At 68.2% G+C, this 57,671-nt stretch carries 44 protein-coding genes and 1 pseudogene (2 of these 45 only partly in view); 31 read left to right on the forward strand and 14 right to left on the reverse strand.

Going from position 1 to position 57,671, the window contains the following annotated elements; all coding sequences use genetic code 11:
• The 3 genes in view from ACZ9GM_RS09185 to modA are tightly spaced (at most 2 nt apart) and all read right to left on the reverse strand, a layout consistent with a single transcriptional unit that may run on beyond the window.
• Nucleotides 1-338, reverse strand: partial view of a molybdopterin molybdotransferase MoeA gene (locus ACZ9GM_RS09185; protein ID WP_476037696.1) — the 5' end (the start) only. 877 nt of this gene lie to the left of the window's left edge; 338 of the gene's 1,215 nt are visible here — the first part of the coding sequence; its start codon is at nt 336-338; its stop codon lies beyond the left edge, outside the window.
• A 2-nt stretch (nt 339-340) separates the two neighbouring features.
• Nucleotides 341-1,144: a molybdate ABC transporter permease subunit gene (locus ACZ9GM_RS09190; RefSeq protein ID WP_476037697.1), complete on the reverse strand. Its 804-nt coding sequence runs from the start codon at nt 1,142-1,144 to the stop codon at nt 341-343.
• Complete coding sequence (gene modA, locus ACZ9GM_RS09195) at nt 1,131-1,982, reverse strand: molybdate ABC transporter substrate-binding protein (RefSeq protein WP_476037698.1); 852 nt, start codon at nt 1,980-1,982, stop codon at nt 1,131-1,133. The genes ACZ9GM_RS09190 and modA overlap by 14 nt, the downstream gene beginning before the upstream one ends.
• Nucleotides 1,983-2,154: 172 nt before the next feature.
• Here modA and mobA point away from each other — a divergent pair, with 172 nt between their 5' ends.
• Entirely contained in the window at nt 2,155-2,814 is a 660-nt protein-coding gene (mobA, locus tag ACZ9GM_RS09200; RefSeq protein ID WP_476037699.1) for a molybdenum cofactor guanylyltransferase, read from the forward strand.
• 34 nt (nt 2,815-2,848) lie between these two features.
• Here mobA and ACZ9GM_RS09205 read toward each other — a convergent pair whose 3' ends face one another.
• Nucleotides 2,849-3,301, reverse strand: coding sequence for a molybdopterin-binding protein (locus tag ACZ9GM_RS09205; RefSeq protein ID WP_170209753.1), 453 nt, complete (start codon nt 3,299-3,301; stop codon nt 2,849-2,851).
• A gap of 185 nt (nt 3,302-3,486) precedes the next feature.
• On the opposite strand from ACZ9GM_RS09205, the gene ACZ9GM_RS09210 reads away from it, so the two are divergent.
• The 8 genes from ACZ9GM_RS09210 (at nt 3,487) to ACZ9GM_RS09245 (ending at nt 14,140) form a co-directional block, all read left to right on the forward strand.
• The gene (locus tag ACZ9GM_RS09210; RefSeq protein ID WP_291474112.1) at nt 3,487-4,860 is read left to right on the forward strand and encodes a nitrate/nitrite transporter; all 1,374 of its coding nucleotides are present in this window, start codon (nt 3,487-3,489) and stop codon (nt 4,858-4,860) included.
• A gap of 98 nt (nt 4,861-4,958) precedes the next feature.
• Nucleotides 4,959-8,699, forward strand: coding sequence for a nitrate reductase subunit alpha (locus ACZ9GM_RS09215; protein ID WP_476037700.1), 3,741 nt, complete (start codon nt 4,959-4,961; stop codon nt 8,697-8,699).
• Complete coding sequence (narH, locus tag ACZ9GM_RS09220; protein ID WP_476037701.1) at nt 8,699-10,351, forward strand: nitrate reductase subunit beta; 1,653 nt, start codon at nt 8,699-8,701, stop codon at nt 10,349-10,351. The genes ACZ9GM_RS09215 and narH overlap by 1 nt, the downstream gene beginning before the upstream one ends.
• Before the next feature lie 80 nt (nt 10,352-10,431).
• Nucleotides 10,432-11,073 (forward strand): nitrate reductase molybdenum cofactor assembly chaperone, encoded by a 642-nt coding sequence (gene narJ, locus ACZ9GM_RS09225; RefSeq protein ID WP_291474159.1) that lies wholly within the window; start codon nt 10,432-10,434, stop codon nt 11,071-11,073.
• On the forward strand, nt 11,070-11,849 hold the full coding sequence (gene narI / locus ACZ9GM_RS09230) for a respiratory nitrate reductase subunit gamma (protein ID WP_476037702.1): 780 nt from the start codon (nt 11,070-11,072) through the stop codon (nt 11,847-11,849). The genes narJ and narI overlap by 4 nt, the downstream gene beginning before the upstream one ends.
• A gap of 201 nt (nt 11,850-12,050) precedes the next feature.
• On the forward strand, nt 12,051-13,169 hold the full coding sequence (moaA, locus tag ACZ9GM_RS09235; RefSeq protein WP_476037703.1) for a GTP 3',8-cyclase MoaA: 1,119 nt from the start codon (nt 12,051-12,053) through the stop codon (nt 13,167-13,169).
• 38 nt (nt 13,170-13,207) lie between these two features.
• Nucleotides 13,208-13,783, forward strand: coding sequence for a hypothetical protein (locus tag ACZ9GM_RS09240; protein WP_476037704.1), 576 nt, complete (start codon nt 13,208-13,210; stop codon nt 13,781-13,783).
• 75 nt (nt 13,784-13,858) lie between these two features.
• Nucleotides 13,859-14,140 carry a hypothetical protein gene (locus tag ACZ9GM_RS09245; RefSeq protein ID WP_291474118.1) on the forward strand — a complete coding sequence of 94 codons (282 nt, stop codon included), beginning with the start codon at nt 13,859-13,861 and terminating at the stop codon, nt 14,138-14,140.
• A gap of 409 nt (nt 14,141-14,549) precedes the next feature.
• Here ACZ9GM_RS09245 and ACZ9GM_RS09250 read toward each other — a convergent pair whose 3' ends face one another.
• Nucleotides 14,550-15,929 (reverse strand): MFS transporter, encoded by a 1,380-nt coding sequence (locus ACZ9GM_RS09250; RefSeq protein WP_291474119.1) that lies wholly within the window; start codon nt 15,927-15,929, stop codon nt 14,550-14,552.
• A 246-nt stretch (nt 15,930-16,175) separates the two neighbouring features.
• Here ACZ9GM_RS09250 and ACZ9GM_RS09255 point away from each other — a divergent pair.
• The 5 genes and pseudogenes from ACZ9GM_RS09255 (at nt 16,176) to ACZ9GM_RS09275 (ending at nt 26,968) form a co-directional block, all read left to right on the forward strand.
• Nucleotides 16,176-20,223, forward strand: a pseudogene (locus ACZ9GM_RS09255) (molybdopterin-dependent oxidoreductase).
• Nucleotides 20,224-21,363: 1,140 nt separating this feature from the next.
• The gene (gene nirB, locus ACZ9GM_RS09260) at nt 21,364-23,988 is read left to right on the forward strand and encodes a nitrite reductase large subunit NirB (RefSeq protein ID WP_476037705.1); all 2,625 of its coding nucleotides are present in this window, start codon (nt 21,364-21,366) and stop codon (nt 23,986-23,988) included.
• 13 nt (nt 23,989-24,001) lie between these two features.
• Entirely contained in the window at nt 24,002-24,376 is a 375-nt protein-coding gene (gene nirD / locus ACZ9GM_RS09265) for a nitrite reductase small subunit NirD (protein WP_291474122.1), read from the forward strand.
• Nucleotides 24,377-24,506: 130 nt separating this feature from the next.
• A complete protein-coding gene (cobA, locus tag ACZ9GM_RS09270) occupies nt 24,507-25,784 on the forward strand; it encodes a uroporphyrinogen-III C-methyltransferase (RefSeq protein ID WP_476037706.1) in 1,278 nt (425 codons plus the stop codon).
• Nucleotides 25,781-26,968, forward strand: coding sequence for a uroporphyrinogen-III synthase (locus ACZ9GM_RS09275; RefSeq protein ID WP_291474124.1), 1,188 nt, complete (start codon nt 25,781-25,783; stop codon nt 26,966-26,968). Before cobA ends, ACZ9GM_RS09275 begins: the two co-directional genes overlap by 4 nt.
• 343 nt (nt 26,969-27,311) lie before the next feature.
• On the opposite strand, the gene rplE is transcribed toward ACZ9GM_RS09275, so the two are convergent.
• From rplE to rplN, 3 genes are read right to left on the reverse strand one after another with little or no spacing between them, the layout of a single operon-like run.
• Nucleotides 27,312-27,881 carry a 50S ribosomal protein L5 gene (gene rplE / locus ACZ9GM_RS09280; protein ID WP_291474125.1) on the reverse strand — a complete coding sequence of 190 codons (570 nt, stop codon included), beginning with the start codon at nt 27,879-27,881 and terminating at the stop codon, nt 27,312-27,314.
• Nucleotides 27,881-28,195 (reverse strand): 50S ribosomal protein L24, encoded by a 315-nt coding sequence (gene rplX, locus ACZ9GM_RS09285; protein WP_291474126.1) that lies wholly within the window; start codon nt 28,193-28,195, stop codon nt 27,881-27,883. The genes rplE and rplX overlap by 1 nt, the downstream gene beginning before the upstream one ends.
• Nucleotides 28,196-28,198: 3 nt before the next feature.
• Nucleotides 28,199-28,573, reverse strand: a complete 375-nt coding sequence (gene rplN / locus ACZ9GM_RS09290; RefSeq protein ID WP_014010870.1) for a 50S ribosomal protein L14 — start codon at nt 28,571-28,573, stop codon at nt 28,199-28,201.
• A 616-nt stretch (nt 28,574-29,189) separates the two neighbouring features.
• On the opposite strand from rplN, the gene ACZ9GM_RS09295 reads away from it, so the two are divergent.
• The 8 genes from ACZ9GM_RS09295 (at nt 29,190) to ACZ9GM_RS09330 (ending at nt 35,868) form a co-directional block, all read left to right on the forward strand.
• A complete protein-coding gene (locus ACZ9GM_RS09295) occupies nt 29,190-29,519 on the forward strand; it encodes a hypothetical protein (RefSeq protein WP_291474127.1) in 330 nt (109 codons plus the stop codon).
• A 299-nt stretch (nt 29,520-29,818) separates the two neighbouring features.
• Nucleotides 29,819-30,193: a hypothetical protein gene (locus tag ACZ9GM_RS09300; protein WP_291474128.1), complete on the forward strand. Its 375-nt coding sequence runs from the start codon at nt 29,819-29,821 to the stop codon at nt 30,191-30,193.
• Nucleotides 30,194-30,821: 628 nt separating this feature from the next.
• The gene (locus ACZ9GM_RS09305) at nt 30,822-31,253 is read left to right on the forward strand and encodes a hypothetical protein (RefSeq protein ID WP_291474129.1); all 432 of its coding nucleotides are present in this window, start codon (nt 30,822-30,824) and stop codon (nt 31,251-31,253) included.
• A 143-nt stretch (nt 31,254-31,396) separates the two neighbouring features.
• Nucleotides 31,397-31,672 (forward strand): hypothetical protein, encoded by a 276-nt coding sequence (locus ACZ9GM_RS09310; protein WP_291474130.1) that lies wholly within the window; start codon nt 31,397-31,399, stop codon nt 31,670-31,672.
• A gap of 157 nt (nt 31,673-31,829) precedes the next feature.
• A complete protein-coding gene (locus tag ACZ9GM_RS09315; protein ID WP_476037707.1) occupies nt 31,830-32,948 on the forward strand; it encodes a FecCD family ABC transporter permease in 1,119 nt (372 codons plus the stop codon).
• Between the two features lie 68 nt (nt 32,949-33,016).
• The gene (locus ACZ9GM_RS09320) at nt 33,017-34,129 is read left to right on the forward strand and encodes a FecCD family ABC transporter permease (protein ID WP_291474161.1); all 1,113 of its coding nucleotides are present in this window, start codon (nt 33,017-33,019) and stop codon (nt 34,127-34,129) included.
• The gene (locus tag ACZ9GM_RS09325) at nt 34,126-34,962 is read left to right on the forward strand and encodes an ABC transporter ATP-binding protein (protein ID WP_291474131.1); all 837 of its coding nucleotides are present in this window, start codon (nt 34,126-34,128) and stop codon (nt 34,960-34,962) included. Before ACZ9GM_RS09320 ends, ACZ9GM_RS09325 begins: the two co-directional genes overlap by 4 nt.
• A gap of 3 nt (nt 34,963-34,965) precedes the next feature.
• A complete protein-coding gene (locus tag ACZ9GM_RS09330) occupies nt 34,966-35,868 on the forward strand; it encodes a siderophore-interacting protein (RefSeq protein WP_291474132.1) in 903 nt (300 codons plus the stop codon).
• A 176-nt stretch (nt 35,869-36,044) separates the two neighbouring features.
• Here the strand turns inward: ACZ9GM_RS09330 and ACZ9GM_RS09335 are convergent, their stop codons facing one another.
• Together ACZ9GM_RS09335 and ACZ9GM_RS09340 are read right to left on the reverse strand one after the other, a co-directional pair.
• Complete coding sequence (locus ACZ9GM_RS09335) at nt 36,045-37,289, reverse strand: MFS transporter (RefSeq protein WP_291474133.1); 1,245 nt, start codon at nt 37,287-37,289, stop codon at nt 36,045-36,047.
• 4 nt (nt 37,290-37,293) lie between these two features.
• Complete coding sequence (locus tag ACZ9GM_RS09340) at nt 37,294-38,313, reverse strand: esterase-like activity of phytase family protein (RefSeq protein WP_291474134.1); 1,020 nt, start codon at nt 38,311-38,313, stop codon at nt 37,294-37,296.
• A gap of 254 nt (nt 38,314-38,567) precedes the next feature.
• Between ACZ9GM_RS09340 and ACZ9GM_RS09345 the strand changes: the two genes are divergently transcribed.
• From ACZ9GM_RS09345 to ACZ9GM_RS09355, 3 genes are read left to right on the forward strand one after another with little or no spacing between them, the layout of a single operon-like run.
• The gene (locus tag ACZ9GM_RS09345; RefSeq protein WP_291474135.1) at nt 38,568-39,947 is read left to right on the forward strand and encodes a styrene monooxygenase/indole monooxygenase family protein; all 1,380 of its coding nucleotides are present in this window, start codon (nt 38,568-38,570) and stop codon (nt 39,945-39,947) included.
• Nucleotides 39,944-41,374, forward strand: a complete 1,431-nt coding sequence (locus ACZ9GM_RS09350; protein ID WP_291474136.1) for an LLM class flavin-dependent oxidoreductase — start codon at nt 39,944-39,946, stop codon at nt 41,372-41,374. The genes ACZ9GM_RS09345 and ACZ9GM_RS09350 overlap by 4 nt, the downstream gene beginning before the upstream one ends.
• Nucleotides 41,371-42,564, forward strand: a complete 1,194-nt coding sequence (locus ACZ9GM_RS09355; protein WP_291474137.1) for an acyl-CoA dehydrogenase family protein — start codon at nt 41,371-41,373, stop codon at nt 42,562-42,564. The genes ACZ9GM_RS09350 and ACZ9GM_RS09355 overlap by 4 nt, the downstream gene beginning before the upstream one ends.
• Nucleotides 42,565-43,144: 580 nt before the next feature.
• Here the strand turns inward: ACZ9GM_RS09355 and ACZ9GM_RS09360 are convergent.
• Nucleotides 43,145-44,191, reverse strand: coding sequence for a hypothetical protein (locus ACZ9GM_RS09360; RefSeq protein WP_291474138.1), 1,047 nt, complete (start codon nt 44,189-44,191; stop codon nt 43,145-43,147).
• Between the two features lie 283 nt (nt 44,192-44,474).
• Here ACZ9GM_RS09360 and ACZ9GM_RS09365 point away from each other — a divergent pair, with 283 nt between their 5' ends.
• Genes ACZ9GM_RS09365 through ACZ9GM_RS09375 form a run of 3 tightly spaced genes read left to right on the forward strand, consistent with a single transcriptional unit; the run spans nt 44,475 to nt 47,294 of the window.
• Nucleotides 44,475-45,044 carry a flavin reductase family protein gene (locus ACZ9GM_RS09365; protein ID WP_291474139.1) on the forward strand — a complete coding sequence of 190 codons (570 nt, stop codon included), beginning with the start codon at nt 44,475-44,477 and terminating at the stop codon, nt 45,042-45,044.
• A gap of 4 nt (nt 45,045-45,048) precedes the next feature.
• Nucleotides 45,049-46,155, forward strand: coding sequence for a dimethylsulfone monooxygenase SfnG (gene sfnG, locus ACZ9GM_RS09370; RefSeq protein ID WP_291474140.1), 1,107 nt, complete (start codon nt 45,049-45,051; stop codon nt 46,153-46,155).
• Nucleotides 46,152-47,294, forward strand: a complete 1,143-nt coding sequence (locus ACZ9GM_RS09375) for an acyl-CoA dehydrogenase family protein (protein ID WP_291474141.1) — start codon at nt 46,152-46,154, stop codon at nt 47,292-47,294. Before sfnG ends, ACZ9GM_RS09375 begins: the two co-directional genes overlap by 4 nt.
• A gap of 21 nt (nt 47,295-47,315) precedes the next feature.
• Here ACZ9GM_RS09375 and ACZ9GM_RS09380 read toward each other — a convergent pair whose 3' ends face one another.
• On the reverse strand, nt 47,316-47,948 hold the full coding sequence (locus ACZ9GM_RS09380) for a GNAT family N-acetyltransferase (protein ID WP_476037708.1): 633 nt from the start codon (nt 47,946-47,948) through the stop codon (nt 47,316-47,318).
• 120 nt (nt 47,949-48,068) lie between these two features.
• The gene (locus ACZ9GM_RS09385; protein WP_291474143.1) at nt 48,069-48,764 is read right to left on the reverse strand and encodes a GNAT family N-acetyltransferase; all 696 of its coding nucleotides are present in this window, start codon (nt 48,762-48,764) and stop codon (nt 48,069-48,071) included.
• 86 nt (nt 48,765-48,850) lie between these two features.
• Here ACZ9GM_RS09385 and ACZ9GM_RS09390 point away from each other — a divergent pair, with 86 nt between their 5' ends.
• Both ACZ9GM_RS09390 and ACZ9GM_RS09395 read left to right on the forward strand, forming a co-directional pair.
• Complete coding sequence (locus ACZ9GM_RS09390; RefSeq protein ID WP_291474144.1) at nt 48,851-50,206, forward strand: SidA/IucD/PvdA family monooxygenase; 1,356 nt, start codon at nt 48,851-48,853, stop codon at nt 50,204-50,206.
• Nucleotides 50,203-51,960, forward strand: coding sequence for an amino acid adenylation domain-containing protein (locus ACZ9GM_RS09395; protein ID WP_476037709.1), 1,758 nt, complete (start codon nt 50,203-50,205; stop codon nt 51,958-51,960). Before ACZ9GM_RS09390 ends, ACZ9GM_RS09395 begins: the two co-directional genes overlap by 4 nt.
• Here the strand turns inward: ACZ9GM_RS09395 and ACZ9GM_RS09400 are convergent.
• Nucleotides 51,957-52,208, reverse strand: a complete 252-nt coding sequence (locus ACZ9GM_RS09400; RefSeq protein WP_291474146.1) for a phosphopantetheine-binding protein — start codon at nt 52,206-52,208, stop codon at nt 51,957-51,959. The genes ACZ9GM_RS09395 and ACZ9GM_RS09400 overlap by 4 nt on opposite strands.
• A gap of 86 nt (nt 52,209-52,294) precedes the next feature.
• Here ACZ9GM_RS09400 and ACZ9GM_RS09405 point away from each other — a divergent pair, with 86 nt between their 5' ends.
• On the forward strand, nt 52,295-57,671 hold the 5' portion of the coding sequence (locus ACZ9GM_RS09405; RefSeq protein ID WP_476037710.1) for a condensation domain-containing protein. 1,334 nt of this gene lie beyond the right edge of the window; 5,377 of the gene's 6,711 nt are visible here — the first part of the coding sequence; its start codon is at nt 52,295-52,297; its stop codon lies off the right edge, out of view.

The following is a 57,671-nucleotide window of genomic DNA, read 5'->3' on the forward strand; positions in this document are numbered from 1 at the left end:
GCCACCGCCCCGGTGGGGATCTTCGCGCCCGTCATGACCGGGAGCACGGCGTCCTCAGCGTCCTCAGCGTCCTCCCCGAACGCGATCGACGCCGGGTCCACGCCGGCGGCGACGGTCTCACCCACGACGAACGTGCCGCCCGCGAGATGACGGGGAAACAGGGCGTAGCCGTCCATCTGGGAGTTGTCGAAGCGGGGCGAATCCTCGACAGCCGCCACCGCCTGCGCCAGGGGCCTGCCAACGGCGTCGGCGACCGGCAGGTCCACGACCGGTCGGTCACCGACGAGCGTGCGTACGGCGCCCTGGTGCTCTTCGGGCGTCCGGGGGCGTGCGTGCATGGTCACCGCTTCCGTCTCAGCAGAGTGGTCGTGGCGATCCCACCCACCACCAGCACATAGATGCCGAGCAGCAGGATGCAGGCACCGAGCGCCTGATCCATGTCATTGGAGCTCAGACCGAGCTCGATGAGCAGCGGGATCGTCCGGGTTTCCCCGGCGACGTTACCCGCGAAAGTGAGGGTTGCGCCGTACTCGGACAACGCACGGGCGAAACCGAGGACCGTTCCGGCGGCGATGCCGGGGCCCGCCAGCGGCACCGTGATGCGCCACAGCGTCTGCCAGCGGGAGGCGCCGTCGACCCGGGCGGCCTCCTGCACCACCGGCGGCACCCCGCGCAGCGAGGTCACCGTCGTGGAGACGAAGAAAGGCAGGGAGACGAAGACCTGCACCACGATCACGGCCGACGAGGTGAAGGCCACGCGGACGCCGAAGGAATCGTCCAGCCACTCCCCGACGAGCCCGTGGCGTCCCCAGAAGAAGACCAGGGCCAGGCCGGAGACCACCGGTGACAGCACCAGTGGGGCGTAGATGATGAGTTGGAGGGCGTCGCCCCAACGGGGATGACGCCGCATCATGTCGACCATCCACAGACTCAACGGCAGGCCGAGGACGATGCACAGCACCGTCGACACCAGCGCCGTGGTCAGGGACAGACCGAAAGCCTCGGTCGCCTCGTCGGCGGTGATCAGCTCGACCGCGCGGTCCCACGGGATATTGAGCAGCAGCGCGACCAGCGGGCCCAGCAGCAGCAGGACCGCGACGAGAGCGACCGCGATCAGCGCGGCCGGGACGCTACGCCGGCGCACCGAACCCGTACTCCGCGAGGATCTCGCGGGCCTTGTCGGTCTGCAGCCAGGCGAGGAACTCGGAGGCGGTCTCGTTCGTCTCACCGTCGGAGGTCAGGGCGGCGGGGTACCTGTTGTCCTCGATGCCGGGAATGTCCAGGACGATGACGCGACCCTGCGAGTCGGTGAGGTTCTTCTGCAGCGCCTGGGCGTCGGTGGAGTAGATGAAGCCGGCGTCGACGTCACCGGTGGAGACCTTGGTGGCCACGTCGGAGACGTTCGCCTCCTCGGTCGGGGCCTTGAGGGTGATGCCCTGGTCGTCGAGGTACTGGTGTGCGAGGGTGCCGCAGGGGACGCCGTCTGCGCACAGGGCGATGCGCAGCTTGTCGTTGGTCTTCAGGTCATTGAGGTCGGTGATCGAACCGAGGTTGCCCGGCGCGGTGGCGAGCACGAGCTTGTTGGTGGCGATGACCTGCGGGTCCGCGTCCGCGAACTCGTCGAGGTCTTCGGCGGCCTCCATGTTCGCCTCGTCGGCGCTGATGAACAGGTCGGCGTCCGCACCCTGCCCGATCTGCTGGACCAGCTTGGAGGAGCCGGCGTAGTTCCAGGTGATGCTGGTGCCCTCGTGGCCGTCGGCGGCGAAGGCCTCGGCCAGGTCGTCACCGGCGTTCTTCAGGGAGGCGGCGGCGAAGACGGTGATGTCCCCGGATGAGCTGCCGGTGTCCGCGGCGGTGGCGGTCGCCTCGCTCTCACTGTCCTTCTGCGAGTTCGAGCAGGAAGCCAGCAGCACCAGGGCCGCCAGTGCAGCGAAGAGTGCCAGCGCTGTAGTGCGCGACAGGTGCAGGGTTCGGGTCATCATCGGTCCTCTCGACGGTTCCGGTTGAGCGTCTCCCGTTGTCGCTCACGCGGCCCGGGGGGGGTTACAGTGACCTACTGTAGACCGCCTCCGGAGGCGGCACCCGATAGCTCCGATGACCTGCGGACGGAGACGCCGGAACCGGGGGAGCACCACGGCCGCCTACGCTGAAGGCATGACCGAATCCGCCCACCCTCTGGAGACCACCGACGCCGGACGTCCGCCGGTCCACGCGATCATCGTCGCCGGCGGTGCAGGGTCCCGGTTGGCGGCGTCCGCGCCGGAAGGAACCCCGTCTAAGCCCCTGCTCACGGACGATGCGGGACATCGCCTGATCGACAGGGTTCTTGACGCCTGCGCCGGCTGTCAGACGCTTATCGTCGTCGGCCCGGAGATGGAACTGCCGACCGGAGTTGTGCGCGTCCGTGAGAATCCTCCCCTGTCAGGGCCCGCGGCGGCGATCGGCGCTGGGGTGGAGGCCCTGGCCGACGCCGGCGCCGGCGAGGATGATCTGGTGCTGCTGCTCGCCGCTGATCTGACAGCACCGCACCAGGGGGTTGCCGTGCTGCTGGAGCACGCCGCCGGTAACCACGGCACCATCGGTATTGTCGGCACAGCCGGGTCCAGGTTGCAGCCCCTGTTCTGCCTGATCCGGTTCGGCCCACTTCGACGGGCGGCAGACACAGACCTCCGCAACACTTCGGTCATGCGGCTGCTGCGTCGGACGGGCCGCGGGAACCTCGACACCGTCGAACTTCCCGCGTCGACCGCCGCGGACGTGGATACCTGGCAGGACGCACTCGCCCACGGATTCGGGGACCGGAACGGACGCTGACCCGCTGATCCGGCCGCTGCACCGGGCCGGTCACTCACAGCTGTTCGGTGATGCTGCCGATCAGCGGACCGACCACCGCCACGGCGTCCGCCACCGCACCACGGGAGCCGGCGGCGTTGACAATCAGTGTGCGTCGGTCTCCGCGGTCGACGATGCCGACGATCCCGCGGCTCAGCCCTGCCGACGGAGTCGATTCCAGACCCCGCAGGAGAATCTGGGTCTCCAGACCACTGACTCTCATCCCGATGCGGGCCGCCGTGCACTCCGGCGTCACGCTGCGGGTCCTCAATCCGGTGCCACCGACAGTGAGAACCAGGTCGACCCCTGATTCGAGAGCGGTGTCCAGCGCCTGGGATACCTGTTGCGTCGTCTCCTCGACGACCGTGCACCCGAGCACCCGGACGAATTCGCCGAGGTCAGCCACTGCGCGGTCACCGGAACGGTTCGCGCGGGCACCGGAAGCGACCCGGTCGTCGACGACGATCACCGCCGCAGTACCCCCTTGCCCTGATCGATCGGAGCTACTGAACTTTTCTTTTCCTTTCTGACCTTGATTTATATGAGTAATTTGCGTGTGATCCATCTCATATCCGTTCCATTCATTTCTATTGATAGAATTCATGTCGACGCAGTTGGAGAGTATATAACAAACAATACACACAGGTGACGACTATGAACCATCAGGCCACATTGCACGGCCGATCGACCACACCCGACGAACTCGATACGTCCGGAAGAACCATCAACGGATGGAATCCCGAAGATAAGGATCATTGGGATTCCCGTATCGCATGGCGGACCCTGTCAATTTCGACATTCTCGCTCATTATGGGGTTCTCCACCTGGTATCTCGTATCCGCCATCGCGCCCCTGCTGACGCGGATCGGATTCGACCTGACCACCGGCCAGCTCTACTGGCTCACCGCCATCCCCGGACTGTCCTGCGGTCTGTTCCGGCTGGTGTTCATGTTCCTGCCGCCGATCATCGGAACCCGCAGACTCGTGACGATGTCTTCCCTGCTGTTCATCATCCCGATGCTCGGCTGGTTCTTCGCCGTCCAGGACAGCTCCACCCCTTACGGGTGGCTGCTCACCCTGGCCTTCCTCTGCGGCATCGGCGGCGGAGTATTCTCCGGGTACATGCCCTCGACCGGGTACTTCTTCCCGAAAAGCAGGTCAGGAACGGCCCTGGGACTGCAGGCGGGCATCGGCAACTTCGGCATGTCGCTGATCCAGTTCCTCGGCCCCTGGATCATGGGCTTCGGCCTTCTCGGCATCACATTCGTCACACCACAACGCACCAACGACGGCGATTTCCTCTTCGTCCACAACGCTGCCGCCGTGATGATCCCCTGGGCTGTGCTGGCCGCCGCACTGGCCTGGCACTTCCTCAAGGACGTGCCGGTCAAGGCAAGTTTCCGCCAGCAGATCGACATCTTCGGTAACCGCAACACCTGGATCCTCACCCTGGTCTACCTCATGACCTTCGGAGCATTCTCCGGCTTCGCGGCACAGTTCGGCCTGCTCATCAACGAGATCTACGGGCGCGATTCCTCTCTCGCCGACTCCTTTCCCGTCGACGACCTCCCGGGCGGAGCAACCTACGCCTTCCTCGGACCGCTGATCGGGTCCCTGGTCCGGGCTATGTGGGGTCCACTGTGTGACAAGTTCGGCGGTGCGATCTGGACGTTCGTCGGATGTGTGGGCATGACCGCGTCCACGTTGGCGGCGTCCTTCCTGCTCGAGCCCTCAGATCCCGATCAGTTCCCCTGGTTCCTGGCGGCGATGCTGTCGCTGTTCTTCTTCACCGGCCCCGCCAACGCCGGAACCTTCAAACAGATGCCCATGATCCTGCCCGCCCGCCAGGCCGGAGGAGTCATCGGCTGGACCGGTGCAGTCGGCGCTTTCGGACCGTTCGTGGTCGGCATGCTCCTGTCCGGAATCTCCTCGACCCTGGTATTCCAGGGAATGGTGGTCTATTTCGTTGTGGTCACTGTTCTCGTGTGGATGTTCTACGCCAGGCCACACGCCCCCTACCCCGGATAAAACAGAATAAATACTCGCATTCCACCTGCAGTGTATGCGATTCACACTCTCCTTGCGGATGACCACCGCGAGGAAACATCTACGACGAGGTGCATATCATGACTGTTTCCGACACCCCCGGCCCACTATTTTCCATGGGCTCCTACGTGCGCCACGGAACAACCGACCACTCCGGACGGCAGCTGTTCCTCCAGGGAGGCCGTGAAGCCGACAGTTTCTACCGCGACCGATGGTCCTTCGACAAAATCGTCCGATCCACCCACGGAGTCAACTGCACCGGATCGTGTTCCTGGAAAGTCTACGTCAAGGACGGGGTGATCACCTGGGAATCCCAGGCCGTGGACTACCCCACCACCGGCCCCGACATGCCCGAATACGAGCCCCGTGGCTGTCCGCGCGGTGCGTCCTTCTCCTGGTACACGTACTCGCCGACCAGAATCCGCTTCCCCTACGCCCGTGCCGTCCTGGTCGAGATGTACCGGGAGGCCCGTGCACGCCACGACGATCCGGTGCTCGCCTGGCGCGAGATCGTGGAAGACCCGGTGAAGCGCAGGGCCTACGTCAGCCAACGCGGCAAAGGCGGTCTGATCCGGGTACCGTACGAGGAGGCCGTGGAGATCGCCGCTGCCGCACACGTCTACACCATCCGTCGCTACGGTCCCGACCGGATCCACGGGTTCACCGTGATTCCGGCGATGTCCCAGATCTCCTACGGTGCCGGTACCCGGTTCCTGGAACTCATCGGCGGCGTCGCCCTGTCCTTCTACGACTGGTACGCCGATCTGCCGCCCGCCTCCCCCCAGACCTTCGGTGACCAGACCGATGTGCCCGAGTCCGGGGACTGGTACAACTCCAGCTACCTGATGATGTGGGGTTCGAACATCCCGGTGACCCGAACCCCGGACAGTCACTTCATGGTCGAGGCCCGGTACCGGGGAACCAAGGTCGTGGTCGTCTCACCCGACTACGCCGACAACACCAAATTCGCCGACGAGTGGCTCCGGATCTCCCCCGGCACCGACGGCGCACTGGCCTTCGCCATGGGGCACGTGATCCTCAGCGAGTTCCACGTCGGTGAGCGCACCCCGTACTTCCTCGACTACATGCGCAAATACACCGATTCGCCGTTCCTCGTCGAACTCGACGACCACGGGGACGGCACCTGCACACCCGGCAAGTTCCTCACCGCCGCCGACAGCGGTGACGATGCTCTCGCTTCCACGGAGAACGCCACCCACCGCCTGGTGGTGATGCAGCCGGACGGCAGCGTCGTCGACCCCGGCGGCACTGTCGCCGACCGCTACGGTGCCGACGGCGAGGGACGCTGGAACCTCCGTCTCGACCACGCCGACCCTGTGATGAGCATCGCCGACATCACCGACGGCACCCCGGCGTCCACCGCCGAGGTCCTCTTCCCCCGCTTCGATCTGGACGCGGAGGCTTCCGACGCCACCGGTACGGGGCCGATCGGTGCCGGCATCGTCCACCGCGGCGTGCCTGTCCGCACCGTGAACAGACGCACCGTCACCACCGTCTTCGACCTCATGCTCGCCCACTACGCCGTCCCCCGTCCCGAGCTGGACCTGCCCGGTGACTGGCCGGAGGACTTCCATGACGCCCGCATTGTGGGCACCCCGGCCTGGCAGGAGGAGCTCACCGGGGTCCCCGTCGACGCCGCTGTACGTATCGGCCGTGAGTTCGCGCGCAACGCGGTCGAATCCGGGGGACGCAGTCAGATCATCATGGGTGCCGGAGTGAACCACTACTTCCACGCCGACTCCATCTACCGCACCTTCCTCGCACTGACATCCATGTGCGGCACCCAGGGCGTCAACGGCGGAGGCTGGGCCCACTACGTGGGTCAGGAGAAACTGCGGCCGATGAACGGCTGGTCCCAGTACGCCTTCGGGCTGGACTGGTCCCGCCCGCCGCGCCAGATGATCTCCACCGGCTTCTACTACCTGGCCACCGACCAGTGGCGCTACGACAACACCCGGGCCTCGCGGCTGGCGTCCCCCCTGGCAAGTCGCGGCACCGTCGGCGACAAGCTGACGTCCGACACGCTGGTGGAGTCCATGAAGCGCGGCTGGATGCCCGCCTTCCCCCAGTTCGACCGCAATCCGCTGCTGCTGGCTGACCAGGCCGCGGAGGCCGGCAAGGACCTCAAGGACTACATCACCGGGGAGCTGGAGTCCGGACGCATGCGTTTCGCCGCCGAAGACCCCGACAACCCCGACAACTTCCCCAGGATCCTGCTGAACTGGCGGACGAACCTCATGGGATCCTCGGCGAAGGGCACCGAGTTCTTCCTGCGCCACCTGCTCGGCGTCGACTCCGACGCCAGTGCCGACGAACTCCCCGCCGGACAGCGTCCGCAGTCGATCACCTGGCGCGACACGGCACCCGGCACCGGGGAGGGCAAGCTCGACCTGATGATGACGGCGGACTTCCGCAACACGTCCACCACCCTGGTCTCCGACCTGGTGTTCCCCGCCGCGACCTGGTACGAGAAGAACGACCTGTCCACGACGGACATGCACCCGTTCATCCACTCCTTCAACGCGGCGATCAATCCGCCGTGGGAGAGCCGTACCGACTTCGAGCTCTTCCGCGATCTGTCGGCGCGGCTGTCGACACTCGCGGAGAAGTGGCTGGGCACGCAGACCGATGTCGTCACCGCACCGCTCGGCCACGATTCACCCGACGAGCTGAGCATGCCCGGTGGCGTGGTGCCGGACCAGGACGCTCCACTGGTGCCCGGCGAGTCCATGGCCAAGCTCATACCGGTGGAACGGGACTACACGAAGATCCACGAGAAGTGGATGCACCTCGGCCCGTTGACCGCCGAACTCGGCACGGGAACCCACGGCACCTCCTACGACGTCAGTACACAGGTGGAGGAGCTCGCTCTGCTCAACGGCACCGGCCACACCTCGGCCGGTGAACGACCTCAGTTGACCACCGCGGTGAAGGCTGCGGAGATGGTCCTCCATCTCTCGGGTGTCTCCAACGGTGCCGTCGCCCTCGAAGGATTCCGCAACCAGGGACGGCGGGTCGGCGTCGACATGACCGACCTGATCAAGGATCACGAGGGCACACGCACCGGCTGGGACGCGGTGAAGGAACGTCCCACCCAGGTGATCACGTCCCCGGAGTGGACCGGCATCACGAAGGACAACCAGCGGTACACCGCGTTCTCCATCAACCTGGCCTACGACAAACCGTGGCACACCCTGTCGGGACGGATGCACTACTACCTGGACCACGACTGGTTCATCGACTACGGGGAGTCCCTGCCGATCTACCGGCCTCCGTTGGACCAGCTCCACCTGCACGGCGAGACCGGCCCCGGCGAAACGGTCACGGGCGCCAACGGTGAAGCTGAGGTGACGGTGCGTTACCTGACCCCGCACAACAAGTGGTCAATCCACTCCCAGTACTACGACAACCTGCACATGCTCTCCATCTCCCGCGGCGGACAGGTCGTCTGGATGTCCGAGGTCGACGCAGAGAAGATCGGCGTGGCCGACAACGACTGGATCGAAGCCCACAACCGCAACGGCATCGTCACCGCCCGGGCGATCGTCTCCCACCGCATCCCCGCCGGCACGGTGATCATGAACCATGCACAGGAGCGCACCGCAGGCACCCCGCTCAATGAGCACACCGGACGTCGTGGCGGCACCCACAACTCCCTCACCCGCATCATGATCAACCCACTGCACGTGGCCGGCGGATACGGCCACCTGACCTACGGCTTCAACTACATCGGGCCGACCGGAAACAACCGCGACGAGGTCACCACGATCCGGCGTCGCTCTCAGGAGGTCGAGTTCTGATGCGTGTCATGGCACAGATCGCGATGGTCATGAACCTGGACAAGTGCATCGGCTGCCACACCTGCTCGGTGACCTGCAAACAGGCGTGGACCAACCGCGAAGGCACCGAGTACATGTGGTTCAACAACGTCGAGACCCGTCCCGGCGTCGGTTTCCCCCGTGGCTGGGAGGACCAGGACACCTGGCAGGGAGGGTGGAAGCTCAACCGTCGCGGCATGCTGACCCCGCGGGCCGGCGGACGCCTGACCAAGCTGGCGACGATCTTCCACAACCCACGGATGCCCGGCATCCAGGACTACTACGAACCCTGGTCCTACGGCTACGAGAAACTGCTCTCGACGCCGGCCGACCAGAAGACGCAGCCGACCGCGCACCCTTACTCCCGGCTTGACGGACGCCCCATTGACCGTCCGACATGGTCGTCGAACTGGGACGACAACCTCGGCGGAAGCCCCGCCACCATCGACTCCGACCCGGTCCTGAAAGAGATGGGGCTGAGCGTGCAGCGGGAGATCGAGGACAGTTTCATGTTCCACCTCCCCCGTATCTGCGAGCACTGCCTGAATCCGAGTTGCGTGGCGTCCTGCCCGTCCGGCGCCATGTACAAGCGCACTGAAGACGGCATCGTCCTCGTCGACCAGGACCGCTGCCGCGGCTGGCGGATGTGTGTGTCCGGCTGCCCCTACAAGAAGGTCTATTTCAACCACCGCACCGGCAAAGCCGAGAAGTGCACCCTGTGTTATCCCCGACTGGAAGTCGGACAGCCGACCGTGTGCTCCGAAACCTGCGTGGGACGACTCCGCTACCTCGGCGTGCTGCTGTATGACGCCGACCGGGTGACCGAGGCCGCCTCCACCCCCGACCCGCAGGACCTCTATGAGGCCCAGCGCTCCCTCCTGCTCGACCCGCGCGACCCGCAGGTCGTCGAGGCGGCACGCCAGGAGAACATCCCGGCGTCCTGGATCAACGCGGCACAGCAGTCTCCGATCCACGACCTCATCTTCCGCTACGACCTCGCCCTGCCCCTGCATCCGGAGTACCGGACGCTCCCGTCGGTCTGGTACGTCCCGCCACTGTCCCCGATCGTCGACAAGGTCACCGCCACCGGTAGCGATGCCGAGAACCACCGGGTGCTGCTCACCGCGGTCTCCCGGATGCGTATCCCCCTGGAGTACCTGGCGGGACTGTTCACCGCCGGAGACACCGGACCGGTGGAGAAGTCGCTGCGACGCCTGGCGGCCATGCGCAGTTACATGCGCGACGTCAACCTCGGCAAGGAGACCGACCCCGCCATCCCCGCCGCAGTCGGGATGACCGAAGAGGAGATCGTGGAGATGTACCACCTGCTTGCGATCGCCAAGTACGACGACCGCTACGTGATCCCCACCGCCTCCCCAGAGTCGCCACGCGGCATCTCCGAACTCGACCCCTTCGGCTCCACCGACCCCCGGTCGGTGGCACATGAGCTCGCCGGCGATGTCGGACCCGGACCCGGCGCACCCGATGCCTGCGGCAGTGGGTGCGGGTGCGGCGGAAGCAATGACGGCCCACCCCGGGACAACGGCAAGGTCTCGCTGCTGAGCTGGAGGGGAGAGCGTCCTGACGCGATGTTCCCTGACTCCCACGGCACTGCTCCGGGAGGTGGACGGTGAAGTCCGTGATCCCCCGGCGTCGCAAGGCCCGACGCAATTTCCAGGGCACCCTGCCCGAGGAGTTCGCCGCCGGTGTCCCCATGGACGACGCCCAGCGTCGCGTGGTGTTCATGTCCGCTGCGCTGCTCCTGGACTACCCCGATGACCGCATGCCGGATATTCTCGCCGCGGTCGGCGACTCGCTCGGTGATCTTCCGGTGGAGACAGGCGAACGGTTGTCCCGGTTCCTGCAGTACGCCACCGACCGGGCTGTGGACGGCCCGTCGGCCCTCCAGCAGGACTATGTGGCCACCTTCGACCAGCGTCGCCGGTGCTCGCTGTCCCTGAGCTACTACGCCGTCGGCGACACCCGCCAACGGGGCGCGGCGATTCTGGCGTTCTCCCGCCAGATCGAGGACCTCGGCTTCACGCTGATCCGGGAGGAGCTGCCGGACCACCTGTGTGTCCTGCTCGAATCCGCGGCGCAGTCCACGGGGGACAGCTGGCACCCGGTGACCGAGATGCTCGCCTCCCACCGGGACGGACTGGAGGTGCTCCGCGCAGCACTGTCCGACCTGGACTCACCGTATGCGGAGCTGGTGACCTGCGTGTGTTCCGCACTGCCGTCCGTGTCCGACGCCACCGCCGAAAACTACCGCCGCCTCGTCCGCAGCGGTCCCCCGTCCGAACTCGTCGGGCTGGGCACCCCGCTGCCTGCTACCGGAATGGAGCATCAGCCGTGAGTCCCTTCGAGACCTTCCTGTGGTCCGGCTTCCCCTGGCTCGCCGCCGCAGCCTTCATCATCGGGGTGGTGTGGCGCTGGCGGACCGACCAGTTCGGCTGGACCAGCCACTCCTCCCAGATCTACGAGTCGCGGATCCTGCGCCTCGCCTCCCCCCTGTTCCACTGGGGGATGATGTTCGTGATCATCGGACACCTGATGGGACTGGCCATCCCGAAATCGTGGACGACCTCGGTGGGTGTCTCCGAGACGGCCTACCACCTGATCGCCACCATTCCGGGCACCATCGCCGGGATCGCAGTGATCGTGGGGCTGGTCGGACTGATATACCGCCGCGTCGTCAACCGCACGGTGTTCCTGGCCACGTCACGCTCCGACAAGGTGATGTACCTTCTGCTCGGCGTGGCGATCCTGTCCGGATTCACCGCCACCGTATCCACCCAGGTGTTCGGCGGCCCGCACGGCTACGACTACCGGGAGACGATCTCGCCGTGGCTCCGTCAGATCATGGTCTTCCAGGCCAACCCCGATCTGATGGCCGATGTCCCGTGGGAGTTCAAGGTCCATGTGGTCTGCGGCTTCTCACTGATCGCGCTGTGGCCGTTCACCCGCCTGGTCCACGCGTTCTCTGCCCCGGTGGGGTATGTCAGTCGGCCGTACATCGTCTACCGGTCCCGCGACGCGCGGACGAAAACCGCGCCCCGGCGGGAGGTCGCCTGGGAGCAGCTGGAAGTTCCCGAGCGCGAACTCGACCAGCGGATCCAGCGGCGGAGGTGATGGATCAAGGAGTCCGAGACGGCACCACCGGGCCGCTCCCGTTGTCGCTCACGCGGCCCGGGGTTACAGTGGCCTACAGTGAACCGCCCCCGGACACGGCAGCCGTTTACCCGGTTGACCTGCGGGCGGAGACACCGAAACCGGGTCCGGAGATACCGAAGACCTGCCCGAGACACAACCCACGAGAAAGGGGTCGAGAACATGACCACCGTCCTGCCGACCCCTGTGGTGCGCCCCGCGCGGGCCTCGTCGACGCACACCTCGCCGGTGCCTGACTCTCCCTCCCCCGCCCGCGCACTCGCCGACCGCTGGGGACGCGTCGCCGACGATCTGCGCATCTCACTGATCGACAAATGCAACCTGCGCTGCACCTACTGCATGCCCGCCGAGGGCATGGTCTGGCTGCAGAAGGACAACCTGCTCACCGCCGAGGAAGCCGTCCGCATCGCCGACCTGGGGGTGCGCATCTTCGGCGTGCGCGATGTGAGGTTCACCGGCGGCGAACCCCTGGTCCGTCGCGACCTGGCGGACATTATCGCCGGCGTCCGACGCCTCCACCCGGAGATCCCGGTCTCCATCACCACCAACGGCATCGGTCTGGACAAGCGCATCGACGAGCTGGTGGACGCCGGCCTGACCCGCGTCAATGTCTCCCTGGACACCGTCGACCGCGAGGCGTTCAAGGAACTCACCCGACGCGACCGTCTCCCCCAGGTCATCAAGGGCCTGGAGGCGGCGAAGGCTGCCGGTCTGGAGCCGGTGAAGGTCAACGCAGTACTCATGCGCGGCATCAACGACACCGGTGCCGCCGACCTGCTGGAGTGGTGCGTCACCCGCGGTTACCAGCTGCGCTTCATCGAACAGATGCCGCTGGACGCCGACCACACCTGGGCGAAGGAGAACCTGGTCTCCGGTGCCGAGGTCCGGGCCCGGCTCTCCGAGCGTTTCGACCTCTCCCCTGACCCGGTGCCCCGCGGGTCCGCCCCGGCACAGTTGTGGGAGGTTCGGCCGAAGGAGGCGTCCGCGTCCTCCCCGGCACTGGGCAAGGTCGGTGTGATCGCCTCGGTGACCGAGTCCTTCTGCGCGGCGTGTTCGCGCACCCGCATCACCGCCGACGGCAAGGTGCGCAGCTGCCTGTTCTCCAACGAGGAGACGGACCTGCTCTCGGTGATCCGCTCCGGGGCATCCGACGAGGAAATCTGCGACGTGTGGGCGGGCGCGATGATGCTCAAGCCACGGGCCTACGGCTCTGACGAGGTGACGCTCAATGACCCGGAGTACGTGCAGCCCGAGCGCACGATGAGCGCCATCGGGGGTTAGTTTCCGGTGTTCAACTTCTGCCCCGGTAGGCTGAAGCGGTGACTACCCCAGACTTCACCGCCCCGGTCGAACTGCGCAGCGTCGTGAGCTCCGCCGACCGGATGCGTCGCGCCCTTCCTCTGATCATCATCACCTTCGTCGCCGCGTTCGTCGCCACCGCCGTCGTGACGACCTACCTGGTCGGGAAACTGTGGTTGGGCTGCATCCTCGGGGCGGTCCTCGGCGTCATCCTGTGCCGCATGTTCTTCGGCAACCTGAAGAACGCCTCGGACCGCGACAACCAGCGCCTGGTCCTCAGCCCGGACGGGATCCGCGCGACCGACGGCACCCTGACCACCCTGATGCGCTGGGGTGACGTGCGTGTCATCACCACCCCGAAGGGTGCGAACCGGGTGGGCATCGTCGGGGACGCCATGCTCACCCTCAACCCGGAGGGTGACCCGAAACTGGTCGAGCGGTACTCCGGGATGACGGAGGCACCGGAGGCGTTCCGTGGCGGCAGGCCGGTGCACGACAAGGACGGTGCCCTGTTCCCCGGCGACTTCGAGGCGTCCTGGCGACAGGGCGAGATCGGCTCCTGGCTGCGCCACTACCGTCCGGATCTCGGGGTGTGAGAGGTCTGGTGTGCGCGTTCCCGGTTGCAGTTCCGGGTGACCGTGGTAACACTGGAATGCATGACATCGTCTTCCATGCCAGCCCCTCTTCCGCCGTCGCTGCGCGGCATCGTGTCGGACTACATCGATGCCACGACCACAGCCGCTGCCACGACGACCGACGCTGCCCTGGTACTCGATGATGACGCGCACCTCATCTCCGCGCACCTGTCGGGTGAGTGGGACGACGATGACCGCGTGCACCGCGAGAAGGCGCACCAGACCATCGTCACTCTGCTGGACACCGCCTCCCCCGAAGACCTCTCAGCCGTGAGCACCGAGCTCGCCGGCGCCGCGGAGATCCTCATGACCCGGTAGTTCGGCGGGACGCCCGGGGGTCCCCGACGTAGACGTTCCGTGGTCGTCGTCATCTCGACCCGCTGTGACGTCCGGTGGCAGCGGCACGCTTTCTGTCTTCTACCCCTCGTCCAGAGCATCGACGGCTGTCGGGTCCCCCGTGACAGCCACTCCGACGCCCGTCTATTCTCCCCCCCCCGGCCCTCTGGCTGCGACCACCGGTACCGAGAAGAGGAAATCAGGTACCTGAATTCCGCGCCCACGTACTGGTGGCTGCATGAAGGAAGTCCGGTACCGGTAGCTGCGGAAAGGCTTCATGTCTGCGGCAGGCACAAATCGCCACTTTCGTGGCACGGAATCCCGGATTCGTGCCTGCCGCAGACATGCTGCACGGGTGGGGGCAGAGCAGACAGTGGCCCTGCCCCGTCACTCACACATTCGCGGCGGCGAAGCGGGTGCCGGGGCGCCGGTACACCGCCCAGGTCAAGAGGGCCATCAGCAGATACGCCCCCGCGAAGATCCAGAACGCGGTGTCGAAGCCACCGGTGGTGTTCTTCGACAGGTTCAGCACCTGCGGAATCGCGAAGCCACCGAAACCACCGACCGCGCCGATGTAGCCCAGGGCCGCGGCACTCTTGCGCTCATGCCCCACCGGATCATCGGACGCCACGGACAGTTCGAACACCGTCGGGATCATCCGGTACACCGACCCGTTGGCCAGCCCGGTCAGGGTGAACAGCAGCAGGAACAGCAGCAGGTAGCCGGAGAAGCTGATGCTGTCGAGCAACACCACGAGCACGCTGGTCACCACGGCCATGCACACGAACACCACGATGCTCACCCGCGCTCCACCGACACGGTCGGCGAGGCGTCCTCCATAGGGGCGCGCCAACGAACCGACCAGCGGACCGAGGAAGGCCAGGGTCAGCGTCGCCCCCACCACGGTAAAGGAGGAGAAGTCAGGGAACTGGGTCTTGATCAGGGTCGGGAACACCGAACCGAAGCCCATGAAGGAGCCGAAGGCGCCGACATAGAGGAAGGCGATGATCCACAGATGCTTCTCGCGCAGCGCCGAGAGCGAGCCCCGGATGTCATTTCGTGCCGAGGTGAGGTTGTGCATGTAGCGGCGGGCGCCCCACGCGGCCAGCAGGATCAGCGGGATCCAGATCAGGCCGGCCATCGGCAGCGCCGGGTCGAAAGCACCGAAGGCGAACACGGACACAGCCACCGGAATGACCAGCTGGGCGACGGCCACGCCGAGGTTGCCGCCGGCGGCGTTCACACCGAGTGCGGCCCCCTTCTCGGCCTTCGGGTAGAAGAAGGTGATGTTGGACATGGAGCTGGCGAAGTTGCCGCCACCGAGTCCGGCCGTCGCCGCGATGACGAACAGCACCCACACCGGCGGATTGTCGGCGAAGAGCACCAGGGTCGTTGCGACGGTGGGGATGAGCAGCAGCAGAGCCGAGATCACCGTCCAGTTGCGTCCGCCGAAGATGGGGACGGTGAAGCTGTAGGGGATGCGCATCGTCGCACCGACGAGCGGCGGCAGGGAGACCAGCCAGAACTGCTGGGAGCTGGTGATGTCGATGCCTGCCTGCGGCAGCATGATGACGGTCACCGACCACATCTGCCACACGGCGAAGCCGAGGAACTCGCAGAAGACGGACCAGATGAGGTTCTGTCGGGCGGTCGCTCGCCCGGGGCCGTTCCAGAACGCCGGATCCTCGGGGGTCCAGTTGGTGATCCAGCGTCCCTCCTTCATCTCGAGGTGGGGTTCAGGCGGGCTGTGGACGGGGGCGGTGACGGTCACGGAAGGGCTCCTCACGGTCTCGGTCAGGTAGGGACTCCCCCAGATATAGGCAGTCCGGACCACCCGGGGAAACTCGGAAACAGGAACTTCACGTGGCGGCCCCCAGGTGTCGGCGATCGCACATCGGCGCAGGTGACGGGGTGTGGCGTCCTCACAGGAGACGGAAGGACGCCGTGAGTTCCTGTTCCCAGTCGTGTAACGCGCACCAGACGAACCGGCAATACAACGGGCTTAGCGTCCCTGATCATGACCGGAACAACTGTGGACACCGTCTGCGGGTACTGTGGCGTCGGCTGCGGGCTCACCCTCACGAGCGACGACCATGGCGTCATCTCCGCGAAGGGCACCGCCGACCACCCCGCCAACCGTGGCCGCCTGTGCACCAAAGGCACGACGACCGCCGACCTGCTGAATTCCGGAGGACGCCAGACCGCGGCCCTCGTCGACGGAGAGGAGACACCGGTGGACGCCGCGGTGGCCGAGGTCGCCGCCCGCTTCACCGCCCTGCGCGAGGACCACGGGGACGACGCCGTGGCGCTGTACGTCTCCGGACAGATGTCGACCGAGGCGCAGTACCTGGCGAACAAGCTGGCCAAGGGGTATTTCCGCACGAACCTCATCGAGTCGAACTCGCGCCTGTGCATGGCGTCTGCGGCGACGGGTTACAAGCAGTCGCTCGGCGCGGACGGCCCGCCCGGTTCCTATGACGACCTCGACCACGCCGATGTCTTCCTCGTCACCGGGGCGAACATGGCCGACTGCCACCCGATCCTCTTCCTACGGATGATGGACCGGGTGAAGCAGGGGGCGAAACTCATTGTCGTGGACCCGCGGCGTACGGCGACGGCGAAAAAGGCGGACCTGTTCCTCCAGGTCAGGCCGGGCACGGACATGGCGCTGCTCAACGGACTACTGCGGCTGATCATGGACAACGGCGACACCGACGAAGATTTCATCGCCGAGTTCACCGAGGGCTGGGAGGTCATGGCCGACCATCTCGCCGACTACCCGGTCGAGACCGTCGCGGAAATCACCGGGGTAGACGCGGCCGATCTGGAGCAGGCGGCGTCCTGGATCGGTGGGACGCGGAAGCTCGTCAGCCTGTGGACGATGGGGCTGAACCAGTCGATCCACGGCACCTGGCACACCACCGCACTGTGCAACCTGCACCTGGCGACCGGCGCGATCTGCCGTCCCGGGGCGGGCCCGTTCTCGCTGACCGGCCAGCCGAATGCGATGGGTGGACGCGAGATGGGCTACATGGGCCCCGGCCTGCCCGGCCAGCGCACGGTGCTGGACGCCGACCAGCGCGCAGAGGTCGAACAGATCTGGGATCTGCCCGCCGGGACGCTGCACGACCGGTGCGGTTCCGGGACCGTGGACCTGTTCCGCGACCTGGCCGACGAGGACGGAACGGTCAAGGCACTGTGGGTGATCTGCTCGAACCCGGCGTCCTCCATGGCGAACGGGAACGCGGTCGCCGAGGCGCTGGATGCCGCGGACTGCGTCGTCGTGCAGGACGCCTACGCCGGCACCGCCACCGCCGGGCACGCCGACATCGTGCTGCCCGCCGCCCTGTGGTCCGAGGCGGACGGGGTGATGGTGAACTCCGAGCGCAACCTCACGCTCACCTCTCCTCTGCTGGACGCCCCGGGCGACGCCCTGCCGGACTGGGAACTGATCTGCCGGGTCGCACGTGCCATGGGCTTCGCCGGTTTCGACTTCGCCTCCGCGTCCGAGGTCTTCGACGAGATCCGCCGGTTCCACAATCCGAGGACGGGCTGGGACCTGCGGGGAGTCGACCATGGACGGCTGCGGCAGGGGCCGGTGCAGTGGCCGGCCGCGCCAGAGTCTGAGAGCCGGAATCCGGTGCGCTATCTCAATGACGGGGTCAGCCAGGAGCTGTTCGTCACCGACGACGGCGACATCCCCCGCCTTGCCTTCCCCACCCCGACCCGGCGCGCCCGCTTCCACGCCCGCCCGTGGCTGCCGCCCGCCGAGACTCCGGACGACGAGTTCCCGCTGGTCCTGACCACCGGGCGGTTGCCGCACCAGTGGCACACGATGACAAAGACCGGGCGGGTGAAGAAGCTGATGAAGCTCAACCCGTCGAGTTTCGTGCAGATCAATCCGGTGGACGCCGAGGGCCTCGGTGCGGCGGACGGTGATCCGGTCGAGGTCCGTTCCCGACGCGGTGCGGTGACCGCTCGCGCGCTGGTCAGTCCGGATATCGTGCCCGGCACCTGCTTCATCCCCATGCACTACGCGGACACCCCGGTCAACGAGGTGACCAGTGACGCCGTGGATCCCGAGTCCCTGCAGCCCGAGTTCAAGGCGTGTGCGGTGTCGGTGACTGCTGTTCCCGATGCGCCCGCTGTTCCCGCTGGCGGAGCCGCCGAGGAGAATACTGTGCCCCATCTGCCCGACCTGCCTGCAGTGCTCGCCGCCGCCCCGACCGCCGACTGGACGGTCGCCGAACGTGCCTGGCTCGACGGCATGGTCCACGCCCTCACTCTCGCCCCTCCGACGGACGCGGTCCCCACCGTCCCGCCCCATGCGCCGCTGGCGGAGCCGCACCGGGCGTGGGTCGACGGGGTGCTCTCCGGACTGTTCGCCCGGGTGCCGCTGGCAACGTCGCCTGCTCCCGCCGCTGCACCGGAGGCACAGCCTGACCAGCCGCCGGTGACCGTGGTCTGGGCCTCCCAGACCGGCACCGTCGAGGAGTACGTCCCCGATCTCGTGGCCGCGCTCACGGCGTCCGGCATCCCGGCGCAGGAACGGTGCGCGGACAGTGTCACCCCGGCCGAACTGACGGGCACGGTGCTGTTCGTCGTGGCGTCCACCGGTGACGGCGAGGCCCCGGACAACGCCACCGCCCTCTGGGACTCTCTTTCCGGGCAGTCTGACCTGCCGGAACTGGCTGATCTGTGTTACTCGGTCCTCGGCTTCGGAGACTCCTCCTACGCCGACTTCTGCGGCTTCGCCCGCCGTCTCGACGAGCGGCTCACCGGCCTCGGTGCACAGCAGCTCGCCCCGCGCGGTTCCTGCGAACCCGATTTCGAGGACGCCGCGGCCGCCTGGCTCGCCGCCGTCTCCGAGGAGCTGGGCGAGGAGACTGCCGAGGACGCCACTGACGCGGCCGCTGACGTGGCCGCTGACGCCGCCTCAGCACCTGCATCCCCCACCGCATCCACCTGGTCCCGTAACAACCCGCTACCCACCCGACTACTGGAATCCACCCGACTGACCAGTGGCGACCCGGTCTCCACCGGCCGCGAGGTCCGCCGCTACGCCTTCGAGCTGCCCGCCGACACACTCACCTACTCCGCCGGCGACGCCCTGGGCGTCTGGCCCCGCAACCGGCCCGCCGTCGTCGAGGAGTTCCTCGCGCGCACCGGACTCAACGCGTCCGCCGGCGACGACCTCATCGAGACCCTCACCGGGGAACTCGACATCACCGCGATCACCCCGGCGGTGCTGCGACTCATCCATGCCCAGCACCCCGGGGTCCGGTCTCGGCTCCCTCACCGACGATCCCGCGGCTCTGCGTGAATACGCCCACGGCCGGCAGTTGTGCGACGTCCTGGCGTCCTACCCGGTGACAGTGCCGGCCGAGGAGTGGGTGGAAACGCTGTCACCGCTGCGTCCGCGGCTGTACTCGATTTCCTCGTCGCCGCGGAGTGATCCGGGGCGGGTGGAGATCACCGTCTCGACTGTGGGTTTCAAGAGCACGGAAGGCCACCGGCGTCGCGGTGTGAGTTCCGGGTGGCTCGCTGACCTGGCATCCGGCGACGAGGTGCGGCTGTTCATCTCCCCGAACCGGAGCTTCGGGCCGCCCGAGCAGGCCGACGCACCGATGATCATGATCGGCCCCGGCACCGGCATCGCCCCGTTCCGTGGGTTTCTCCAGGATCGACGGCAGACCGGCGCAACCGGCGAGAACTGGTTGTTCTACGGCGAGCGGCACGAGGCGACGGACTTCCTCTACCGCGAAGAGCTCAACAGTCTGCGCAGTGACGGGACGCTGACCCGGCTGTCCACCGCCTTCTCCCGCGACACATCCGAGCGGGTGTACGTGCAGGACCGGATGCGGCGTCATGCCAGGGAGCTGTGGGAGTGGATCGGGCGCGGCGCGCACCTCTACGTCTGCGGGGACGCCGCCCGGATGGCCACCGATGTCGACCGGACGCTGCGGCAGATCGTCGCCGAGCAGGGTGCGATGGGCGAGGCGGAGGCCGGTGAGTTCGTCGCCCGGCTCTCGGCGGAGAAGCGGTACGTGCGTGACGTGTACTGAATGCGTCCTGTCGCTTGCTGATGCGCGCGGAGCGCTGCCCGGATTCCGCCTGCCCGGTCCGGTTGCTCCGATTGCGCCTATTCAGTTATTCAGTAACTCCCGGAGTGATCCGCCCGTCGCTGGACATAAAACAACCCCGGCAGTGCCGGTAACACGACCAGAGTTGCCCGAACACAAAGTGCTCGACCTCTCCGGTTCAGGCTCTTACCTGAACCATCCGAGGATGTCGGTCGCGATCCTGGTTACCCCGCCGACCACTGCGATCCACCTGTGGATCCGGCCGGCAGGGTGTTTCTTGTCGTGACAGGGCTGATCGTCCGGAGCGCCGCCGGATAGCGGATCCCTCCATGACAACCACCCGGCCCCGTCAGTGCCCCGTCAGTGCCCCGTCAGTGCCCGGTCAGTGCCCGGTCAGTGCCCGGTCAGTGCCCGGTCAGTGCCCGGTCAGTGCCCGGTCGCTGCCCTGCCACTGCCCTACCGCTGCCCTACCGCTGCAGCTACCAGAATCGATGTGGCTTGACTGTCGCTACCAGCACCGAGAGGAGGAAATCAGGTACCTGACTTCCGCGCCACGGTACTGGTGGCTGCACAGGAGAAGGCTCGGTACCGGTAGCTGCATGAGGAGCACGGCGCTGCCGGACCATTCACCCGTTCGTCGGAGCTTCACGACTGCGGCAGGCACGGATCACGACTTTTGTGGCACGGAACCCCCGGATTCGTGCCTGACGCAGATCTGCTGCACCGGCGTGGCGGGGTGAGGGCCAGACGCACCCCGAACACTGTTCCGGTCGCAGACCACCACACACCTGGTGTCCGGAAGTAGTGGCGAGGAGTCGGTCCACCTCCACGGGTGTACGGAAGTAGTGGTGAGAGGTCGTTATCAGGTACCTGACTACAGCCCCTCGCCACTACTTCCGTACATGGGGTGGACCATGGGCACAGGCGGCGGAACAGGGACGGGGAACAGAGAGACACGGCGGTACGAGCTCAGAGGGCGCCGCAGCGCCCACATTTCCTCCGGGGACGCCGTGTTTCGTGGACGTGTCCGAGTTCCACCACCGGCACCCTCACCGTGAACCGACCGTAAAACAGTGCGCTCACCAGTGTCGATGTCTTCAAGAGAGCCTTAACGTTCGCATCATGACCACAACGACTGCAGCACCCCACACCGTCATCGTCGGCTTCGGCATGGTCGGCCACCGCACCGTCACCGAGATCCTCGACCGCGACCCGTCCGCCCGTGTCACCGTGATCTCCGGCGAGAAATGCCACGCCTACGACCGCGTCGCCCTCTCCAGCTACGTCTCCTCCTGGGACCGCTCCCTCCTCGAGATGTCCGACCTGCCGGAGCACGTTGACGTCGTGCACGCGCAGGCCACCGGCATCGACCGGGACGCCCGCACCGTCACCTGTGACGACGGCGCCGGCGGACAGCCCACCGTCCGCTACGACCACCTCGTCCTCGCCACCGGCTCCTACGCCTGGGTCCCTCCGGTCCCCGGCCACGACCTGCCCGGCTGCACGGTCTACCGCACCCTCGACGACCTCGACGACATCCGACGCATCGTCGAGGACGCCCGTTCCGTCGGTCGCGAGCCCGTCGGTGCCGTCATCGGCGGTGGCCTGCTCGGCCTGGAGGCCGCCAACGCCCTCAAGCTCCTCGGCGCGAAGGCCCACATCATCGAGCGTTCCCCGCGTCTGATGCCCATCCAGGTGGACGCTGACGGTGGCGTCCTGCTGGCGGAGAAGGTCCGCGAGCTCGGCGTGGAGGTCCACGTCGACACCGGCACCGACCTCATCGCCGAATCGGCGGAGAGGGACAACCTCACCCTCACCCTCTCCTCCCCCGTCCCCGCTCCCGGCGAGCCCGCCCCGGAGAACCCGACCATCAGCGAGCTCACCGTCGATGTCGTCGTCTTCGCCACCGGCGTCCGCCCGATCGACGCCCTGGCGGACTCCGCCACCCCGGAACCGCTGCCCAAGGCACCGCGCGGCGGCATCCTCACTGACCGTCTGTGCCAGACGGAAGACCCGCACATCAGCGCCGTCGGTGAGTGCGCCGCGGTCGACGGGGTCTGCTACGGACTCGTCGCCCCCGGCTATACCACCGCGGAGATCGTCGCCGACCGCCTGACCGGCCGCAACGCCACCGCCTTCGAAGATCCGGACATGTCCACGAAGCTCAAGCTGCTCGGGGTGGACGTCGCCAGCTTCGGTGACGCCCACGCCACCACCGAGGGCGCACGTCCGCTGACCGTCAATGACCCGGTCAACGGCACCTACGGCAAGCTCGTGATGGACCGCACCGGCTCCACGCTCCTCGGTGGCGTCCTCGTCGGTGACGCCCAGGCGTACGCGATGCTGCGTCCGATGGTCGGCGAGGACCTGCCGAACCCGATGTCCTTCCTCACCCCGGCCGACGGGGACGCCCCGGGTGGGACAGCCGCCGGCGTCAGCGCTCTGCCGGACGCCGCCCAGATCTGCTCCTGCAACGCCGTGACCAAGGGCGATATCCGCGAGGCGATCACCGACGGCGCCTGCTCCGTGGCGGATCTGAAGACCTGCACCCGGGCGGGCACCAGCTGCGGTTCGTGTGTCGGACTGCTGGGTCAGCTGCTGGACGCCGAGGGCGTGGAGCAGGACAAGTCCCTGTGCGCCCACTTCCGGCAGTCCCGCGAGGAACTCTTCCAGTGCGCCGCCGCCACCCGGATCCGGGACTTCCCCCGGTTCATCCGCCGCTTCGGCACCGGCCACGGCTGCGAGATATGCAAGCCGACGATGGCGTCCATCTTCGCCACCCTCGACACCTCCCACCACGTCCTCGACGACGGACACGCCGCCCTGCAGGACTCGAACGACCGCTTCCTCGCCAACATCCAGCGCAACGGCTCCTACTCGGTCGTCCCGCGGATGCCCGGCGGCCAGGTCACCCCGGAGCAGCTCATCGTCGTCGGTGAAATCGCCCGCGACTTCGACCTCTACGTAAAGGTCACCGGCGCCCAGCGCATCGACATGTTCGGCGCCCGCGTCGACCAGCTCCCGGACATCTGGCGCAGGCTGGTGGACGCCGGCATGGAGTCCGGCCAGGCCTACGGCAAGTCACTGCGCGCGGTGAAGAGCTGCGTGGGCACCGACTGGTGCCGCTACGGCCAGCAGGACTCGGTGCGTCTCGCCGTGGACCTGGAGCTGCGCTACCGGGGTCTGCGCAGTCCGCACAAGCTGAAGATGGGCGTCTCCGGGTGTGCCCGCGAGTGCGCGGAAGCCCGTGGCAAGGACATCGGTGTCATCGCCACGGAGCACGGCTGGAACCTCTACGTCGCCGGCAACGGTGGCGCGACACCGCGGCACGCCGAACTGCTGGCCGCGGACCTCGACGAGGAGACCCTGATCAGCTACATCGACCGGTTCCTCGGTTTCTACGTCCGCACCGCCGACCGCCTGCAGCGCACCGCGGCGTGGGTGGAGGCGACCGAGGGCGGGCTCGACCACATCCGTGAGGTGGTCTGCGAGGACTCCCTCGGCATCGCCGCGGACCTGGAGGAGTTCATGGCCCGTCACGTCGAGGACTACACCGACGAATGGGCCGCCGTCCTCGAGGACCCGGAGAAGCTGCGTCGCTTCGTCTCCTTCGTCAACGCCCCCGAATCCCCCGACCCGACCATCCGGTTCGGTGAGCAGGACGGCCGCAAGGTCCCCCTGCCGTTGCCCGGCATCCGTACCGCATCCACATCGACATCCACCGCGACCCCTACCACCGCTGCCTGAGGAGGCACCCGTCATGACTGTCACCACCGCTGCCCACACCTTCACCGTCTGCCGCGCCGACCAGCTCGAAGACAACCTCGGGGCCGGCGTCCTGCTGCCCGACGGCACCCAGATCGCTCTGTTCCGCGTCCCCACCGGCGAACCCGACCGCGCCGGACGCATGCCCGACTCGACCGTTTTCGCGGTCTCCAACATCGACCCGTACTCCGGGGCAGCGGTGATCTCCCGTGGCATCGTCGGCGAGGTCGACGGCGAGCCGACTGTGGCGTCCCCGCTGCTCAAGCAGCGTTTCAGCCTGACCGACGGGCATTCCCTGGAGGACGCCGACCACCGCCTCGCGGTCTATCCGGTGGAGGCCACCGGGGACAAGATCCTCGTGCACTGCTGAATCTCACACACCCTGCATTTCGGGTGTGCGGAAAATGACCCCGCCCCGTAGTCGAGGGGACAGTGACCCGAAATCCGGTGTTCCTACGGTCATAGATGACGATCCACCCCGATGACCACGGAGGAACACCATGACTGCTCTGATGACCGGACTCGATGTCCGCGACCGACTTGTCGTTCTCGTCGGCGGCGGTGACGTGACAGCCCGCCGCGCCGCCCGGCTGCGGGACGCCGGCGCGGTGCTGCGCATCGTGGCCCCGCGACTCTCCGACAACATGGTCGGGCTGCTCGACAGTCTCGCCGAGGAGCGCGACAGCACGGGACGCGTCCCCGCAGTCACCTGGATTCCGCGCCGGTACCGCGAGTCCGACCTCGACGGCGCCTGGCTGGTCCACACCGCCACCGGCGTTGACCTGGTGGACGCCGAGGTCGCCGAGGCCGCCGACCGGCTGCGCATCTGGTGCGTGGATGCCGGTCACGCCACGGAGGGCTCCGCCCGGCTGGCCGCCCAGGCCACCGAGGATGAGGTCACCGTCGGTGTGGTCTCCACCGGTGCGCCGGACCCGCGGCGTGTGGTGAAGGTCCGTGACCGGATCCAGGAGATGCTGGACACCGGTGAGCTGCCCACCACCCCGGTGCGTTCCGGCACCGGACGCGTCGTGCTGCTCGGCGGTGGCCCCGGGCCCCGCGACCTGATGACCGTCCGCGCCCAGCGCGTCCTGCAGTCCGCGGACGTCATCGTGCACGACCGGTTGGGGCCGACGGGTTTCCCGGGCTGGATCAGCGACCGGGTGGAGATCGTCGACGTCGGCAAGGCGCCGGGGCGACATCCGGTCCCGCAGGAGGAGATCAACCGGATCATCGTCGACCGGGCGGCACGGGGTCTGACGGTCGCCCGGCTCAAGGGCGGCGACAGCTTCGTCTTCGGACGCGGCGGCGAGGAGATCCTGGCCTGCCGGGCCGCCGGTGTGCCGGTGGACGTGGTGCCCGGGGTATCGTCGGTCATCGCTGCGCCGCAATCGGCGGGGGTACCGCTGACACACCGTGGCACGGCGGATACGGTACATATCGTGAACGGTCACCGACTTCCCGGCCCCGCGACGCTGGAGGCACTCCACGACGACGCCACCACCGTGGTCGTCCTCATGGGCACCTCGATGCTGCCGTCGTTCGCGGCCGCGGCCCTGGACGCCGGCGTCACCCCGGAGCGTCCGGTGGCTGTGGTGGAGCGCGCCCACCGTGCTGACCAGCGTTGCGTCCGCGGTACGCTCGGCACCATCGGTGACGTCGCGACGGCGGAGGGAGTGCGCAATCCGGCGGTGATCGTCATCGGCGAGACCGCCCGCGAGGGCCTGCTGGACACCGCAACCGTCGACGCCGCCGGTACTGCCGACGAGGTGGCGGTATGAGCGGCGCGCGTCAGCTCTCCCACGCCCTCGACGGCTGCCACATCCTGCTCCCGGTGGACCGTCGCTCCGGTGAACTTTCCACCGCCCTGGAACGCCACGGCGCGGAGACCACCGTCGCCCCCTCGCTGACCATCACCCCGCACTTCGACGACGCCGAGCTGCTGGACGCCACCCACCGGATCATCGATGATCCGCCGGACATCGTGATCGTCACCACGGGTGTGGGTTTCCGCGGTTGGATGGACGCCACCGAACAGGACGGCTGCCAGGAGGAGCTCCTCGCGTCCCTGGGATCCGCCCAGATTCTGGTGCGTGGCCCGAAGGCCCGCGGCGCGGTCCAGGGCGTGGGGCTGGACATCGACTGGGTCGCCGAAAGCGAGACCTCCGCCGAGATCACCGAGTTTCTGCTGGCCGAGGGAGTGCGGGACGCCAAGGTGGTCATCCAGCACCACGGTGAGGGCGATCCGCTGATGGAGCAGATCCTCGAGGACGCCGGCGCCGAGGTCAGTGGTCTGGTGATCTACCGGTGGGGTCCGCCGCCGGACCCGGACCTCGTCGCCCGTACGACCGGCCTGGTCGCCGGCGGGGCGGTGGACGCGGTACTGTTCACCTCCGCCCCGGGTGCCCGCGCCTGGCTGAAGACCGCGGAACGCATCGGGACGCTGCCGGCGATCCACCAGCTCGCCGGCGAACGCACCATGTTCGGCGCGGTGGGCCCTATCACCGCAGCCCCGCTGCGTACCCGTGGTATCGACGTCATCGTCCCGGAGCGTTACCGGCTCGGTGCGCTGGTCCGTGAGACAGTGAACCAGCTGGCCGGCCCGGAGACGGCGACGGCCACGGCCTTCGGCCCGCTGCACATGCGTACCGGTGGTGCGCTGCTCGACGGCACCTTCCACGCCCTGGGACGCACCGGGTCAGATGTCCTGCGGATCCTGGCCGCCCGGCCGGGTCGGGTGAGATCCCGGGCGGAGATCGCCGAGGAACTGTCCTCCGGTGTGGTCGGCGGCAAGGCCGACGGCTGGGCCGACGGGCAGACCACCGAACGTGCCGTGGAGGTGGCGGTCGCACGGGTGCGCAGTGCCCTGGAGACCCCGGACCTGATCCAGACCGTCTACAAGCGCGGTTACCGCCTCGCCCTGGACGACGCCGACCTCGCTGCCATCCATTCGCGCGGGGCGTGAGGGTCGGCGCCGACTTTCGGTGCCTCACGCCCGCACACGGCGTCCCCCCCGCCCCCACGGGCTTCAGATCTGCGGCAGGCAAGAATTGCGGCAGCTGTGGCAGAGAAACGCGGATTTCTGAGTGCCGCAGACTTGCTGCACTTCTGTGCCCTCCCATGAGACCCGGAGCGACGCGCCGTGTGCGCCGCCTGTACCGCACACGTCTCCGGCCACTCCCCTGGTTCACCACCCCTCAACAACCCACCCGACACAAAACCGCCCACCTCGTGCACGAGGCACAGGAGCGGGCGGTGTGAAGCACCGGAGGCCGGACAATCATCCGGCCACGGCGGCAGACGCTGAATTACTCGGCGTTCTGACCGGACTTGAACGGGAAGCCGAGCTCGCGCAGCAGGGCGCGACCCTCGTCGTCGTTCGAGGCGGTGGTCACCACGGTGATGTTCATACCGCGGGGACGGTCGATGGAGTCGACGTCGATCTCGTAGAACATGGACTGCTCGGAGAGACCGAAGGTGTAGTTACCGTGGCCGTCGAACTGCTGGTCGGAGAGGCCACGGAAGTCGCGGATTCGCGGCAGGGCCACGGTCAGCAGACGGTCCAGGAACTCCCACATGCGGTCGCCACGCAGGGTGACGCGGGCGCCGATGGGCATACCCTCGCGGAGCTTGAAGTTCGAGATGGCCTTCTTGGCGGTGCGGATCTGCGGCTTCTGACCGGTGATGAGGGTCAGGTCCTTGATGGCGCCGTTGATCAGCTTGGAGTCGCGGGCAGCCTCGCCGACACCCATGTTCACGACGACCTTGGTCACGCCCGGGATGAGCATGACGTTCTCGAAGGAGAACTCGGTGTTGAGCGTGTCGCGGATCTCGGACTTGTAGCGGGCCTTGAGGCGCGGAGTGTAGTTCTCGCTCATTAGATGTCCTTCCCGTTACGGCGCGAGACGCGGATCTTCTTGCCGTCTTCGTCGAAGCGGTAGCCGACGCGGGTCGGGTTACCGTCGGAGTCGAGGACCATCACGTTGGAGACGTGGATCGGAGCCTCCTGGGTGACGATGCCCTCGGACTCGGCGCCACGCTCCGGAGCGGAGTTGACGACGTGCTTCTTGATGCGGTTGACACCCTCGACGAGGACCTTGTCGCGGGCCGGGTAGGCCTCGATGACGCGACCCTTGGCACCCTTGTCGGGGCCGGAGATGACGAGGACGTTGTCGCCCTTACGGATCTTCATGAGTTAGAGCACCTCCGGGGCGAGGGAAACGATGCGCATGAAGCGCTTGTCGCGCAGCTCGCGGGCCACCGGGCCGAAGATGCGGGTACCGCGCGGGTCGGTGTTGTCGGCGCCCTTGATGAGGACAGCTGCGTTCTCGTCGAACTTGATGTAGGAGCCGTCCGGACGACGGGTCTCCTTCTTGGTGCGGACGACGACGGCCTTGACGATGTCGCCGGCCTTCACCGCGCCACCGGGGGTGGCTTCCTTGACGGTGCCGACGACGATGTCACCGATGCCGCCGGAACGTCGGGTGGATCCGCCGAGCACGCGGATGACCAGGATTTCCCGGGCACCGGTGTTGTCGGCGACCCGCAGACGTGATTCCTGCTGGATCACTGGAGTCTCCTTGTAGACCTAGTAGTTCTGTGTGCGTGTGGATTTCCGTCCCGCACGCACCGGTCTGTGCCTGTATGCCGTCCGGTGGGCATGTCGCGTCCCGGAGGTCTCCGCCTCTTCCTGCAGTGGAAAGGGTCGGACACAACGGGCCGCGCCCGTAGGACCACAGGCAACCGCCCAAGTATGCCACCGGCGGTGGCGGAGTCCAAATATGCGGCGGGGCGGACGCTCCGGGATAACAGAGGACGCCGCCTCCCCACGAACTCCCCAGCCGCCGCCTCCGCCCGTGGTCTCCGCCTGTCGCCGTGCACAGTGGCGAACGACCACGCGCATCCAGAGGTGGTCCCCGTCACCGGGAGACATTTCTCACATCGCCGGCAACAGCATTCACCTTCGGGCAGAACACCGTCTCCACCAGGCATGCTCCGCCCGTGTGCCACTATTACTGCGGGGGCTGTCACCAAGTACCGGCCACCCCTGTTTTCACCCCTTGTGACGTATGTCACTCTGGTTTCTTCCCGTGACACGACTGTAACATCCGGGGAAACGTCGCGTTAACGTACCCTTGCCTGGGTTGCGGCGTTCCCCTCCCTTATTGACGTAAAGGACATGTCACATGACCATCAAGAAGAGCCTGCTCGCGGTTGCCACCGCTTCCGCCGTCGCCGTCGCCGGCGCCGGTGTCGCCAACGCCCAGAGCGATCCCGACACCCCCCAGCTTTCCGCTGAGGGCTCCCTCGACAACTTCGACCTGGGCGAGCAGCTCGGCGCCACCTTCGGTTCCGTCGACGGCAATGGCGAAGCGCAGCTCGGCCTGGCCATCGGTGCCCTCGGCGCCATCGTCTCGGCCGGCACCGCTGTCGCAGGCTCCATCACTCTCCTCCCGAAGATCGACGGTGCCATCAAGGACTTCCAGGAGTGGGCCAACCAGTACCTCCCCAACTGATCCCTCACGGAATCAGTCTCCGCAGCCTCACTGCGGACGCCCCGAAACCCCCGCGATACATCGCGGGGGTTCTCGCGTTTCTGTTACCGGGAGATGTCCCCTTCCGAACGTTTGTATGACGAGCTCCCGTCAGTCATGAAGAGCAGATTTCGTCGAGTTTCCCGGCGCAAAGTGACGGAGGAAATCTCGCCGCGACAGACAGGGAGGACGCGTCTAAGTTCCTTCTCGTCCGGCGGATCCACCGCCACCGGGAATAACGGCAGACGCCGCCCGGCCCAGTGACCAGAAGGATCACAGACATGACCATCAAGAAGAGCCTGCTCGCAGTCGCCACCGCTTCCACTGTCGCCGTCGCCGGAGCCGGAGTCGCCAACGCCGCCCCGGACAACGCCGGCGAGCTGCCGACCGAAGGTAACGGTTCGTCCGTCAGCTCGCTCGAAGGCGCTGACCTCGGCGGCCAGCTCGCCGCCGCCTTCGGTTCCAGCGACGACCAGGGCGTCTTCAACCTCCCGCAGGCGGTCAGCGCACTTATCGCTGTGGGCGCCACCGGTGCAGCTGTTGCCGGGGCCATTTCGGTCCTCCCGTCGATCTACTCCGCCACGAAGGACTTCCAGGCCTACGTCGACGAGTTCACCGCCGACACCCAGGCCTTCATCAACTCCTTCACGGGCTAAACCCTTCACAGCCTCCGCACCGCTAAGCCCCGACCTCACGCAGGTCGGTGCTTCTGTCTGTTCACCGTCATTCTTCTCGGCGGTTCATGACCAAGGGTCCCCGAATCCCCGGGGATCCGCTCACGTTCCGGACCCGGTATTCACCGTGACCGCTTCCCGCCTATGTGGTCGTCACCGGTTGCCCGTCGGGGATTCATGCCCACCACGAAGCCTTCCGTCATGTCCCGACAATCCCGCCAGGCCGTTCACACACCGAGACACCTCCGCACCCTGAGAAGCCGAGGTCGGGCGCGCAAACGGCCTCGCCCACGACACGCCCCACGACACACGCCCACTACACGCCCACTACACGCCCAGGCGCCCTTACCCGGCTGAGCAGAGCTTTCCTGACGGAGCCTCTCTGTTGCGCCTCTCCAGAAGATCACCACAGTCAACTGTGTGAAGTCCACCCTCGACAACCACCCCCGGTTCTCACCCGGACACTCGACAGTTCCGACCGCGACGTCACATCTTTTCCCCCAGCTTTGATCAGCCGGACCAAATAGGACTGGTTCTGTGGACAGGCAACACACGGTCGGTTACCGTGGAGCGCGGACCTCACATCCACACCTCTCCCAGGAGTTCTCCAATGACCCTCAAGAAGACCCTCTTCACCGTCGGCACCGCCACCGCCGTCGCCATCGCCGGTACCGGTGTCGCCGCCGCACAGGACGACGACACTGCCGCCAGCGCCGATCTCAGCTCCGGCTCCAGCGAAAGCACCGGCGGTGAGGACACCCCCGACTCCTCCGCCCCGACCGCCGGCTCCGCCGAGCTGTCCGCCAACCGCGACGTCTTCGGTTCCATCACCGGCGCTGACGTCCTCGGTTCCTACACCGGCGACCAGATCGACTACGAGAAGACCCTCGCCGCCCTGGCCTCCATCGCCGGTGGCGCAGCCTCCGTCGCCGCCATCGCCGGTGCCTACAACGCCGTGATCGACGCCTCCGATGCCTACCAGGGCGTCGTCAACGACACCCTCGGCTTCCTCGCCCAGCAGGGCATCACCCTGCCGAACTAAGGCAGCAGCCGCGTCCTCGTCGACGCACCCCACCCCACCGTTGAGGTCCACAGAAGAAAGCCCCGGCTCAGACCGGGGCTTTTCCGTTGGCCCCGGCGCACACCCCTGACCCTCACGAACCGCAACAGAGGTACACCATGAAGATGAAGAAGACTCTCCTCGCACTGAGCACCACCGCTGTCGTCGCGATCGGCGGTGCCGGCATCGCCGCAGCCGACGAGCCCGCCGGAGACACCCCCACCGGCTCCATCACCAACCTCCCTTCCGGGGACGCCGCCGGCAGCCTCGAGTCCTTCGCCGGCGCAGCCAAGAGCATCTCCGGCATCCTCAAGGCCGTCAACACTCTCATCACGGCCGGCGGCAATGTCGAGAACGTCGTCTCCGACACCCAGGACTTCCTGGGCGCCACCGGCAACTGACAGACCAACTGACCGCATCCGCTCCACGAGGTCCACGGATGCGGGCGCCCCGGCCACCCGGCCGGGGTTTCGTTGTATCGGCCCCTCCGTTGCACCCGAAACAACACGAACGTAAGGTTAACCTGTCCTGCAGCCGACGAAAGGTCCCGACGCACCCATGACCACCGGTACAACTACCGGGGCAGCCCACGGCAACCCACCCGGAATGCCCGGCACGAAAGCCGGACGCCGCGGTGCCCCGTCAGCCACGGCGTCCCTGCGACGCCGACGACTGATCGGGCTCATCGGACTGACCGTCCTGCTGGTGATCGGATTCGTCCTCAGCCTCGCCTTCGGCTCGCGCAACATCCCCATGGACGACCTCTGGGGACTGCTCAGGCAGGTGCCCGGAGCCATCGGCAACCACGACATCGACAACACCGACCTCCAGGTCATCGTCGAGTACCGCTGGCCCCGCACCCTCATCGGCATCATCGTCGGAGCCGCCCTCGGCGTCGCCGGTGCCCTGATCCAGGGCCACACGCGCAACCCGCTGGCCGACCCCGGCATCCTCGGTATCGCCTCCGGTGCCGCCCTCGCCGTGGTGATCTCGTTCGCGCTGTTCAACGTCTCCGGCACCTGGGCCACCTCACTCTGGGCCTTCGGTGGTGCCTGTATCGCCACCGCCGCCGTCTTCGCCCTGGCGTCCGTCTCCGGCGGCAACGTCAATCCGATGACACTCATCCTCGGTGGTGCGGCGATGAACGCCGTGCTCCAGGCGATCATCTCCGCCTTCGTGCTCACCGACTCGAACAACCTCGACCGGATGCGCTTCTGGACCGTCGGTTCCATCGCCGGCCGCGACATGTCCATCTTCTGGACCGCGCTGCCCGTGATCCTCATCGGCCTGCTGCTGGCCTTCATGACCGGGCCGACACTCAACCTGCTCAACCTCGGTGACGACGTCGCCACCGCCCTGGGGGTGAACACCGGACGCGCCCGCATTGTCGGGATGGTCATCATCGCCCTGCTCGCCGCCGCGGCCACCGCCGCCGCCGGCCCCATCAGCTTCCTCGGCCTGGTGATCCCGCACCTCGTGCGAAGCCTCACCGGCCCCGACTACCGGTGGATCCTCCCCTACTCCGCCCTCGGTGGCGCGGTCCTGCTGATCTACGCAGACATCCTCGGCCGCGTCATCACACGCCCCGGCGAACTCGAGGTCGGTATCGTCCTCGCCTTCGTCGGCGCCCCGATCTTCATCTGGATGCTGACCCGACGCAAGGTGGTGGAACTGTGAGTATCCCGAACACGACACCGGGCACCGCACAGGACACAGCACAGGACACAGCACAGGACGACCTGCGCATCGACCGCCAACGTCGGCGCGGTGTCTACCGCTACGTCTCCGGCGCCAAGGTCGCCGCCCGACCCGCGTTCCGTATCGGCCCGATCTCCACGGTGTGGCGTCCCCGCCAGTTCTTCGCCACCATCGCGATGGTCGTGGTGCTGTTCGTCCTCGCCGCCGTCTCCCTCGGTCTCGGCGACTACCCGATCAGCCCGGTGCGCGTCGCCGAGATCCTCCTGACCAACGGCGGCTCCCGCATCGAGCACCTCGTCATCTTCGACTGGCGCATGCCCAGGACGCTGACCGCCGTCCTCGTCGGCTCCGCCCTCGGCATCTCCGGTGCACTGACCCAGTCCGTGACCCGGAACCCGCTGGCCAGCCCAGACATACTGGGTATCACCACCGGCGCCTCCGCCGCGGCGGTGACCGTCATCGTCCTCGGCGGCGGCTCCACCGGCATCGTGGGGTGGCTCTCCGACGTGGGCATCCCCGTGGCGTCCCTCATCGGCGCATTCCTCACCGGTGCCGTGATATGGGTGCTCGCCTACCGCCGTGGCGTGGACCCGTTCCGCCTGGTGCTGGCCGGTATCGTCATCTCCGCGCTGCTCTCCGCGTTCATCAACTTCCTCATGACACGGGCGAACATCGACGACGCCGCGTCCGCCCAGATGTGGCTCGCCGGCTCGCTGAACTCCGCCGACTGGTCACGCGTCCGGCCCGTGCTCGTGGTCGTCGTGCTGCTCAGCCCGCTGTTCGTCTGGATCACCTTCCAGCTGTTCGCCAACGTCCTCGGCCCCGACGTGGCCAAGGGACTCGGCCAGAACGTGACGATCGTCCAGGCACTGCTGCTGGTCCTGTCCGTCATCCTCGCCGCCATGGCCGTCGCCGCGGCCGGCCCGATCGGCTTCGTCGCCTTCGTCTCCCCGCAGGTCGCCCGGTTGATCTGCGGCCGAGACACGCCACCGATCATCGCGTCCGGCCTGTTCGGTGCCATGCTGCTGCTCGCCGCCGACATCATCACCCAGTCCTGGCTGCCCGTCGAACTGCCCGTGGGCCTGCTCACCTCCGCCGTGGGTGGCCTGTTCCTCATCTACCTGCTCATCAAGACGAACCGGAAGACCACGACCTCATGACGAACCCCGCCTCCGCACACGACCACTCCATCTCCGCCACCAACCTGCGTGTCGGCTACACCCCGGACCGGGCCGTCATCTCCGACCTGTCGCTGAAGATCCCCGGCGGGCAGGTCACCACCATCATCGGCCCCAACGGCTGCGGCAAGTCCACCCTGCTGCGCGCCGTCGGACGCCTCATCCCCTCCCAGGGCGGCGACGTCCACCTCGGGAACACCGACATCGGAGGGATGAAGCGCAAGGACATCGCCAAAACCATCGGCGTCCTTCCGCAGTCGCCGATCGCCCCACCCGGGTTGATCGTCTCCGACCTGGTCTCACGGGGACGCCACCCCCACCAGTCGTGGATCCGTCAGTGGTCCTCCTCCGATGAGGAGGAGGTCAACGCCGCCCTGGAGATGACCGACGTCCTCGACCTGGCCGACCGCCCGGTGGACTCCCTGTCCGGTGGTCAGCGCCAGCGCGTGTGGATCTCCATGGTTCTCGCCCAGCACACCGAGGTGCTCTTCCTCGATGAGCCGACGACCTACCTCGACCTCGCGCACTCCATCGAGGTGCTCGATCTCGTCAACCGGCTGCGACGCGACCTCGACCGCACCGTGGTCATGGTGCTCCACGACCTCAACCTGGCGATCCGCTACTCCGACAACCTCGTCGTCATGCGCGACGGCGATCTCATCGCCACCGGCACGCCCGAGGCGATCATCACCTCCGAACTGCTCAAGGATGTCTTCGAGCTGGACGCCACCGTGATCGAGGACCCGGTGGTCGGTGGTCCACTCATCGTGCCGAACGACCCCTACGACATCAAAGGCAAGAAGGTGCAGAACTAACCCATGACCACGCTCCCCGCATCCGCTGTCACATCCACTGAACTGCTCACCCACCCGAACCGGCCTGAGAGCGGGACCGGGCGCCTGGTGCGCGTCACCGTCTCGGCGGTGTCCGAGATCGCGCCGAATCTGCGGCGGCTGACGCTGCGTGGTCCCGGGCTTGCGTCGCTGGAGCTGACCGGACCGGACGAGTACTTCGGGCTGCTCATGCCGGCGCCGGGTTCGACTGTGCCGGAGCTGGAGGCGGACGGTATGAACATCCGCGCGGCCGTCGCCGCACTGGAGGAGTCTGAGCGGCCGGAGCTGCGCTGGTACACCGTGCGGCACTTCCGGCAGGACGCCGGGGTGGACACCAGCTCCGGTGACGCCGTCGGTGAGATCGATGTCGACGTGGTGATGCATGACGACAACCCGGGCCCCGGTGCACTGTGGGTGGCTGCTGCCTCGGTCGGGGACGAGGCGGCGATCTGGCTGTGCAACGGGATCTGGATCCGGCATGCCTCGCGTCCCCTGTTCGTGGCGGACGCCTCGGCGGTGCCCGCGCTCCGGGCCGTGTTGGAGTTCACCGAGGACCACCACCCCGATGACCTGGTAAAATACCACGTCCGGGTGATCGCCCACTCCCCCGAGGAGCTGGAACCGGGGCTGGCTGAGGAGTGGACTGAACGGGTGGGGTCGCTGTCCATCCTCTATGTCGCGCCCGGGCTTGAAGCTGAGGCGATCTGTGATGCGCTGCGTCGTGAACGCGACGCCGGGCATCCCGCCGCGTCCCCCGAGTACCTGTGGGCATCCGGCGAGGCGGGGATGACGAAGGCCGTGCGCAAGATGGCCGTCGACGAGTGGGACGTGGACCGTGACTTCGCCGACTGGGTGGCCTACTGGATCGAGGGCCGGCCGCGTCCGTAGATACATCATCGCGGACACACGACCCGACTGGTTGGTCTCCGGCGCTCAGAACAACCTGTCGGGTCGTCCCTGCGTTCTTCTACGCCCTCCATACGCCAGGTCGGGCGCAGTGGGTTGATCTCGTCGTCTGATTCCACCCCTGAGAGCCCGACCCGGCGCGCCGCCCGGTGCAGAACCTAGTGCCCCGCCAGCTCCCGCCAGTGTGTCGCCGTGAGCTCGTCGTCGATGACGGTCCGCTTTCCCGCCAGCACACCGAGCACACCCATGAGCGCCGCGATGAGCGCCAGGACGATGAGGATCCCGTCCCACGACCCGACCTGCTCATGGACCACACCCAGCACGAACGGCCCGAGCCCGGCGAGGAAGTACCCCAGCGGCTGGACGAAACCGGACAGTCGTGCGGTCACCAGCGGTGTCCTCGACCGGGCCGGAATCAGGGCGATGGCCGTCGGGAAGCAGCAGCCGCCGATGCCCAGCAGCACCGCCCACAGCAGCGGCACCGTCCCCGGCGCCAGCCACAGCCCCACATAACCCAGCCCTGTCAGCACGGCGAAAACCGCCGGGACAGGACGCAGGTCCGTCACCCTCGCGATGATGCCCGGCATCAGCAGCCCACCGACGATGTTCAGCGCACCGATGACACTCAGTCCGATGGACGCGGTGGATGAGCTGACACCGTTGTCCGTGTAGATCTTCGGTAGCCAGCCCATCTGGATGTAGGCGTTCATCGCCTGCAGCCCGAAGAACAGCATGAGGAACCGCGCGGTCGGCGACCGCCAGAGGGAGGTCTCGCGCAGTCGACGGGCGGTCTCGGCATCCTCCTCTGTGGCGGAGGTCGGCCCTGCACCGGGGATGTCGAGCCCGGTCCGCGGCACCACGAACGCCCAGACCAGCACCTGCGCCACGGCGAGGATGACCCAGATGAACAGTGCCCATTTCCAGGCGTTCTCCCCGGAGAACCACATCGCCGAGAGCGGGCCGAGTGCGCCGGACGCGCCGAGCCCGGCGGAGTAGAGCGTCATGAGGACGACGGCGTGGCGTCCGCCATGGCTCTTGATCCACGCCGGCAGCAGTACGTTGCCGAGCGCGATGCCGCCGACCACACAGGCCGTGAGCACCAGGAACACCGCGACATCACCGACCCAGGGGCGGACGGCGAGGCCGAAGAGTGTCAGCAGCATCCCGCCGAACAGGGCGCGGCTCAGGCCGACGCGCGTGGCCAGCGGGACGGCGGCCAGACCCATGATGCCGAAGAAGACGCCGGGCATCGCGGTGATCGCACCGGCGAGCGAGCCGGACGCCCCGAACGCGTCGAGCACGTCATCGAGGACCGGGCCGAGCGACGCGATGCCGGTGCGCAGATTGAGCGCCGCGACGGTGACGGCGAGGAGGAGGAACAGCAGAGAGAGGTTCTTGCGCACCAGCTCAACGTACCCGGATCCGGTGGAGGACGCCGCGCTGGTCGTCGCTGAAATTGTCGTCGGTGGCGATGAGGAGTTCGTCGGTGGTGCCGGGCCGCCGGCCCGGAGCCCACGTCATCGCCTCGGTGTTGCCCACGGTGTCGTGGCCGATCAGGGCACCGAGGTCCGCGACCAGTTCCCGCTTCAGGACGCCGGTTCCGGTGCCTCCCGGACCGGGGAGCGTGGTGCGCCAGAGCATCGAGCTATTTCCGCTGCCCCCGGTGTAGCCGCGTTCGAGGACGAGGAGGTTCCCCGGGTTGCCGGGATCGGCGTTGGTCCTGGTGTCGGCGAGGATCTCAGAGATGCCGGTACCGGGCCAGTCGTAGGAGGCCGCTTCCTGCTCCCCCTCGTAGACCGTGATGACCGGGTGGGCGCGGTTGTCCGGCGCGGACTCCGTGGCGGTGATGATCTGTTGCGGGTCGCCGGTGACGGCGAGGCCTTCGAGTCCCTGATTGCGCCGGATACCGTCCTGGACCGGAAGGGTTGTTGCCGCTCGTCCCTGCCGGTCAGTGATGGTGATCGTGGAGCTGCCTTCGGCGGTCCAGATGATGCCCGCCTCCTCGCCTGTGCCGGCGAACCGGATACTCTCCGGGTCGATGGTGCCGGGTTTGTAGGGGACGCCGCGTTCATCGGTGAGCACGATCGGCTCCCCCACCTGCCCCGTGTCCGGGTTGAAGTCGTAGGCGCGCACCGGGCCGCGCTGGCCGGGGTCGTCACTGATCGCGATGCAGCGGGTGCCACTGCCGCCGTCGGCACAGTCGATACCCGAGATCCCGCCCACCGGAACATGTGCGAAGATGCCGCGGCGCGTGGCGTCCGACGCCGTGATGTCGACCGTCCCGATGTACTCGATCTGAGTGGTCAGGTCGGTGTACGCGTCCCGCGTGGCGTCCTGAAACGGGGTGTCACCGCGCAGTTCGACCAGCTGTGTCACGCCGCCGACCAGCGGCACCACCAGCAGGGACAGTGCGAGTCCCGCCGACATTGTGAGCGTCCACCCCGTCCGTCGCATATTCCACCTCCACCTCGCCGACCGCACTCAGAACTCTGTCCTCGCCTGCCTCACCCGCCCCAGACTACGGCGGCAGCACATCTGCGTCAGGCACGAATCGCCCGATCCATGCCACAGAATGCCGGATCCGCGCCTGACGCAGATCTGAAGCTCGGAGATCACCCCCCTTCCATTCAGGACGCGCCGATCCATGGCACCCACGCAGACCGAGTGGTCTACTCGTGGCCATGAGCACACAGCACACCCCAGACAACCTGTCGGTCGAAAACGCCCAGACCACCCCCGCCGGCGCACCGCGCAGTATCGCGGTCATCGGCGCCGGACTCGCCGGCGCAGGTGCCGCCCTCGTCCTGGCCCGCGCCGGATACCGCGTCGACCTCTACTCCGACCGGACCCGCGAGGCCCTGCGCGACGAGGTCCCCGCCACCGGCACCGCGATCCTCTTCGGCGCGTCCCGCACCGCCGACGCGAAGATCATCGACGACCTCTACGCCGGCAGTCCCGCAGCCCACTTCGGTGCCAGCGCCGCCGGCCTCGCCAACCCGGACAACCCGTCCGGCGTCGACAGCTTCCCCGCCCGCTACACCTACGAGGCCCAGTCGGTGGACGCCCGGCTGCGCGCCGACGACCGACTCGCCGCCTTCCTCGACCTCACCGGAGACACGGCAAGCGCCTTCCACGTCACCCGCGTCACCCCGGCCGACCTCGACCGCATCGCCGCCGAGCACGATCTCACCCTCGTCGCCACCGGCAAGGGCGGTCTGGCCGACGCCTTCACCACCGACCACGAACGCACCCCCTATCCCGGCCCGCAGCGCCGCGTCCTCACCGTCACCGCCGCCGGCCTTTCCTCCGACCACCTCTTCAGCGGCCGCGCCGAGGTCCCCGGCGTCAACAACGCCCTGCTCTCCCTGCACGGGGAAGGCGAGGTCTTCGTCGGACCCTACCTGCACAAGGACGGCATCGACGCCTGGGTCATCCTCGCCTGGGCCAAGCCCGGCACCGCCACCGAGAAGGCCTTCGCCGAGGCTACCGACGCCGAGTCGTCACTGCGCATCCTCCAGGACCTGCACCACCGCGTCCTACCCGATGTCGCCGACGACCTCGACCGGCTGCGTCCCATCGACGCCGACCCGCACTCCTGGCTCGCCGGCGCAGTCACCCCGCGGGTGCGGCGCCCCGTCGGGTACACCGACGGCGGGAATCTCGTCGCCGCACTCGGCGACACCGCCATAGCCGTCGACCCGATCGCCGGGCAGGGCGCACAGCTCGGCGACTTCCAGGTCGCCGCCCTCGTCGAGGGACTGACCGCTGCCGAGGCCTCCGGACAACCGTGGGACGCCGACCTCCTCACCGACCTCTTCGAGACCCACTGGGCCGGGCACGGTGCCGCCGGCGTGGCCGTGACCTCACTGTTCCTCGGTGACCCGCTGTACGCCGAGGTCGCCGGTGCCTTCTTCGGCAACGCCGGCACCGATCCCGCCTACGCCACCGCCCTGTTCTCCCTCTTCTCCGAACCCGCCCCCGCCCTCACGCTGCGCACCGCCGAAGATGTCGCGGCGCTGGCGGCGTCCTTCAGGAACTCCACGGCGAAGGTCACCGCATGACCCGGATCCGATTCAACGCCTTCGACATGAACTGCGTGGTCCACCAGTCGCCCGGGTTGTGGCGGCATCCCGAGGACCACTCGCGTGAGTACACGGACCTGCGCTACTGGACCGACCTGGCGCAGCTGCTGGAGACCGGCTACTTCGACGGCCTATTCCTCGCCGATGTCCTCGGCCTCTACGACCTCTACGGTGCCTCGCCGGACGCCGCCCTGCGCGCCGCCACCCAGACCCCCGTCAATGACCCCTTGCCCCTGGTCAGCGCGATGGCCGCGGTGACCGACAACCTCGGCTTCGGGCTGACCACCGGCACCGCCTTCGAGCATCCCTTCCCCTTCGCGCGCCGGATCAGCACCCTCGACCACCTCACCGACGGACGCCTCGGTTGGAACGTCGTCACCGGCTACCTGCCCTCGGCGGCGGAGAACACGCAGTCCCGCGGGCAGCTCGACACCTTCGAGCACGACGCCCGCTACGACCATGCCGACGAGTACCTCGAAGTGCTCTACAAGCTGTGGGAGGGGTCCTGGGAGGACGACGCCGTCCTCGCCGACCCGGTCTCCGGCGTCTACACGGACCCGACGAAGGTCCGTCCGGTCAACCACACGGGGACGCACTACACGGTCCCCGGCATCCACGTCTCCGAACCGTCGCCGCAGCGTACCCCGGTGATCTTCCAGGCCGGGGCGTCCTCCCGCGGCAGCACCTTCGCCGCCACCCACGCCGAGGCGGTGTTCGTCGCCGCACCGACGCAGGAGGCGCTGGCGTCCACCGTCCGTACGCTCACCGACAAGCTGGCGGACGCCGGGCGGTCGCGCGAGGACGTCGTCATCTACGCCCTGCTCACCGTCATCACCGACGCCACCGAGGACGCCGCCCGCGCCAAGGCCGCGGAGTACCGCAGCTACATCGACCACGAGGGCGCGCTGGCGCTGATGTCCGGGTGGATGGGCGTCGACTTCTCCACCTTCGACCTCGACGACCCGGTGGCCGGTATCGAGTCCAATGCGATCCAGTCCGCCGTCGCTGCCTTCCAACGCTCCGCCGGCGAGGAGGGACGCGAGTGGACCGTGCGCGAACTCGCCGAATTCGGCGGCATCGGCGGGCTGGGCCCGGTCGTCGTCGGCTCCGGCGAATCCGTCGCCGACCAACTGGAGGAGTGGGTGGAGGCCACCGGCATCGACGGCTTCAACCTCGCCTACGCCGTGACACCCGGTACGTTCCGTGACGTCATCGACCATGTCGTTCCGGTGCTCCAGGCCCGCGGCGAGTACCCGACGGCCTACGCCCCCGGCACGCTGCGCGAGAAGCTCTTCGCCGACCGCACCGGCGCCGGACCACATGTCCCCCACAACCATTCCGCCGCCCGCTACCGCCCCGCGCTCACCGCATCCCCGACATCCGTCCCGACAGGAGCCCACCCATGACCACCGTCTCCCCCACTCCGACCGATGCCGAACTCACTGCCCGGTTCCGCCCCGTCCTCGACAGCATCGCCCTGGGCGCCGCCGACCGTGACCGCAACCGAGAACTGCCCCATGAGCAGGTCCGGCTGCTGCGGGACGCCGGCTTCACCGCCCTGCGCGTCCCCGTCGAATACGGCGGTCTCGGTGCCACCGTCCGACAGACCTTCGCCCAGCTCACCGACCTCGCGGCCGCAGACTCGAACCTCACCCAGGCGCTGCGCGTCCACTTCTTCACGGTCGAGGGGTTCCTCGCCACCGGGGACGCAGAGGGGCTCCGCCGTGCCGGGGAGGGGATCATCTACGGCAACGCGATCTCGGAGAAGGGCGTCGGCGCCGTCGACCGCTACCAGACCCGACTGACGCCCGCCGATGACGGGAACTACCAGCTCAACGGCACGAAGTACTATTCCACGGGGACGCTCTACGCCGATGTCATCAGTGTCGCCGCGGATCTCGACGGCCGTCGGGTGACGGTCCTGGTGGATGCTGACGCGCCCGGCGTCCACCAGTTCGACGACTGGGACGGCTTCGGCCAGCGACTCACCGGCTCCGGGACGACCGTGTTCACCGGGGTGGCGGTGGACGCCGCGGCCGTGACCGAGGGTGGATACGGGGACGAGGGCCATGTCATCGACACCGCCTACCTGCAGTTGTTCCACCTTTCCGCCCTGGCCGGTATCGCCCGGCGAGCCGCCGATGACGCCCGCGACCGGGTGGAGACCCGGGACCGCACGTTCAGCCACGCGCCCGCGGACCTGCCCCGGGAGGATCCGTTGGTGCAGGCGGTGCTCGGGCGGGTGTACTCGGCGGCGTCGGTCGCCCGGGCGTCTGTCCTGGCGGTGGCGGACGCGGTGGCGGCGTCCTTCGACTCCCCCGGGGACATCGCACTGATCGACGCCGCGGAGTTGGCGTCGTCCGAGGCGCAGGTCGTGCTGGCGCCGCTGGTGTTGGACGCCGTGTCCGAGGCCTTCGAGACCGGTGGGGCGTCCGTGGCGTCCGAGAAGCTGGATCTTGACCGGCACTGGCGCAATGCGCGGACGCTGGCGGTGCACAACCCGCTGGTCTACAAGCAGCAGGCGGTGGGGCGCTACCACCTGACCGGCGACGGGCTCGCCTTCGCCTGGTCCGCCGGTGTGCGTACGGCTGACTGAGACTGACTGAGGCTGACGTCCCCGCGTCCCCGCGTCCTGTCGCACCATCAGCCCGGTACGCCCCAACCAGCACCCTCGCCCCACAACCTCCGTGCAGCACATCTTCGTCAGGCACGAATCCGGACATCGGTTCCACAGAATGCCGGATCCGTGCCTGACGCAGAACTGAAGCCCCTACCGGCACCGCCTCCGAATCACAGGTAGCGGCGGACGACAGTTCGTGCCGATCTGCTGACGCACGGCTGTCAACACGTCTGTCCGCTGCATACTCGGAAGCTCCGAGCCCGACCATGTTGCGGCGCACTTCGTCCAGGCCTTCTTCCGACCGACGGATGCACCAGCTCCCGCGATGCGCAGCATGGTGTAGTTCAGCGTGGCCGGAATGATCACACAGGCGCCCAGCACCACGGTGAACATAACGGTCAGCCCTCAACAGGAGGGATATCGAGCAGTTCGTGCATCCCGTCCCTCTCACTCTGCCGCTGCATCCGGTCCGGCATCAGGATTACGCGGCAGCTCATGCCGGACGCCGTCCGCTGTGACCAGCGCCGGCTGCGCCTCGACGGTGCTCCCCCACCCCTCACATACGCGAAGACGGCTTCAACAACGGATGCCAGAACCATGCCGGCCGGTCCGAGAACAGGAACTCCTTCAGCGTCCGCCGTCGACGGCTCCGGGAATGACGCCGGTTGTAGCGCACCGTATCCACGACCATCTCGACCATGTGTTCCGGGAGCCACCGCACCGTGTCGTCGGTGAAGCGCAGCAGCATCCACCCGGCGCGCACGGCGGTGTTGCCCTTCCACCGGTCCAGCTCGAACGTCCGCTCCGCCGAATCCCTGCCGCTCGGACCGTGATAGGTGAAACTGTCGATCTCGATGAGCAGATCAGCCTCCTCGATGACGAGGTCGAACCGGTACCCGGCGACGACATGGTTGACCGTCACCGTGACGTCGGCACCGTCAAGCCCTTCGAGAATCGCCTTCACTGCCTTCAGCTCCATCCCGCTCGCAGTGCCGGTGACCAGGCCGTCGAGCAGGTACGCGGCGTCCTTCCTGGCCCGGGGCGGAAGCGCCACCAGATCCTCGGCGAGCACATCATTGCCCTTCGCTCCCCGGTAGCGGGTGGTCAGGAAGGTCCGCAATCTGTCCCGGTCCCAGCCGGTGGCAAGGAGAGCGACCGCGGTCTCGATCGGCGAGGTGACGGACACCCCGCCGACAGTCACCGCACGCTCCGTCGCACCGACCGACAGGACGAGCAGTTCACCACCGTCCCGGCTGCTTTTCACGTCCACCCTTCCGGTGGCCGGCCAGACCATGCCACCGAGCCCGTAGACGTGGGCGGCGGTGGTGCCTGTGTAGGTGACGCCCCGGCGTCGCCGCTGACTCAGCACCTGCAGTCTGAGCAGGTCGTTGGGCGGTTCCGTGCTGTAGACACCAGGTATGACCCGGTGAATCGTCCCCTCGTCGACTGCCGCGGCGATCTGGGCCGAGGACCTGCCCTGCCTGCGCAGCCGGGCAGTGGTCCAGAGTTCCGGCTTCTTCTGCTGCTGCGGATCGGTGCGGTCATCCCTCCGCGCGTCTGCCTGCACGTCTTTCCCGGTACGCTCCTGTGGCTCATGTGCCATGTGTTCCCCCGTTGTCAGGTGCACGACCCCCTGTCGCGCTGCCGTCATAGTAGGTCAGCGGAATCATGTGCACTGCGGAACCACCGGAACTCCCCGCACACATCGTGCAGCACATCTGCGTCAGGCACGGATTCCGGATTCCGTGCCACAGAATGCCGGATGCATGCCTGACGCAGATCTGAAGCCCGGCGCGGGGAGGACGCAGCGGACGGCCCGAACCCTTCCATTCAGGGGTTCCGGTAATCATGGCGTCCGATCCAGACCGAGTGGTCTACTCGTGGACATGACAGCACCGACCTCCGCAGCACCGACAGCAACCACCGCCGATCGCGCTAACTCAACCACCGCCAACCACACCACCGAGCGCACCACCACACCGCTCTCCCCCACCGAGCTCCGCTCCGCGTGGGCGTCCATCCCGACCCCGATCACCACCCTCGCCGCTGTCGTCGACGGCAGGCCCATCGGCCTCATCGTCGGCTCCTACGTCGGCCTCTCCCTCGAACCCGCCCTCGTCGCCGTCAGCGTCCAGAAGACCTCCCGTTCCTGGCCGCTGCTGCGCGCCGCCGACCACCTCGGTATCTCCGTCCTCACCGCCGACCACGCCCCGCTCGTCCGCCAGCTCGCCGGCCCGATCGACGAGCGCTTCGACGGCATCTCCTGGGACAACGACCGGGGCAGCGTCCTTCTGGAGGACGCCGCGGTCCACCTCACCGGCCACATCGTCAACGAATTCGACACCGGCGACCACGTCACCGCGGTTCTCGAGGTCGACCGTGTCGCCCAGCACGCCCCGTCCGCCGCTCCGTTGGTTTTCCACGGTTCGCAGGTCACGACCGTCGGGGAGCTGTAGAACCATGTCCACCGCACAGATCACCGACAACCTGCAGTTCGCCTACTGGGTGCCGAACGTCTCCGGCGGCCTCGTCGTATCCGACATCGGGCAGACCACCGACTGGGGCATCGACTACAACCGCCGCCTGGCACAGACCGCCGAGCAGGTCGGCTTCGACTACGCCCTGTCGCAGGTCCGCTACCTCGGGTCCTACGGTGCCGAGTCGCAGCACGAGTCCGTCAGTTTCTCCCTCGCACTGCTCGAGGCCACCGAGAAACTCAAGGTCATCGCCGCCGTCCACCCCGGCTTCTGGCAGCCCGCCGTCCTCGCCAACCTCGCCACGACCGCCAGTGAGCTCTACGACGGACGCTTCGCCCTCAACGTCGTCTCCGGCTGGCTGAAAGACGAGTTCCGGAAGTTCGGCGAGCCCTGGCTGGAGCATGACGAACGCTACCGCCGCTCCGGCGAGTTCCTGCAGGTCCTCCGCGCGATCTTCGCCGGCGACCACGCCGAGTTCAACGGTGACTTCTACCGCCTGCACGACTACTCCATCAGCCCGCACCCGACCGTCGCCCCCGAGCTGTTCCAGGGCGGCAACTCGTCGGCCGCACAGTTCAACGGCGGACATTTCGCCGACTGGTACTTCCTCAACGGCGCCCCGGTCGACGAGCTGAAGCTCCAGATCGACCAGGTCCGCCGCCATGCCGAGGACGCCGGACGCGAGGTGAAGATCGGGGTCAACGGCTTCGTCATCCTCGAGGACACCGAACAGCAGGCCCACGACAAGCTCCGCGACATCATCGCGCAGGCCGACCAGGGCGCGGTCGAAGGCTTCGCCGCCTCGGTCAAGCAGGCCGGTCAGTCCACCGCCGACGGCAAGGGCATGTGGGCCAATTCCTCCCTGGAGGACCTCGTGCAGTACAACGACGGCTTCCGCACCGGGCTCATCGGCACCGCCGACCAGATCAGCGACCGGATCGACGAGCTGCGGAACATCGGCGCGGACCTGGTTCTCACCGGACATCTCAACTTCCAGGAGGAGGTCGAGCGCTTCGGCAAGGAGGTCATCACACCGCTGCGCAGTGACTCCACTGCCCCTGCCGTTGCCCCCGCCCACGTCAACGCATGACCGCTGTACTCACCGACCCTGCCACCGCCGCCCGTGCGGTGGCTGCCGTCGTCTCCGGGGACGCCACGCACGCCGGCCACACAGACCGGGCGGCACACACCGACCGGGCCCGACGCATAGCCGAGGCCGTGACCGCCCTCAAGGGGTCCGGCCTGCTCGCCGCCACTGTTCCGGCACGGCTCGGCGGCCCGGAACTGCCGCCGTCACAGATTGCGGACGCCCTGCGGATCCTCGCCACCGCCGACGGTTCCCTCGCGCAGATCCCGCAGTCGCACTTCACCTTCAGCCGCTGGCTTTTCGCCGGCGACCACCCCGACCTCGAGGAGTACTGGGCCGACCGACTGCGCGCCGGCACCCTCATCGCCAACGCCCAGGCCGAGCGCGATCCGGTGGTCCTCCAGACCAACACCCTCACCGGCACGAAGGTCTTCTGCACCGGCTCCCCCTCCGCCGATGTCCTGGCGGTCACCGCCAGGCACCCCGGCGAGGACCGGCAGACCCTCGCCGCCTTCCTCGACGCAGACACCCCCGGCATCCGTGTCCACGACGACTGGGACGCCCTCGGCCAGCGCTTCACCGGTTCCGGTACGGTCACCCTCCAGGACGCCGCGGTCCCCGACCACCGTGTCCACACCTTCGACCGCGCACTCGCACTTCCCGGCTACGGGGCGTTCGCGCAGCTGCTGCACACGGCCATCGACGTGGGCATTGCGACATCCGCCCTGGATGCGGCGGTCGACCTGGCCGGGAACGGCTCCGCACCCGATGACCTCACCGCTCAGCTCGCCGGCGAACTCACCGCGCAGCGCTTCGCCGCCGAGGCGGTCCTGGAGAAGGCCGGCCGGGCGCTCGACGCCCTGTGGGCGCACCCCGACCCGACGGACGCCGACCGCGCGGACACCGCCCTGCAGGTCGCCGCCGCGAAAGCCACCACGGGGGCGGTGACGGTCGATGTGGCGTCCCGCATCTTCGAACTCACCGGCACCCGCGGCACCTCCGGCCACGGCGATGAGGGGCTCGACCGCCACTGGCGTGACCTGCGCACCCACACCCTGCATGAACGACGACGCGACAAGGCAGCGGTCCTGGGCCGTGCCGCGCTCACCGGCGAGGCACCTCAACTCGGGCCGCAGTTGTAGCGGCGCACAGCGCCGGTGGCACTACCGCGTCGCGGCGTCGTCCCCGAAGAGGAACAGCCGCACCCGCCGGTCCGCGCGCTGCTGCCGCTCACCCTGGTCCATCCACCCCTCACGACGCAGCACCGCATGCATCCGCTCGTTGCGGTGGTCCGGCTCGACGACCACGACCCGGCACTCCGGATCAGCGGACAGCAGGGCCGGAGGCAGGGCACCGAGCAGGGGGCCGACCACCCTGCGCCCGATCAGCGCCGGATCACCGACCGCGATGTGCAGCCCGAGGTCATGCGGCTCCGACTCGTAGACCGCACCGATCTCGTCGCGGTGCGGCCGGTAGATCTCCATGTAGCCGATCGACTCCCCGCGCAGTGTGAGGATCAGCGGCACCGAGTAGGTCGTCGCCAGCTTCGCGCGCCAGTCCTCCGCCCAGCGTTCCGGACCCCAGGGTTGCTCCCAGGTCTCGACGAGGTGCGGGAGCGACATCCACTCGGCGACGAGGGCGGCGTCCCCCGAGCCGGGTGAGGGCGAGGCGACCCGCAGTGCGAAATCAGCGAAGCCCCCGGTCAGATCCGGCACCGGGGGCTGTGAGGGAAGAGTGGAGGAGGGAGGGAGATCGGTCCGCAGGCGCGGGAGGACCGGTGAGGGGGAAGCGGTCATGGGAGAGTTCCTTAGGAGATGGGATACAGAGACATGGGGTAGGGGTGTCGCCGGAGCTGCGACAGAGGCGACCCTAACACACGATCCTGAACAGGATGTTCAGTCTCGGCCAGTCCCCGGTCAGCTCTCCCGGTCGAACAGCCGGGCCTCGGCATCCTCCCCGTCCGCCGGCCAGAGGAACAGGCGGACGCGACGGTCTGCACGCTGCTGCCATTCACCGGCGTCCACCGCACCGAAGGCCCGCAGACCGTGGTGGACGCGCTCATTGCCGGCGTCCGGCTCGACGATCACCAGCCGACACTCCGGGTCCGCGGCCATGAGCGCCGTGGTGAGGTCGCGCAGGAACGGTCCGAAGATGCCGTTGGAGGTCAAGGACGCGTCCCCGATGGCGACATGCCAGCCGAGATCGTGCGGCTGCGAACGGTAGACCTTGCCGATCTCGTCGCGGTGCGGCCGGTAGATCTCCATGTAGCCGACGTCGCGGCCCCGGTAGGAGACGATGACGGGCACGGAGTACGTGGTGGAGAGCTTCGCCCGCCAGTCCGCGGCCCAGCGCTCGGCGGGCCAGGGCTGCTCCCACGCGGCTTCGAGCTGCGGGGTCCGCATCCAGTCGGCGACCATCGCGGCGTCCTGCTCAGGATCGGCGGGGCGGACCGCGAAGTGTGCGTCGAGCCCGTGGCCGAGTTCGGCGGGCACGGGCGGCGGGTCGGGGAGAAATTGTTCAGACGGAACATCGCTGCGCAGGCGGTGCAGGACGCTGAGATCCACCTCGGGATCCACCGCCTGAGCGGCAGATTCTGTAGTGTCGTGGGACATGGTGCGGCAACAACTTTCGGGAGACGTAGTAAGTTAGCCACCCTTTACCTTTGATCAGGGTGACCTTCCCAGGGTAGCCTACCCACGTGAAATCACTCGTCATACTCGGCGCCGGCCCCAAGGCGGTCGCCGTCCAGGCCAAAGCGCACGCCCTGCGCAGCCTCGGTCTCTCCACCCCCGACATCACCGTCGTGGACTACCAGGGCATCGGCGGGAACTGGCGTTCCGGCGGAGGCTGGACCGACGGACGCCACCAGCTCGGCACCTCCCCCACCAAGGACGTCGGCTTCCCCTACCGCACCCGCATCGCCGGGTCCGGTGAGACCGACCCGCTCAACCGTTGCGTTGACCGCGAACTCATGTCAGTGAGCTGGCACGCCTTCCTCATCGCCACGGACCGCTACGCCTCCTGGGTCGACCGCGGACACCCCTCACCCCGCCACTACCTCTGGGCGGACTACCTGCGCTGGGCGGCGGTGAACACCCGCATGAACCTGGTCAACGGCCAGGTCACCCGCATCGGCCTGCGTAATACCCGCGGCACCGGCAACCTCGGCGCCGACGGCTGGTCCCTGTCCGTCGACCTCGCCGACGGCTCCACCACCCGCGTCACCGCGGACGCCCTGATGATGACCGGGCCAGGACGCTCCGACCGCCGCATCGCCCCGCTGCCGAGCGTCCTCTCCGTCTCCGGCTTCTGGTCGGCGGTAGGGGAAGGACGCCTCCCCACGGCCAGCCGTGTCGCCGTCATCGGAGGTGGCGAGACCGCGGCGTCGATCATCGACGAAGTGGTCCGCCACGATGTGGTGGACATCGCCGTCGTCTCGCCGACCGCGACGATCTTCTCCCGTGGTGAGGGCGTCTTCGAGAACGAGATCTACACCGACCCGCGCGCCTGGGCCACGCTCGACGAGGACGCCCGTCGAGACGTCATCGCCCGCTGCGACCGGGGTGTGTTCTCAGCCCGGGTGCAGACCAACCTCATGGCCGAGGACCGGGTCAGCCACCTGCGGGGACGCGTCAGCTCGGTCACCAGCGAGCCCGGCGCAGACGGCGCCACCGCCGTGCATCTCACCGAGAGTCTGCCCGGCGGACGCACCGGTGAGCGCACCGAACTGTTCGACCTGGTCATCGACGCCCGCGGTAATTCGCCGCTGTGGTTCACCCGGATGATGGACGAGCGCACCGTCGCCTCGCTGATCTCCGCCTGCGGTGGCGCGGTCACCGCCGGGGCCGTCGAGGACCGGATCGGCGAGGACCTCGCCCTCGAAGGCATGTCCCCCACCCTCTTCCTCCCCGCCTTCGCCGGTTTCCGGCAGGGTCCCGGCTTCGCCAACCTCAGCTGCCTGGGTGAGCTGTCCGACCGTGTCCTCACCGGTCTCGGCGTCCGCCCCGACTCCCCTACCGCCACTGTCCCGTCCCCCGAAAGGATCACCCTGTGACCGCCTCCGTGTCTTCAGCGTCTTCAGCGTCTTCAGCGTCTTCAGTCCCCGCCTACACCGGACGCGCCGGTGACCTGCGCTTCGGCCCGACCGTCGACATCGGGCCGGCCTCGCTCGACGTCCTGTTCGCACAGACTGCGGCAACCCACCCCGACGACCCCGCCGTCGTGGGCGACGGTGGTCCGCTGACCTTCGCCGAGCTCGACCGTCGCGCCACCGCCGTCGCCCGCTACCTGCGGGACCGCGGTGTGGGCACCGGCGACCGTGTCGCCGTTCTCGCCAACCGCTGCGGCTGGATGTCCGCCGTCGTCTCCGGCATCATCCGTGCCGGTGCGGTGTACGTCCCGGTGGACGCCTCCTATCCCGCCGAGCGGGTCGCCTTCATCTTCGGCGACTGTGAGCCGGCTGCGGCCTTCGCCCTCGGTGGGGCGTCCCTCCCGGCGGGCCTGGCCGACAAGCTGGCGAAGTCCGGCATCGTCACCGCGACGATCACCGACGACTCGCCGCTGGGTCGCGCGATCCTCGACGGTTCCGCCGACCCGACCTGGGCCACCGCCGGCCCGTTCAGCCAGACCGAGCAGTCCCGCCCGGTGCGCGGTGAAGACCCCTGCTACATCATCTACACCTCGGGCACCACGGGGACGCCGAAGGGCGCGGTGAACACGCACATCGGCGTCACCGCCCACCTGCTGTGGATGGGCCGGGCCCTGACCTCCACGACGGAGGCCGGCGAGGCGTCCGCTCCGATCCGCATGCTGCAGAAGGCCCCGGTGAGCTTCGACGTGGGCGTCGCCGAGCTCATCGGCCCGTTGGCCACCGGCGGCGTGGTCGTCGTCCCGGCGCCTGACTGGTGGCCCGGTGACGTCGACGCGTTGGTGAAGATGATCTCCGGCTACGACGTCACCGTCATGTCGATGGTCCCCTCGCTGATGCGCGTCATCTTCGACGTCCTCGACGACTTCGGCGTCCCGTTGAGCGCATTCAGCAATATCCGCCACATGATCTTCGGCGGCGAGGCCGTGCCCGCGGACATCGTGCGCCGCTCCCGCGACGAGATCGGCTGCCGCGTGCACGGTCTCTACGGTCCGACCGAGGCGGCGATGGACGTCACCTGGATCGAGTACACCGACGAACTGGTCAACGCCGCCGACTTCGACGACACCGCCAGCCTGCTCGGCCTGCCCGAGGACAACGTCGCCTGCTACGTCATCGCCGACGACGGCACAGAGGTTGACCCGGCCGGTGACGCCTGGGACACCCCCGGTGAGCTGTGCCTCGCCGGCCCGCAGGTGGGCCTGGGGTACCTCAACCGCGACGAGCTGACCACCGAGGTCTTCGTCGATTCGCTGTACCCCGAGGCCGACGGCGGACGCATGTACCGCACCGGCGACATCGTCTCCTGGACCGAGGTGGGGGGACGCCGCATCCTGAAGTTCCTGGGCCGCATCGGCGACCAGGTGAAGATCCGCGGCAACCGCGTGGAGCTCGGCGAGGTCGAGTCCCGCCTCCGGGATCTGCCGGGTGTGCGTCAGGCCGCCGCCGTCGCCACCGACGAGGGCGGCGCGCAGGTGCTCTACGCCGCCGTCATCGCCGACGAGGACGCCGCGGATGCTCCCGACACCACCGCACTGGCCACCCAGCTCGCGCGCGAGGTGCCGGAGTACATGGTCCCCTCGAAGATCCTCGTGGTCGACAGCCTGCCGATGAACCACAACGGCAAGCTCGACCGGAAGGCTCTCGCGGAGCTGTTCTAGTTCTCCCCGAGATCCTCGAGGAGTTCACGCCAGGCGGTCAACGAGCTGTCCTCGGCGAGGTCGGCGAAGTCGGCCTGGTAACCGGCATCCCGCAGGAAGCTGACGACCTCGACGAGGCGGACCGAGTCCAGACCCTGGTCCATGAGCTCCTCGTCCTCGTCCAGGTCGCCGACCTCGATGTTCATCAGCGTGGCGACCTTCACCCGGAGGGACGCCATGAGGTCGTCAAGAGTGCCCTGCTCTGTCATATTTCACCTTTCCTTGTGCGGTTGTTCCGCGCGGACTCTACCACCCCGGCTTAACTGAGCCTCACCAGACCTGAAAGGTCATTGTCTTGTCCCTGCTCGACCTCGGTGCCGCCCAGCGCGGCATCTGGAACGCCCAGCTCCTCGACCCGACGTCCCCCTACTACGTCGTCGGCGAGGTCCTGGAACTCGACGGTCTGGCCTCCGGCGCGGACGGGGAGAGCCCCGTCGACCTGCTCGCCGAAGCCGTCCGGCTGACCGTAGACGAGTCCGAGACCCTGCGACTGCGCTTCACCGACACCGCCGACGGTCCCCGGCAGTTCGTCGACGACACCCCGGCGTCCCGCCCGGAGATCCGTGACCTCTCCGGCGCGCCGGACCCGGTGCTGCTGGCCCACGCGGTCATCGACGCGGAGAAGGCGTCCTGCGGTGAGCGCTGGCGCACCATGACCGACGGTGACCTGCACCGCTACCTGATCCTCGACCTGGGTTCCGATGACGCCGGGCTGCGTCGGGTGTGGTGCGTGCAGCTGTACCACCACATCATCGTCGACGGGTACAGCGCCGCGCTGCTCACCCGCCGCACCGCCGCGCACTACACCGAACTCGCGGGGGGACGCGCCGCCCGGCGCACCAGGTTCGCCCCGATCGCCGAGATCGTCGAAGCCGACCTGGCCTACGCCGCGGCGGACAGGGATACAGACCGCGCGTTCTGGCACGACTACCTCACCCCCGCCCCGGACACCACCGGCCGCGAGGACCATGTCCACGGTGCGGGCACGACCTCGATCACCACGACAGTACGTCTCTCCGCCGGGGAGATGACCGACCTGCGGGCACGTGCCGAGGACGCCGGCCTGGTCTGGTCGGACCTGGTCATGGCGGCCTACGGTGCCTGGCTGCGCAAGTTCGGGTTCACCGGTACCCGGGTCGACGGTTCGCAGGAGGCCCTGCTGGCGATGCCGATGATGGCCCGGACCTCGGGCCCGCTGCGCCGCACCCCGGCGATGCTGGTGAACATGCTGCCGCTGCGTTTCCCGGTGGCCGGCACCGACACTCTGGAGCAGGTCGCCGCCGCGGCACACTCCGCCCTTGACGAGGTCCGTTCCCACCAGCGCTACCCCGGCTCCGAACTGGCCCGCGACCTGCGTGGTACCGGTGGCCCGGCGGTGTTGCACGGCATCGGTCTGAACCTCAAGACCTTCGACTTCTCCCTTGATTTCGCCGGCACCGTCGGTGTTCTCCGCAATGTCGCCGGTGGCCCGCCGGAGGACCTCGTCCTCGTGGTCACCCCGGCCGCCGACGGTGGCGTCGACCTCGGTTTCGAGACCGACCCGTTGAGCGTCCCCGCGGCGACCGCCCGGCAGCGACTCGAGGACATCCGTGCCTTCCTCACCTGCTCCGGCCCGCTGGCCGATGTCCGCCTGCGGGACGCCACCTTCCGTGCCACCGTCGCCGCGGACCGGGCCGGGGAGCCCCTGCCCGAGGTCGTCCCCACCCTCGACGAACTCGTCGACCGGCTCGGAGTCCGTTCCTCCGGTGAGAGCGCCTGGGAGACCGCGGACGCTCCCCTGCTCGTCAGTGACGACGCCACGGTCTCGCTCACTGCCGCCGAGGTCCACCGGCAGGTCGCGGACCTGGTCACTGAGCTGTCCGGTGCCGGTGACGATGGCTCGGTCATCGCCCTCGACCTGCCGAAGGGACCGAACCTCGCCGTCGCAGTCCTGGCCGTGTGGCGCGCCCACCGCGCCTTCGTCGTCCTCGACCGCGAGCACCCGGCGGCGCGTCGGACACAGATCCTCGGTGACTCCGGTGCCGTCGCGGTCCTCGACGAGAACGGCCTGCGCACCACTGACACGGACAGCACCGCAGCGGCCCTCCCCGACCTGGCCTATCTCCTCTACACCTCGGGTACCACCGGCACCCCGAAGGGCGTGGAGATCACCCGGTCCGCCGTGGAGTCCCTGCTCGCCGGGCACGCCGCCGAGCTCTGGCCGGACGCCTGGTCACGCTCCACCGACGGTCGCCTCCATGTCGCGCACACGGCGTCCTTCTCCTTCGACGCCGCACTGGACCAGCTCGCCTGGATCTTCACCGGTGCCACCGTGCACCTCTACGACCACGGCACCGTCGGTGATCCGGCCGCGGTGCGTACCGTGCTGCAGCGCGACCGGATCTCCGTGCTCGACGCCACCCCCTCGCTCGCCGGTGCACTCATCGACTCCGGTGCGCTCCACGATTCCGCGGTGAGCACCGTCATCCTCGGTGGTGAGGCGATACCGGCGTCCCTGTGGGACCGGCTCGCAGCGTCGCGTATCTCTGCATGGAACGTCTACGGACCGACCGAGACCACGGTGGACGCCCTCACCGCGCGCGTGACGCCGGGACCGGTCACCATCGGTCGTGCCGTGCCGGGCATGACCGCGCTGATCCTGGACACCGACGGTGAACCCGTGCCGGACAACGAGGTCGGCGAGCTCGTCCTCGCCGGGCCGCAGGTGGCGCCGGGCTACCGCGGTCGCCCGGAGCAGACCGCCGAGGTCTTCGGTGAGATCGACGGGAGCGACGGGAGCATCCGCAGCTACCGTACCGGAGACCTGGTGCGGTGGATGCCCGGACGCGGCACCCTGTTCCTCGGCCGTGCCGACGACCAACTGGAGATCCGCGGCCACCGTGTCGAACCCGGCGAGGTCGAGGCCGCACTGCTCGCCCTGCCCGAGATCACCGGTGCCGCCGTCGGTACCTTCGGGGCGCCCGGCGCGCTGAAACTCATCGCCCATGTGTCGCTGACTGAGGCGGCTGCCGCCCGGGTCCCGGCCTTCGATGTGCGGGCCGCGGTCGCGGAGACGGTGCCCGGACACCTCGTGCCGACCCGGGTGCAGGTCCATGACCGGCTGCCGCTGACCGTCGGCGGCAAGATCGACCGCCGTGCCCTCGCGGAAAAGGTGAACGTCACCCCAAATGTCGCCCCGGGTGGCAGATTCCCGGAGAGGGCGGCAGAGGAAGATTCAGTGAACCCCCGGAGCGCCGCCGAACTGGTCCTCGCCGACGTCCTTGCCGGGATTCTCGGCCTCGACTCCGGTGACCTGCTGCCCCTGGACCGGGACTTCATCAGTCTCGGTGGCGACAGCATCGGTGCTCTCACCGCCGCCGGGCGCCTGCGCCACCGTGGCTACGGCATCGCCGCGAAGGACCTGCTCGCCGGGACGGAACTGGCCGATGTCGCCGCCGCAGCCGAGCGGGTCACCCCGGACACCGGACGCGGGGCAGCGCAGGAGGACGGCGCTGCACCCGGCACCACCACCGGCACCGGCACCGGCACCGGTGCAGACACCCTCTACGCCACCGGCGCCTTCCCCACGACAGCCGTGCCTGCCCGAGCAGCTCTGACCGGTACGGTCTCCGCCCCCGGAGTCGACCGCGACCGCCTGCTCACCGCCGTCACCACGATGATGACCACCCACGGTGCACTGCGCGCCGTCCTCGACCTCACCGCCGACACCCCGCAGATCATCGTCCCGCGTACCCCGCTGGTCGACCCGGCCGAGGTCATCCTGGAGACGACCGCCGACACCGCCACGCCTGCCGGCCTCGCCCCGCAGCGCGGCCTCGTCTGGCGCGTCACCATCCCCGACGACAACGGCGACCTGCAGGTCACCGTGCACCGCAGCGTCCTCGACCCGGACAGTACCGCCACCTTCCTCGCGGAACTGGACCGTGCCCTGGCCGGCCGCCCGCTGTGTCCTGCCGCCGGGTCGTGGCGCGCCGCCGCACTGGCCGACACCACCACCGGACCCGACCTCGTCGCCGACGAGACACAGGAACCGGCACAGGAGTCGGCACAGCAGCCCACCCTGCTCGAGGTGCCCGACCGCGAAGCACTGTTCTCCCTGCTCCCCGAGCTGTTCCACACCACCCCGGAGGTCGTGGTCACGGCCGCAGCGGCACTCGCGACCGGGCAGGCCGTCGGTATGCGCCTCCGCACCACCGACACGCAGGTCCTCGGCAACCTCGCCCACACCACCACCCTGCCGGCGCTCACCGGCACGCCCCGCGAGGTCCTGCTGCAGGTCAAGGAGGCACCCGAGAGTGTCGCGACCCCTGCACTGACGGTCGGGCCGGTGTCCTCTCCGATGCTGCCGACCGGGCCGACGCTGCTCACCGCCGGTGCCCCGCACCTGCTCGTCAGCCCGGAGGACGCGCGGCTCTACAACGGCACCCCGGAACTCGCCGCGCAGCTCACCGAGGCACTGACCGCCCTGGCCGTGCTCGCCCGGACCACCGACGGTGGGGCCGCCCCTTCCGACCTGGCCGTCGAAGTCAGCCAGGCGCAGATCGACATCTGGGAACAGCGCCACGGCCCGCTCGCCGACGTGTGGCCGGTCTCCCCGCTGCAGGAAGGCCTGCTCTACCACGCACTCAGCGGCGGGTCGGGCTACGTCCTCTCCGCCGGCATCGATCTGCGCGGACCAGTCGACGCCGACCGCCTCCACCGGGCCTTCCGCTCCACCCTCGGGCGCCACGATCTGCTCCGCGCCCGCTTCGACGGTGAGAGCCTCGACGAACCCGTGCAGCTGATCCCCCGTGGCGTCGAGCTGCCGTGGCGCACCGTCGACCTCCGCTACCTCCCGGCGGACGCCGCCACCGCGGCCGCCGACGACCGGCTGCGCGCCATGGCGTCCCGGCGCATCGACCTGACGGCCGGCCCGCTCGTCGCCGCCGAGCTCGTCCTGCTGCCGGGAACCGGGGAAGCGGACACGGTGTCCGCCCGCCTGGTCCTCGGCAACCACCACCTTCTCACCGACGGCTGGTCCACCCCGGTCATGCTGCGTGACCTGCTCAGCATCTACCACGGGGACGCCCTGCCTTCCGCCGCCCCCTACTCCGACTACCTCACCTGGCTCGCCGACCGCGATGCCTCGGGTGCCACCGACGCCGACGACGACGCCTGGCGTGAGCGACTGGGCACCACCACCGGCACCGTCAACGGCACGATCATCCACGACCTCGCCCCGGTCACGCCCGAGGACCTGGAGCGCACCGGTGAGGTGACCCGGGAAACCGTCGATGAGCTGACGGTCCCGGACTCGCTGGCCCAGCGTGCCCGCGCCGCCGGCGTCACCGGGAACACCCTGCTGCAGGCTGCCTGGTCACTGACCCTCGCTGCGCTGACCAGCCGGGAGGACGTCATCTTCGGGACGACGGTCTCGGGGCGTCCGACCGAACTGCCCGGCATCGAGCAGACCGTCGGGCTGTTCATCAACACCCTGCCTGCCCGCGTCACCCTCGACGCCGCAACCCGCGCCGGCACCGTCACCGACCTGCTGCGCACCATCGGACGTACCCAGGCCGCGATGACCGCCCACGAGTCCACCCCGCTGATCCGTGTGGAGCAACTCGCCGGCGGCGGGGCGTTGTTCGACACGCTCGTCGTCTTCGACAACTTCCCCTCACTGCCCGCCACTC

This window comes from Corynebacterium sp. UD i78 (assembly GCF_056280545.1).

What these genes read in the sequence shown, in the direction of transcription:
- modA (WP_476037698.1), bottom strand. Translation starts at nt 1,982, where the DNA reads ATGATGACCCGAACCCTGCACCTGTCGCGCACTACAGCGCTGGCACTC.
- mobA (WP_476037699.1), top strand. Translation starts at nt 2,155, where the DNA reads ATGACCGAATCCGCCCACCCTCTGGAGACCACCGACGCCGGACGTCCG.
- ACZ9GM_RS09210 (WP_291474112.1), top strand. Translation starts at nt 3,487, where the DNA reads ATGAACCATCAGGCCACATTGCACGGCCGATCGACCACACCCGACGAA.
- ACZ9GM_RS09215 (WP_476037700.1), top strand. Translation starts at nt 4,959, where the DNA reads ATGACTGTTTCCGACACCCCCGGCCCACTATTTTCCATGGGCTCCTAC.
- narH (WP_476037701.1), top strand. Translation starts at nt 8,699, where the DNA reads ATGCGTGTCATGGCACAGATCGCGATGGTCATGAACCTGGACAAGTGC.
- narJ (WP_291474159.1), top strand. Translation starts at nt 10,432, where the DNA reads ATGGACGACGCCCAGCGTCGCGTGGTGTTCATGTCCGCTGCGCTGCTC.
- moaA (WP_476037703.1), top strand. Translation starts at nt 12,051, where the DNA reads ATGACCACCGTCCTGCCGACCCCTGTGGTGCGCCCCGCGCGGGCCTCG.
- ACZ9GM_RS09245 (WP_291474118.1), top strand. Translation starts at nt 13,859, where the DNA reads ATGCCAGCCCCTCTTCCGCCGTCGCTGCGCGGCATCGTGTCGGACTAC.
- nirB (WP_476037705.1), top strand. Translation starts at nt 21,364, where the DNA reads ATGACCACAACGACTGCAGCACCCCACACCGTCATCGTCGGCTTCGGC.
- nirD (WP_291474122.1), top strand. Translation starts at nt 24,002, where the DNA reads ATGACTGTCACCACCGCTGCCCACACCTTCACCGTCTGCCGCGCCGAC.
- cobA (WP_476037706.1), top strand. Translation starts at nt 24,507, where the DNA reads ATGACTGCTCTGATGACCGGACTCGATGTCCGCGACCGACTTGTCGTT.
- ACZ9GM_RS09275 (WP_291474124.1), top strand. Translation starts at nt 25,781, where the DNA reads ATGAGCGGCGCGCGTCAGCTCTCCCACGCCCTCGACGGCTGCCACATC.
- rplE (WP_291474125.1), bottom strand. Translation starts at nt 27,881, where the DNA reads ATGAGCGAGAACTACACTCCGCGCCTCAAGGCCCGCTACAAGTCCGAG.
- rplX (WP_291474126.1), bottom strand. Translation starts at nt 28,195, where the DNA reads ATGAAGATCCGTAAGGGCGACAACGTCCTCGTCATCTCCGGCCCCGAC.
- ACZ9GM_RS09295 (WP_291474127.1), top strand. Translation starts at nt 29,190, where the DNA reads ATGACCATCAAGAAGAGCCTGCTCGCGGTTGCCACCGCTTCCGCCGTC.
- ACZ9GM_RS09300 (WP_291474128.1), top strand. Translation starts at nt 29,819, where the DNA reads ATGACCATCAAGAAGAGCCTGCTCGCAGTCGCCACCGCTTCCACTGTC.
- ACZ9GM_RS09305 (WP_291474129.1), top strand. Translation starts at nt 30,822, where the DNA reads ATGACCCTCAAGAAGACCCTCTTCACCGTCGGCACCGCCACCGCCGTC.
- ACZ9GM_RS09310 (WP_291474130.1), top strand. Translation starts at nt 31,397, where the DNA reads ATGAAGAAGACTCTCCTCGCACTGAGCACCACCGCTGTCGTCGCGATC.
- ACZ9GM_RS09315 (WP_476037707.1), top strand. Translation starts at nt 31,830, where the DNA reads ATGACCACCGGTACAACTACCGGGGCAGCCCACGGCAACCCACCCGGA.
- ACZ9GM_RS09325 (WP_291474131.1), top strand. Translation starts at nt 34,126, where the DNA reads ATGACGAACCCCGCCTCCGCACACGACCACTCCATCTCCGCCACCAAC.
- ACZ9GM_RS09330 (WP_291474132.1), top strand. Translation starts at nt 34,966, where the DNA reads ATGACCACGCTCCCCGCATCCGCTGTCACATCCACTGAACTGCTCACC.
- ACZ9GM_RS09340 (WP_291474134.1), bottom strand. Translation starts at nt 38,313, where the DNA reads ATGTCGGCGGGACTCGCACTGTCCCTGCTGGTGGTGCCGCTGGTCGGC.
- ACZ9GM_RS09345 (WP_291474135.1), top strand. Translation starts at nt 38,568, where the DNA reads ATGAGCACACAGCACACCCCAGACAACCTGTCGGTCGAAAACGCCCAG.
- ACZ9GM_RS09350 (WP_291474136.1), top strand. Translation starts at nt 39,944, where the DNA reads ATGACCCGGATCCGATTCAACGCCTTCGACATGAACTGCGTGGTCCAC.
- ACZ9GM_RS09355 (WP_291474137.1), top strand. Translation starts at nt 41,371, where the DNA reads ATGACCACCGTCTCCCCCACTCCGACCGATGCCGAACTCACTGCCCGG.
- ACZ9GM_RS09360 (WP_291474138.1), bottom strand. Translation starts at nt 44,191, where the DNA reads ATGGCACATGAGCCACAGGAGCGTACCGGGAAAGACGTGCAGGCAGAC.
- ACZ9GM_RS09365 (WP_291474139.1), top strand. Translation starts at nt 44,475, where the DNA reads ATGACAGCACCGACCTCCGCAGCACCGACAGCAACCACCGCCGATCGC.
- sfnG (WP_291474140.1), top strand. Translation starts at nt 45,049, where the DNA reads ATGTCCACCGCACAGATCACCGACAACCTGCAGTTCGCCTACTGGGTG.
- ACZ9GM_RS09375 (WP_291474141.1), top strand. Translation starts at nt 46,152, where the DNA reads ATGACCGCTGTACTCACCGACCCTGCCACCGCCGCCCGTGCGGTGGCT.
- ACZ9GM_RS09380 (WP_476037708.1), bottom strand. Translation starts at nt 47,948, where the DNA reads ATGACCGCTTCCCCCTCACCGGTCCTCCCGCGCCTGCGGACCGATCTC.
- ACZ9GM_RS09385 (WP_291474143.1), bottom strand. Translation starts at nt 48,764, where the DNA reads ATGTCCCACGACACTACAGAATCTGCCGCTCAGGCGGTGGATCCCGAG.
- ACZ9GM_RS09400 (WP_291474146.1), bottom strand. Translation starts at nt 52,208, where the DNA reads ATGACAGAGCAGGGCACTCTTGACGACCTCATGGCGTCCCTCCGGGTG.